The sequence below is a fragment of the Streptomyces sp. NPDC107522 genome (assembly GCF_055657525.1).
The window spans coordinates 279486-334861 of the sequence record NZ_JBVKAU010000006.1; the positions used below are offsets into that span (position 1 = coordinate 279486).

Here is a 55376-nt window from a genome sequence, read left to right on the forward strand (position 1 = left end):
TCAGCACGTCGCCGTCGTCGATGAACAGGACGTCCGGGTCCACCTCGATCTTCGGGAAGAGCTCCTGGAAGTGCTCGGCGTCCGCCCAGTGCGTGGTGGCCGGGCGGCCGTCGAGCCGGCCGGCGGCGGCGAGGACGTAGACGCCGGTGCAGATGGAGGCGAGCCGGGTGCCGGGGCGGATGTGGGCGAGCGCGGCGGCCAGTTCGTCGGTCAGCACGCCCTCCTCGAAGACCGGGCCGAGCTCGTACGACGCCGGGACGATCACGGTGTCGGCGGTGGCCAGGGTCTGCGGGCCGTTGCCGACGTGGATGGCGAAGTCGGCGTCGGTCTCGACCGGGCCCGGCGGCCGGATCGAGCAGGTGACGACCTCGTACAGGTGCCGGCCCTGCGCGTCCTTGGGGCGGCCGAAGATGCGGTGCGGGATGCCCAGTTCGAACGGGAGGATGCCGTCGAGGGCGAGGACGACGACGCGATGCGGACGGAACGGTTCCTGCGCGGCGCGTGCCGCGCTGCCGACCGTGTCCATGTCCCGGCCCGTAGGCATGGCCGGATCCGTGTCCATGTCCCGACCCTTAGGCATGGCCCGATCGCCAGGGGCGTCCGAATCCATAGGCGTGTCCCGATCCGTATGCATGGCCCGATCCTAGCGAAGGCTGTCCCTCGGGCCACTCGTTTCGGGTCACCGCAGGCCCGAAGCTCTATGTCGTGACCCAGACAACCGAGGCAGCAGCCACCGCAGAGGACAACCGGCCGATCAGGAAGCACCGCCCGTGGCGGAGCCGCAGAATGTCGCTGCATCGGGCGTGGTTCGTCGCCGCCGTCGCCTTCGTGACGATCACCGGCGCCGCCGCCTTCCGCTCCCTGCCGGGTCTGCTCATCGACCCGCTGCACGAGGAGTTCGGCTGGTCGCGCGGCACGATCGGGGCCGCCGTCTCCATCAACCTGGCCCTGTACGGCCTCACCGCCCCCTTCGCCGCCGCCCTGATGGACCGCTTCGGCATCCGGCGGGTCGTCGCGGCCGCGCTGACCTTGATCTCGATCGGCTCCGGCCTGACCGTGTGGATGACGGCGGCCTGGCAGCTGCTGCTGTGCTGGGGCCTGCTCGTGGGCCTCGGCACGGGTTCGATGGCGCTGGCCTTCGCCGCGACCGTCACCAACCGCTGGTTCACCGAGCGGCGCGGCCTGGTCACCGGCATCCTCACCGCCGCCTCGGCCTCCGGCCAGCTGATCTTCCTGCCCGTGCTGTCGTTGATGATCACCAGGCTGGACGACTGGCGTCCGGCAGCCGTCACGGTCTCCCTCGCGGCCCTCGCGGTGGTCCCCCTGGTCTGGCTGCTGCTGCGCGACCACCCGGCCGACGTGGGCGTGAAGCCGTACGGCGCCACGGAGTTCGTGCCCAAGCCGGCCCCGGTGCCGGGCGCCGCGCGCAGGGCCGTGAAGGTCCTCTTCTCCGCCGCCCGTACCGGCCCCTTCTGGCTGCTGGCCGGCACCTTCGCGATCTGCGGCGCCTCCACCAACGGCCTCGTCCAGACCCACTTCGTGCCCGCAGCCCACGACCACGGCATGCCCGTCACGGCCGCCGCCTCGCTGCTCGCGGTCATCGGCGTGTTCGACGTCGTCGGCACGGTGGCCTCCGGCTGGCTCACCGACCGCTTCGAGCCGCGCCGGCTGCTCGCGGTCTACTACGCCCTGCGCGGCGTCTCGCTGCTGTTCCTGCCGATGCTGCTCGCCCCGAGCGTCCACCCGCCGATGATCTTCTTCATCGTCTTCTACGGCCTCGACTGGGTCGCCACCGTCCCGCCCACCGTCGCCCTGTGCCGCGAGCAGTACGGCGACGACAGCGCGATCGTCTTCGGCTGGGTCCTCGCCTCCCACCAGGTCGGCGCCGCCCTGGTGGCCGTACTCGGCGGGGTCGCGCGGGACGTCTTCGGTACGTACGACATGGTCTGGTACGCGTCCGGGGCGCTGTGCGCGGCGGCGGCACTGATGTCGCTGGTGATCCGGCGGCGTACGGCTCCGGTGGCGATGGCGGCCTGAACGCTCCGCCGGAAGCAGGGTGCGGCGGCCGGACAGAGCCAGGAGGCCGGTCGCCCTCCTGACGCCCGGGCCCCGGCGGACGCCGTCCTAGAGGAACCGCCCCTTGTGGAACAGCAGCGGCGCCTCGTCCCCGTCGCTCGCCCCCAGGGCTTCCACCCGGCCCACCACGATCAGATGGTCACCCCCGGTGTGCACCGCGTGGATCGTGCAGTCGATCCACGCGAGCGTGCCCGCGAGGCGTGGGGAGCCGGACACGGGAGCCGCGTCGTAGGCGACACCCGCGAACTTGTCCGCGCCGCTCACCGCGAAGGCGCGGCACAGCTCGCTCTGCCCGGCGCTCAGGACGTTCACGCAGAAGACGCCCGCGCGGGCGATGCGCGGCCATGTCGTCGACGTACGGCCGACCATGAAGGCGACCAGGGGCGGGTCGAGGGAGAGGGAGGAGAAGGACTGGCAGGCGAAACCGGCGGGGGCTGCGGCTTGCGGGTCGTCGGTGGAGGCGGCTTGTGCGTGGTCGGTGGGGCTGGCTTGCGGGTCGTCGGTGGTGCTGGGCTCCTGAGGGGCACCGGCACCTGTGGTGGCCGGTGCCGTGACAACGGCCACGCCCGTCGCGAAGTTCCCCAGGACGCGCCGGAACTCGGCCTGCCCGACCGGAGCCCGCTCGTCCTCGCCGACGCACCGCAACTCCGGGCGCGGCAGCACTTCGACGGGCTCCCGTTCGGGGGCTGCCCTGACCGACCTGAGGTAGCGGACGGCGGCGGCCGCCATCCCTGCGTGTCCCATCACACCACCCATTGAAGCTGACGGGGCGTCAGATCGGAAGGGGTGTGCCGGGCGCGGAAGACCCCTGCGTACGCTGCGCCTATGGGGTGGGGAGACGAGGCCGACGGCCCGGAGGGCGACAGGCCCGACGGCGCGATGCGACCGTACGTCGACGCGAACGCCGCCGCCGCGCTGTGCGCGGCGCAGTACCCGGTGATCTGCCTGATCTGGTGGATCGGCACACTGGGTGACGACTACGGCAGCAGCGGATACGACATCATCGCCGCTCTCGTCCTGGCCGGCCTGCTCGTCGTGGCGCCGATCGCGGCGCCGTTCGCCGGCATCGCGCAGGCGGCCGTCCAGATCGTGCCTGCCGACCTTCTCGCCCGCTTCGTCGTGCGCCACGCGCGCGGGCCGGTATGGGCCTGGCACCTGGTGTGCAGCACGGCGATCGGCGTGGGCTGGGCGGCCGTCGCCGCTACGGCGTGGGGCTGGCCGTTCACCGGCACGGCATCGCTCTTCGCGGCTCTCGGCGTGCTGCCGGTGCTCGGCCTCGCGCACCTGCGCAGGCGTACTCGGGTCACGGGGCGACCGCGGGGATTCCTGGATGTGTGGCTGCCCTCCCTGTTCGCCTCCGTCGGGCTGTTCCTGCTCGTCTTCGTGGGCGGGGTGCTGGCCACGGTCACCTGGACCTTTCCCGGGTAGCAGACCCGGACTCCGCACTCCACCTCGTGCCGGCCTCACCGCCCCCGGTACTCGGCGCTCCTGCGCTCCACGAAACTCGCCACCCCCTCCCGGGCGTCCTCCGTCGTCATGTTGATCTCCTGCGCGGCCGCCTCCGCCGCGAAGGCGGTGGTGCGGTCGGTGTCGAGGGAGGCGTTGACGAGCTGTTTGGTGAGGGCGAGGGTGCGGGTCGGGCCGGTGGCGAGGCGTTCGGCCCACTCGCGGGCCGTCTTGTCCAACTCACCGTCCGCCACGACCCGGTTGACCAGACCGAGGCGCTCGGCGTCCCGCGCGGTGAGTGCGTCGCCGAAGAACATCAGCTCCTTCGCCCGCTGGGGGCCGATCAGGCGGGGGAGGAGATAGGCGCCGCCGCCGTCGGGGACCAGGCCCCGGCGGACGAACACCTCGATGAACTTCGCGGACTCGGCGGCCAGTACGAGGTCGCAGGCGAACGCCAGATGCGCACCGAGGCCGGCCGCCGTGCCGTTCACCGCCGCGATCACCGGCTTCTCGCAGTCGAGGACGGCTGCGACGAGGCGCTGGGCGCCGAGGCGGATCGTGCGGGCGACATCGCCGGGGACCCGCTCACCGGCCGCCGACCCGCCCCGCAGATCCGCCCCGGCACAGAAACCCCGGCCCGTTCCGGTCAGCACGACGGCCCGGACACCGGGGTCCGCGGAGGCGTCGGCGAGCAGTTGGATGATCCGTTCTCGCTGGTCAGGGGTGATGGCGTTGAGTGCCTCGGGCCGGTTGAGGGTGATGCGGCAGACCTGATTGTCAGTGGCCTGCTGTACCAATGAATCAACGGCATCGACGGAATCGACGGAATCGACGGAATCGACGGAATTTCCGGGTACACGGGGGGAACCGGGCATGTCCATCTCATCCTTCATCTCATTGTCGGCAGGCATCTCAGCGGCACACCACCAACGCGTCCAGCGCCACCGCGCCCTGCCCCCTCGGCAGCACCATCAGCGGGTTGATGTCGAGCTCCGCGAGGTCGTCCTCCAGTTCCAACGCCATGCGCTGCACCCGCAGGACGACTTCGACGAGCGCGTCGAGATCCGCCGGGGGGCGCCCCCGGACCCCGTCGAGGAGGGCCCGCCCGCGCAGTTCGGCGAGCATGTCCCGCGCCTGCTCCTCACCGAAGGGCGGCACGCGTACGGCGGTGTCGCCGAGCACCTCCACGAGCACTCCGCCCAGCCCGACGGTCACGGTCGGCCCGAACAGCTCGTCGTGCGTGACGCCGACGACCATCTCGACACCGCGCTCGACCATCTGGCAGACGAGGACGCCGTCCAGCGAGATGTCCTCGTAGCGGGCGATGTCGGTCAGCTCCCGGTAGGCGTCGCGGACCTGGCTGGCGGAGGTCAGCCCGATCTTGACCAGGCCCAGCTCGGTCTTGTGGGCGATCCGTGCGCCGGACGCCTTCATCACCACGGGGTAGCCGACCAGCCCCGCGGCCCGTACGGCCGCCGCCGCGCTGGTCACCAACTGCTCGCGCGGTACGCGGATGCCGTACGCCCGCAGCAGCTGCTTCGCCGCGTGCTCGCTCAGTTGCTGACCCGGGCGCATCAGTGGCTGCGCCTTGCGGAAGGACGGGGACGGGGTGCGGGGCGCCCGGTCGAAGGGGGAGCGGTAGCCGGTGACGAAGCGGTGGTGGTCGAGGTAGGCCCGGACGGCGGTGATGCAGTTCGCCACCGTGCGGAAGGTGGCCACGCGCGAGGACCCGAGCAGCACCTCGCGGTACGCGGGCTCGGTGCCGACGGGCGAGCCCCACACCACGCACACCAGCTTGTCCGTCCGCTCCGCCGCGTCCACCAGGTCCTGGACCAGCCGGTCGCTGAGCGGCGGGAAGGGGCCGGTGACCGGGCAGATCAGCACTCCGACCTCGGGGTCGTCGAGGATCGCGTCGATGATCTTCCGACCGCGCCAGTCGCCGACGGGGTGACCGCCGTTGTCGACCGGGTTGGCCACGCTCAGGTACTCCGGTATCCACTGGTGCAGCTCGGCCTGCTTGGCCTCCGACAGCACCGGCAGCCGAAGCCCCGCCTCACTCGCCAGGTCGGCGAAGTGCGCGCCCGTGCCGCCCGAGATCGAATAGACGACGACGCCGTCGGCGCGCGGCGGCTTGGCACGGGCCAACAGGGCGGCGGTGTCCTGGAGTTCGTCCAGGCCGTCGACCCGGATCACCCCGTACTGCCGCATCGCCGCGTCCACCACCGCGTCCGCGCCGGTCAGCTTGCCGGTGTGTGAGGCGGCCGTGCGCGCGCCGGTCTCGGTGCGGCCCACCTTGACGGCGACGACCGGCACCCCGCGGCGGGCGGCGCGGTCGGCGGCGAGGAGGAAGGCCCGCCCGTCCTTCAATCCCTCGACGTAGCAGGCGACGGCGCCCACCTCGGGCCGCTCGGCGAAGTAGGAGATGAAGTCGGCGGTCTCCAGGTCGGCCTCGTTGCCCGTCGGCGCCCAGTGGCTCAGGCGGATGCCGAGCTCCTGGAGGGCGAAGACGGGCCGGCCCTGGTGGCCGGACTGGGTGATCAGGGCGATCGCGGGACCGTCCAGGTCGTCCCGGAACCGTTCGAAGGCGTTGAGGTTGGTGTTGGGGCCCAGCAGCCGCATCCCGGACCGCTCGACGGCGGCGGTGAGCCGGTCCTGTGCGGCAGCACCCTCCTCGCCGGTCTCGGCGAAACCGGAGGCGAAGACGACCGCGAACTTCACCTTGGCCTCGGCCAGTTCCTCGATCACCGGAAGGGGGTCGGCGACCAGCAGTACGGCGAGATCGACCTGCTCGGGCAGGTCGGCGACGGAGGGAGAGCAGGGGATGCCGAAGACGGACGGGCGGTTCGGGTGCACCGGATGGAGCCGGGCGCCGACCCGCTCGGACCAGGCGATCAGCTGGCGGGTGACACCGGTGTTCGGTCGGCCCTCGGCGTCCGAGGCGCCGATCACCGCGACCGACTCCGGCCGGAAGAAGCGGTCCAGATCGGGTACGTGGGAGTACAGCGGACGGCCGCTGACGTCGAGATCGTCGACCTCGGCCGGCCGGCCGTGGACGGCGGGCCCGGGCTGCTCGCCACAGGCGATGACCCGGGCCCGGCGGGAGTCGGTGGTGAGGGTGCCGTGGGTTGATCCAAGCATCGGTCCGCCCGCTCCTGTGTGACAGCGATTAACTGACGCAGTGTCAGATTAAAGGAACTGACGCTGTGTCAGGAACGGCTGTGCACGCAAAGTTGGGCGGCAACACGCTCGGAGGGCGCGCTCACAGCACCCCCAGCACCTCCTTCGCCACCCGCTCGCCCGACCGCACCGCCCCGTCCATGAAGCCCATCCAGTGGGTGGAGGTCTCCGTCCCGGCCCAGTGGATGCCGCCGACGGGTCGGCGCAGGGCCGGGCCGTACTGGGTCAGGACTCCGGGCGCGGCGATGGAGACGGGGCCGCCGCGGATGTAGGTCTCGTTGTTCCAGCGTTGCAGGACGAAGGAGGTGGGGGAGGCGGCTTTTTCGCCGAAGTAGGTCACGTAGTCCTTCAGTACGGCCGCCTTGACATCCGCCTCGCTCGCCGCGTCGTAGGCCCGGGCCTTGTCGGCCTCGATGAAGCCCATCAGCGCGCCGTAGGAGGCGTCGGGAGGGGAGTTGTCGAAGGTGGAGCTGACCACGCCGGTGTCGCTGACGACCTGACCGTTGAAGCCGTCGGCGCGCCAGAAGGGGGTGTCGTAGATCGCGATCGCCTTGCCGACCGAGGCCATCGGCAGGCGCTGGGTGAGCTGGTCGCGGGCGGCCGGCAGGACGGGGTCGTAGGTGATGCGGGCCGCGATCGGCGGAGGTACGGCGACGACGACCTTCTTTGCGGTGACAGTGATGCCGTCGGCCGTCACGACGTACTTGCCGCCGGACTGGGCGATCGTGCGGACCGGGGCCTTCAGCACCACCCGGTCGCCGAGCGTGGCGGCGAGCTTGATCGGAACCAGCTGGGAGCCGCCGACGAAGCGCAGTTCCTGGGCGCCGTTCGCGGTCTCGGTGAGGCGTTCCAGGGTGCCGGGGTGGGAGGCGTTGCCGGCGGCGGCGATGTAGAAGAGGACGAACAGGAAGGAGAGTTCACGGGGTTCGGCCGAGAAGATCGAGGTGCAGGCCACGTCGAAGAGGAACTTGGCCGACGGGATGACGGCGTTGGCGCGCAGCCAGGTCTCGAAGGTCTGCCGGTCCCACTCGTCGGCCTTGGCGGCGGTCCAGGGTGCGTCGACCGGGATCTGTTTGGCGAGGTCGTCGAGTGTGGCCTGCACGATCGCGGCGTTGGCGAGGCCGGCCGCGTCGATCGGCGGGACCGAGCCGAGGATGCCGTCGGTGGCGTAGGGGGTCTTCTTGCCGTCCTTGTAGAGGAGGTTGTTGCCGGCGTTGTAGGTGGCGAAGGTCCGCACGCCGAGCGAGTCGGCGAGGGCCTTGATGCGGTCCTGGGTGGGGCCGATGAACTCGCCGCCGCCCTCGGTGACGCCGCCGTTCGCCAGGTTCAGGCCCATCACCCGGCCGCCCACGCGGTCGCGGGCCTCCAGGACGACGACCGACTTGCCGGCCGCCACCAGATCGCGGGCCGCGGTGAGCCCGGCCAGGCCGGCGCCGACGATCGCGACGTCCGCGTCCCGGGCGGTCGCCGCGGAGGCCGCGCCGGTGCCGGTCGCGGTGAGGGTTGCGGCGCCGGCCGCGGCGGCCGCGCCGCCGAGCAGGGAACGGCGGGAGAGCCGGGGGGTCTTCTGGGCGGGCCGGGTGGTCCGCGGGAGCTGTCTTTCGCTTGCCACGTGCGTCCTCCGTCGGGGCGAGAGGGGGTGGAGCAGAAAAGTTGAACAGTGCTCACATTCTGGCCCCGTGCGGCAGCGCGGTACAGCTCTCCCGTCACAACTGACCCGCAAGTAACAAGAGAGATACGTAAGAGAGTTGAGGGTGTCTACGTCAGCAGGGCGTTGGAGGCGTCCATGTCAGCAGGGCGTTGGAGGCGTCCATGTCAGCAGGGCGTTGGAGGCGTCCATGTCAGCAGGGCGTTGGAGGCGCCGATGTCATCAGGGCGTTGGAGGTGTCTACGTCACCGGCAGCCGGGAGACCCGTCGGCTGCGGTCACCGGCGATGGCCTTCGCGATCTTCTGGGCGTCGATCGCCATCTCGCGGAGGTTGCCGCTGATGGGGTTGGTGTAGCCGGTGAAGAACAGGCCGGAGGCGTGCGCCGGGGTGCGGGCGCCCTGGACGACCGGCTTGCCGCGGGCGTCGAGTACGCCGAGGTGGCCCACGAGGTCCTCCAGTGCGCGGGTGTACCCGGTGGCCGCGATGACGGCGTCCGGCGAGACGCGAGTGCCGTCGGTGAGGATGACCTTGCCGTCCTCGAAGCCGTCGACGGCGGCCACGATCTCGATGCGGCCCTTGCGTACGGCGTCGATGAGGCCGACGTCGAGGACCGGGATCGCCCCCTCCTTGACCCGGCTGTAGAGACCGGTGTCGGGACGTGGGAGCCCCTGGGCCGACAGGTCCGGCACGCTGAGCTTCGCCACGGGCCCGGCCAGCCGGTCGACGAGGCCGACCGGCAGCCGCCGTACCAAAATGCTCGTGAACTGGGCGGCCCAGCCGGCGGTGGAGCGGCGCACGATGTGCGGAGCCGTCCGCACCGACAGCCGCACCCGCGCGGCCCCGCCCTCCACGAGGTCGACGGCGACCTCGGCGCCGGTGTTGCCGACGCCGACGACCAGGACGTCGCGGCCGGTGTAGGGCGCCGGGTTGCGGTACTCGCCGGCGTGCAGGAACTCGCCGCCGTAGGTGTCCCGGCCCGGCCAGTCCGGGATGTGCGGGGTGTGGTTGTGGCCCGTGGCCACGACGACCGCGGCGCCGGTCAGTTCACGGCCGCCGGTGGCGTGCAGCAGCCAGCCGGAGCCGTCGGGCGCGGGCTCGACGCGGGAGACCTCGACGCCGGTGACGATCTCCAGGTCGTGGAACTCTGCGTACTTCTCCAGGTACCGCACCACGTCGTCCCGCGACACCCAGCGCCCGAAGCGGCGCGGCATCGGCAGCCCGGGCAGGCCCGACAGCCGTCGTGTGGTGTGCAGATGGAGCCGGTCGTAGTGGCGCCGCCAGGAGGCGCCGACCCGGTCCGACTTCTCCAGCACGACGGCCCGCAGGCCCCGGGCGCGCAGCGCATACGCGACAGAGAGTCCGCCGGGGCCGCCGCCTATGACGTAGACCGGGTGGTCGGTGGCGGGGTGGTCCGTGGCGGGGTGGTCCGTGGCGGGGTGGTCCGGGTGCTGGGGGGTGTCGGCCATGGTCCGGAGCGTAATCACGCAGCCGCTTGATGGGTCTCGGTCAAGACCGGAATTGGTTGCGGATCGATCACGGCTGTAGGAGGAGTGAGCGGGCGCTGTGGCGTAGGTCTCCTGGTTGTGGGGGTGGGGTGGAGACGTGCGCCTGGCTTCGGCAAGGGGGCGACCTTGGCATCGCGTCGGCACGTTGGGGTGCCACCTGCGTTCATGGCGGCTGATTGCCAGGACGTGTGCCCGGGCGGGTCTCCCTTGAACGAGCATGAACGCTGCTGACTGCGACGGAGCCCCGCAGAATTCGGGTGACGGTTGGCTGTGGCCGGCGCTAGCGTGCGGCGGTGATCAGCAATGAGGGAGTGCGCCTGGGTGCGGAGGCCGCACGTCGCCTGGCCCAGACAGGCCTCTATGAGTTCGAGCCGGGGCTCACGGACGCAGAGTTCACGCGCATCGAGCGCGAGTACGGCTTCGAGTTCGCGGACGACCACCGAGCATTCCTTGCGGCCGGGCTCCCGGTCAACGTCCCTCCCGAGGACGGACAGACCTGGTCCAGACCCTGGCCGGATTGGCGCGGCGGCGATCTGGGCAGCCTGCGTCGACAGCTCGACTGGCCGGTCGAGGGTGTTCTGCTCGATGTCGAGCACAACGGGTTCTGGTACGAGGGCTGGGGTGAGCGTCCCGCCGACGGGACGGCGGCACTGGATGCGGCGCGGCATCAACTGGCGGAGGTGCCGGTCCTGGTCCCTGTGTACGCCCACCGATACCTGCCCACTGGCCGGGGAAGTTTTGGGCATCCAGTGCTCTCGGTATGGCAGACCGACATCATCTATTACGGCCTGGACCTGGCCGACTACATGCACCAGGAATTCGACGAGGTGCGGGGCGAGGTCGACGAGAGCTGGAAGCCGCGAGCAACGACCCCCTTCTGGCGGGATCTTCTCTGACTCCTCTGGGTACGCGGACAGTGGCGGGAGCCGCTCAGCTTGGGAAGCTGCGATCACTTGTGGCTGGCTCGGGCGCTGACCTGGGCGAACAGCCGAGTACCGACCGTCGGGCTCGGCGGCTTTCACCGTGATCCCCCGCTGCTCCCCGCTCGATGCGTGCGCTTGTGGTGCGGTCGTGTGCGCACATCACGGCCGCACTTCTGATCTGCAGCTCTATGTCGGCAGCAACGGTTGCTGCACTTCCGTGCTGTACGGGCGCGGCAGCTACCCCACTCGTTCAAGGGCCAAGCCACTGCGGATGGGCTCGGCTCGCCATATGGCCGCCAGCTGGGGGTAGGACTCGACAAAGCGGCGGATCCTTGCGAGCGCGGCAGTCCTGGGCGTGCCGACCTCGTCGAAGTCGAACCCGGTGTCTTGATGGCCGAGGCTGCCGAGATCAGCCCAGGCCGGGTCTTCTCCGAAGATGAGTTGCAGCTCTACCTGCCAGTGCTCCGGCTGCCAATAGGGATCGTCGTGCTCGCCGGCCTCAGTGACGGCAAGCTGCCGCCCGAAGGAGAGCGCAGGCTGGTCGCCGTTCCAGCTCCACCGACCCCACTGGACGATGAAACCGTCCCCGTCGTTCTCGGGCTCCTCGATCCCTTCGACCCTGATCTGGAGAAACTCGCCGAAGGCATCCCACGCGGCCTCGACTTCGCGTACGGCGTCGGGCTCGACTCCACGCTGCCTCAAGATCCGCGCGAACACGTCGGTGCTGGACCGCCAAGGAATGGGCATGCGGGATGCTATCGCGGTGGTCCTCGTGGCCTCGGTACGTCGTCTGAGGTGAACGGAGACGTGCGTAGGGCGTACGTGTCCACTGAACGGGCCGTGAACGGTACTGAATGAGATGGAAACTGAGACGGCGAGGTCTCCCTTTGTGCGTCATCGGCAGCCCCCAGGGGGACAGGGGTTGTAGCAGCCGCCAGGTGGGCATCCACCCTTGTCCCCTGGGTAGTAGTCGTTCTCCTCGCTACCGCTCCCCCCAGTACTGCTCCAGTCATCGTCGGACGATCCGGAGTCATAGTCGGAGTCGGGGGCAGGTTCGACGTAGTCGGGGTCGTTGGTGGGGTCCTTGTAGAGCCCTTTGACCGACGGGCAGGCCTCCCCGTTTTGGACAGCATGGAGGATGATCTCCGGTTCACGGGTGAGCGCCCGTCCGGCTTTGATGCTCTGAAAGCAGATCTTCCAGTCCGCATAGTCACCGGACTCGTTGTCCTGGTCGGAGGCGTGCTCATCCTGATAAGCCGTCTCAAGCACAACGTGGCCGGCGTCGTCCGCAAGCATCTGCACCGCCTCGCCGTACGTGGTGCCCTTCACGTCGGGCATCTTGGGCCAAGGGATGCGCTTGCCGTCCTTGCTCGGACATGGCGCCCCGTGCGGCACGGCGGCGAACTCGACCTTGCTCAAGGTCACCTTCTCAAAGCACACCGTCCAGTCGCTGCCCGGCGTCTCGTCCCGCTCGCTGGCATCGTGCACGCCGAAGTTCAGGCCGGTCTGCTTTACCCGATCGAGGACGGCGTCGACCGGCTCCCCAATCTGGCTTCCGATCGGGCTCGGCGTCGCCGTGACAGTAGTGGTGACTGTCGCGCGAGGCGTCGCCACCTTTTTGTCCTCGCAGTCCTCGCCGCACGACCTCAGTAGAAGGAGCAGCAACGCGACAGCCAGTGCGGCAATGCCGAACCATCTCTTCTTACCCCTACTCATCACCAGCTCGGTGGCACCCCCCTCTGGGTCACCCTCGGTACACGCGTCCGAGGGCATGGAGTGGTGCTGCCGGAGGGCACACCCGCCCGAAGCAACACCTGAGCACGTCACCGTCGCTAGCCGCGAGCAGGGCAGTGATATGTGCGCTTTGCGCTCTATCGGAGAGGGCAAGGTGGCGGCAACAGGTTCGGCGATACTGGCCACTTGGTAGCTACTGTCTGCGCTCATGGCCCCTTGCAACACGCTCTACAGCCTGGGTGCCGAATCCTGAGCTCGGCTCATGTACTCGGTTGGAGTTGAGTACGCGCGCTCTGGCCGGAGAGGTGGCGGGACGCGAACGCTTGGGGCATGAGTCAAGGACTACGGAATCGCGTTCCCCAGCTGTTGCCGATCCTCGGGCCGGCCGGGCTGTCGCTGGCGGGGTGGGCCGCCTGGCTGGGGTGGGATCAGCAGCGGGATGTGCATCCAGACGGCTCGTCGACCGGCCCGTACGAGGCGTGGCAGGTGATCGGGCTGGTGCTGACCCTGTTGATACCGGTGATCTGGGCGGCATCCCGGCGCTACGGCGCGGGCGCCGTGCTCGGCACCACTATCGGCCTCACCGTCGCGGCTTATTACGACTGGTCGGACGACGCCAGTGGCCTGTTCATGGTCGGCGTGGGGATGGTCATGGTGGGGAGCCTTGTGGTGACCGCCGGCGTCTCCGCCGCGATCGGCTCCGTGAAACGGGCGGGCTGAACGACGTCGAGCCCGGACATGGTGCGGCGACGAGTCCGGAGATGGTGCGACGTCGAGCCTGGAGGTTGCGCGACGCCGAGCCCGGACATGGCACGACACCACCCCGGACATGGCACGACGCCGAACCCCGGCTCCTGACCTGCGCCGGGGTCGGCGTCGTGTGGCGGCGACCGGAGTTACGAAGGCGTCGAAGGCCGGCGTGTTCTTCTTGCGGGCGCCGACGTGGGTGAGGAAGTCGGCCGCGAGGACGACGACGAGGTGGAGGTGTCCTCGGACGCCTGCGCGCCGAGTGTGATCCCGCCGACCGCCGCGACTCCGGCGGTCGCGCCGATCCGAACTCATCATGGGCGCACAGGCGATTGTCAGGCCGCTCTGATCTGACGTACCGTCAGATCTATGGACGCGATCTGGCTCACAGGTGCGGAATGGCTGGCCGTGCTCCGTATCGGCCTCGGGCTGTGGTGGCTGGAGAGCTGGCGGCACAAGGACAAGAAGAGCTGGTTCGAAGGGGCCGGGATCGCCTGGGCGGCGGACGTGGCGGCCAAGCACCGCTGGAACGCCGTACGGTCCGGCTTCGAGGTCGTCGTCACGCCGCGGCCGCGGACCATGGCGTACGTCGTCCTGTACGCCGAACTCGCCCTCGGACTCGGCCTCGTCCTGGGGTTCCTGACTCCGATCGCGCTCGTCGGCGGGCTGTTGCTCAACGGCCTCTACTTCGCGCTGATGATCCACGACTGGGCCGAGCAGGGGCAGAACTCGATGATGGCGCTGATCTCGCTGGTCGCGCTGTTCGGGATGTCCTGGCAGTCGTGGTCGGTGGACAGCGCGCTGGGGCTGTTCTGATGACCGGCGCGCGACAGGGCGACGGCCGGAACACCGACGGCCCGCGCTTCGACGGCCCGCGCTCGGACGGCCCGCGCTCCGGCGACCCGCGCTCGGACGGCCCGCGCTCCGACGATCCGCGCTCCGACGATCCGCGCTCCGACGATCCGCGCTCCGACGATCCGCGCTCCGACGATCCGCGCTCCGACGATCCGCGCTCGGACGGCCCGCGCTTCGACGTCCCCGAGCCCGACGCCTTCACGCGTACCTACTGGGACGCGGCGGCCGAAGGGACGCTGCTCGTCCGGCGGTGCCGGTCCTGCGGACGCGCCCACCACTACCCCCGCGAGTTCTGTCCCCACTGCTGGAGCGAGGACGTGGCGTGGCAGTCGGCGAGCGGCCGCGCCACCCTCTACACCTGGTCCGTCGTCCACCGCAACGACCTGCCGCCCTTCGGGGCGCGGACGCCGTACGTCGCCGCGGTCGTCGACCTCGTCGAGGGGCCGCGGATGATGACCGAGGTCGTGGAGTGCACGGACGCCGGGCGGTTGCGGGCCGGGATGTACCTGGAGGTCGTCTTCCGTGACGGGGTGCCGGTGTTCCGCCCTGCGAGGTGACCGAGGCAGGTTTCAATGGCGGCATGACTCACGCCGACCTCCATGCCGACATACGCCCCCCCGCCCATCCCCACCCCGACCTGCACGGCCACGGCCTGCGCCTGCGCCCCTGGGACGCGGACTCCGACACCGACGTCGACGCCTGGTTCCGGGGGCGTACCGACCCGGAGTTCCAGCGCTGGAACACCCCGCTGAAGATCACGACGGATCTCGAGAGTGCCCGGGACTCGCTGCGGGACGCGGTGCGGAGCTCGGCGGACGGCACTGCGGCGGCGTACTGCGTCACCGACGCGGCGACCGGTGCGCTCCTCGGCCACATCGGCGTCAATGTCATCAACTCGCTCATGGGTTACGGGCGCGTCGGCTACTGGGTGCTCCCCGAGGCCCGCGGCCGGCGCGTGGCCACCCGCGCGCTCGCGCTCACCGCCCGCTGGGCCCTCACCGAGCCGGGCGGCGGCCTGGGCCTGCACCGCCTCGAACTCGACCACGCCGTCGGCCACGACTCCTCCTGCCGCATCGCCGAGCGGTGCGGCTTCCGGTACGAGGGGACCCTGCGGGGCGCGATGTGGGAGGCGGGGCGGCACGACGCGTACCGGGACATGCATCTGCACGCCCGGCTGGCGGCGGATCCGGATCCGGACCCGGACCCGGACGTCAACCTTTAGCGCTGCTGGGCCGCAGGGCCGCGGGGTCGCGAACCCGGCGCCCGCCTAACCCGGCGCCCGCCAACCCGGCGCCGGCCAACCCCCGCCCGGCACCGGGGACCTGTATCGGCTTCGTGTCCACGGCGGCAAACGGTGCACAACCTCCGCGCAGGCGCGGGATCATGAGGTATGCGCCCGGACGACTGGTACTGCACCCAGGACCTCACCGGCTTCCTCACCCACGCCGGAGGCTTCCTGCGCTCACGGCCCGACCTGCACACCGTCGCCCTGACGGTGACCGAGACGCTGCGCACGAGCGGGCTGCGCGTGTACGGCGACGAGGCGCCCGTCTTCGGTGTGCTGGAGCTGGGTGGACAGGTGCGGGCCGTCTACTTCCGCACCCCGCCCCACCGGCTGAACGTCACCCCCCTGACCGCCGACCAGGCCGACGCGCTCGCCGCCCACCTGGTCGCCCTCGGCCACTCGGTCCCCGGCGTCATCGCGACCCGCGAGACCGCCGAGGCCTTCGCCGCCGCCTGGCGTCGGCACGCGGGCGGCCGGGGCATCGTCAGCCAGCGTCAACGCCTGTACCGGCTAGGCAACTTGACCGTTCCGCAGCCTCTCCCGGCGGGTCGCGCCCGCCCCGCGGGCAAGGAGGACCGGGAGCAACTGAAGAGCTGGTACCACGAGTTCGTCGAGGCCGTCGGTGACCACGCCGCCCGCAACGCCGCCGGCTGGGCCGACTCGCGGATCGCCTACGGAGGCGTCACCTTCTGGGAGAGCGAGGACGGCACCCCCGTCTCCATGGCCGGCGTGACCCCCGTGGTCGCCGGCCAGGTCCGGGTCGCCCCGGTCTACACCCCGGCCCGTCTGCGCGGACGCGGCTACGCGGGCGCGGTCACGGCAGCGGTCAGCCGCGCCGCGCTCACCTCCGGCGTCCGCGAGGTGCTGCTCTTCACCGACCTGGCCAACCCGACGAGCAACGGCCTCTACCAGCGCATCGGATATCGGGCGGTGGCCGACTTCGCGGCGTACGACTTCCGGGGAAGCCGGGGCTTCCGGTAATCGGGGCTTCCGGAGGAGCCGGAGCTTCCAGTGATCGGCGCTCCGGCGACAGTCGCTCCAGTGATCGGCGCTTCCGGGATCGTCAGCCGCAGAAGGCCCGGTCCAACAGCGTGTCCACAGCGTCGTCGAGGTCGCTGCGGAAGTCGGGCGTGAGCGCCACCGTGGCCTGACGGCGCCCGTCCTCCGTGGCGAACGACCAGGACTGGTACGTCAGGGCGTCGCCGTCAGGGGGAGGGCGGGCGCCATGGGGCTCACCGCCGTATCGGGCCGGGGGTTGGCCCCAGGTGCTCAGGGCCAGAGCAGCTCCTTGGCCCACCCCGCCTCCGTACGGCGGTAGACGAGCCGTACGTGCCGTCGCGCGGCGTCGCCCTGGAAGAACTCCACCTCGTCGGGGCGCAGGCGGTACAGGGTCCAGGAGGGGACGGGGGCGTCCGGCTCGCGCTGGGCCCGGTCCCAGGACGCCTGTGACTCCCGCCGCAGCTCCTCCAGCGAGGACAGGACTTCGCTCTGGCGGCCGGTCAGCGCGGCGGCCAGGGCGCCGGTCGAGCGGGCGTGCAGGTCGGCCTGGGACTCGGTGGACGGGGCCGCCGTCACCGGCCCCCTCACCCGCACCTGACGGCCCTGGGCCGCCCAGTAGAAGCCGAGGGCCGCGTACGGGCGGGCGGTGAGCTGGCGGCCCTTGCGGCTGCCCACATGCGTCGCGAAGGACCAGCCGGACGCGTCGGCGCCGTGCAGCATCACCGTCCGTACGTCCGGCAGGCCCTCCTCGTCGGCCGTGGCCAGGGACATGGTGTGCGGTTCCACCTGCCCTGCCGCGACCGCCTGCGCGAACCAGGTCGTGAAGAGGGCGAGCGGGTCGGCGGGCGCGGTGGCCGGGTCGAGGCCCGGCAACTCGGTGACCGCCGGGTCCCACACCCGCAGCGACCTCAGCAACTCATGAAGATCGGTTCCCATGCCCCGATTGTCACGTGCGGCGCCCGCTCACACCTGCCCCAGGTCGGACGACACCCACCGCTCGGGCCGCAGATGGACGACGACCTGCTCACCGTGGTTCTTCCAGGCGAAGTCGACATAGCCGTCGACCTTGTCGGCCGGGAGGTAACGGGCCGAGATCTCGCGGAGCTGTTCCAGGGTGGCGGGGACCGTCTTGATGACCGGTCCCTCGACCGACACGTACCGGATGGTGGGTTCCAGCCGGTCGACCATCAGGGAGAACCGGCCCGCCTCCTGGATCAGCTGGTTCTTGCGGGAGTCCAGACCGGTCATGATCCATACGTCGCCGCCGGGCTCGTACTGGTACCAGATGGGCACGGTCAGCGGAGCGCGCCCCGCGCCCGCGTCGACCGCCAGCGCGGCGATATGGGGCTCGGACAGGAACTGTTCACGCTCTTCGCGGGTCAGGGCCATGCCTGTTTCCTCCGATGTGCTCTCGACAGTCTCAATCCCTGCCCAGTACCAACGTCCCCGACGAGCAGAACCATCCCCCGGTCGCCGAAGCCACCCCCAACCGCGGCAACTCCCCGCCCCGCCCCCGCACTTGCCGCTCCCCGCCCTCGCCCCGCAGCTGCCGTACGGCCTCCACGATCAGGAACAGCCCTCGCATCCCGGGGTGTTGGGCGGACAGCCCGCCCCCGTCCGTGTTGACCGGCAGCTCCCCGCCGCGCACCAGCAGCCGCCCCTTCTCCACGAACGCCCCGCCCTCGCCCTTCCCGCAGAAGCCGAGGTCCTCCAGGGTCACCAGCGTCATGTAGGTGAAGGCGTCGTAGATCTCCGCGAAGTCGATCTCCTCCGGCCGCACCCCGGCCCGCTCGAAGGCGAGCCGCCCGCTCACCGCCGCCGGGCCCGTCGTGAAGTCGGGCCACTCGGACATCGCGGCGTGCGAGACGTGCTCGCCGGTGCCGAGCACCCACACGGGTGCCGTACGGCAGTCCCGTACGAACTCCTCGGCGGCCAGCAGCACCGCCGCCCCGCCGTCGGAGCGGATGCAGCAGTGCAGCTTGGTGAAGGGGTCGGCGATCACCGGCCCGCTCAGCACGTCGTCGACCGTGATCGGGTCGCGGAACATGGCCTCGGGGTTCAGGGCGGCGTTCGCCCTCGCCTGGACCGCCACCTCCGCCAACTGCTCGATCGTCGTGCCGTGTTCGATCATGTGGCGGCGGGCGGCCATGGCGTACTTGGCGATGAGCGTGTGGCCGTAGGGGACCTCGAACTGGAGCGGGCCGCGGGAGCCGAAGGACAGGTTGCCGGTCCGCCGGCCCGCCTTGATGTCGGCCCGGGCGGTCGAGCCGTAGACCAGCAGGACGGCGTTCGCATGCCCTGCCGCTATCGCGTCGGCCGCGTGGGCCGCCATGACCTCCCAGGTGGAGCCGCCGACGGAGGTGGAGTCGACCCAGGTGGGGCGCAGGCCCAGGTACTCGGCCACCTCGACGGGGGCCAGGGTGCCGAGCCCGGCGGAGGCGAAGCCGTCCACCGCCTCTCGGCCCAGCCCCGCGTCGGCCAGGGCGCGGCGGGCCGCCTGGGCGTGCAGGGCGTACGGGGTCACGTCGTCCACCCGACCGCAGTCGGAGAGGGCCACGCCGACCACGGCGACTTTCCGGCTCCCGGCAGTCATGAGGGGCCTCCAACCTCTGTGCATCTCATTGCGGCCCTCCTAATATGACGGTCCGTCAGATCTGGAGGGAAGAGTCGGAGGGCAGAGTCCATGGACGCCAGCTTCACCCCCGAGCAGGACGAGATCCGCCGTACCCTCCGCGAGCTGCTCCGCAGCCGCTGCGGCCCCCGCGAACTGCGCGCCGCCCTCGACACCCCCGCCGGACACGACCCCACCCTGTGGACCGCCCTCGCCGAGCAGCTCGGCCTGCCCGGGCTCGCCCTCCCCGAGGCATACGGCGGTGTCGGCTGCTCGGCGACCGAACTCGCCCTCGCCTGCGAGGAGGTGGGGCGGACGCTGGCCCCCACCCCGCTCCTCGCCACCGCCGTCCTCACCGCACCGCTGATCACCGCCCTCGGCACCGAGCCCCAGCGCGCCGCCCTACTGCCCCGCCTCGCCTCCGGCACCCTCACCGCCGCCCTCGCCGTCCCCGGCACCGCCCTCTCCGTCGCCCTCGGGCTCACCGGCGACAACAGTGGGGACTGGGCCGGCGGTGGACGCGCCGGGGGCGTGCAGGCGCGGCACGCGGCTGGCGGCTGGCGGCTGTACGGGCAGGTCGACCAGGTCCTGGACGGTCACAGCGCGGGCCTCCTGGTGGTCGCCGCGCACGCCGGGGGGTTCGCCCGGTCGCGGACGCTGCTGTTCCTGGTGGCGGGGGACGCGGCGGGGGTCGTACGGGAACGCCAGACCGCGCTGGACGCCACGCGGCCGCGGGGGCGGGTGCAACTGCGGGACGTGGAGGCCGAGTTGCTGGGTGAGGAGGACGGTGCGGATGTGCTGGGTGCCCTGGCCGCGGCGGGGACCACGGTCGCCGCAGCCCTCGCCTGCGAGGCAGTGGGAGCCGCCGACCGGGCACTGGAGCGGACTGTGGAGTACGTCAGGCAGCGGGAACAGTTCGGCCGCCCGATCGGCTCCTTTCAGGCGGTGAAGCACCGGCTGGCAGACGTATACGTGGCAGTCCAAGCAGCAAGGTCGGCGGCCTATTACGCAGCCTGGGCTGCAACGCCCCATAGGGGCGCGGGGCTGTATCAATATGCGGCTCCGCCGCGGGGCGCGACCAGCCACAGCGCACCCGCAGACGCCCGACAACACACAGCGGCAGCCCCAGAGGCGCGCCTGGCCCTCGCTCAATCGCTGGAAGCGCTCCGCACGGCCTCCGCCGAAGGCATCCAGCTACACGGCGGCATAGGTTTCACCTGGGAACACGAGGCTCACCTGTACTTCAAACGGGCCGCCGGTGACGACCTCCTCTTCGGCCCCGTCCACCGCCTACGGGCACACGCCGCCGACACGGTCCGGCTCTTCGAGACGTCCGCGGAGCGGGAGGTGGCGGTGTGATCGGCGCACGCGTGGTGCAGAAGGTGTCCTCGACACGGGGCTTCGCCAAGGTCGCCCCCCATGTCATCCCCGCGCTCGACCGTGCCGTGCACCGCCTCACGCGCGGAAAGGTGCTGCTCAGCGCGCAGATGCTGCCGGGCGTGATCCTCACCTCGACCGGCGCCCGCAGCGGCCTGCCCCGCCGTACGCCGCTCGCCTGCATGCCCGAGGAGAACGGCCGCAGCTGGATCCTCATCGGCTCCAACTTCGGCCGCACCGGCCACCCCGCCTGGACCGCGAACCTGCTGGCCCACCCGGATGCCGAGGTCAGCTGGAAGGGCCGGGACATCCGCGTCACGGCCCGGCTGCTGGAGGGGGAGGAGCGGGCGGCCGTGTGGAAGGCGGTGCTGGCCTTCTGGCCGCCGTACGCGACGTATCAGGCGCGGGTGGAGCGGGAGATCCGGCTCTTCAGGATCGTACGCAGGTCATAGCGTGGCCGGCGCAGGTCACAGCGTGGCCAGGCGCTGTACGAGCAGGAACGCGCCGATCCCCAGCATCGCCGCCCCCGACGTGCGCGCGACCGCCCGCGCCGCTGCCGGGCGGGCGCCGAGGACCGCGCGGGCCGCGAGGCCCACCGTCAGATAGACGGCGGCGCAGCACGCCATGTGGAGCAGTCCGAGGACGGCGGTCTGGACGGGGACCGGCAGGTGGTCGCCCTTCGTCACCAGGAACTGCGGCAGCACGGAGAGGTAGAGCAGCAGGCCCTTGGGGTTGAGCCCGCTGATCGTGGCACCCCGCAGAAAGGCGCGGGCCGGGCTCGCGGCCACGGTCTCCTCGGCCGCCCCCGGCGTGCCCGGCCGGCGCAGCACCCCCCAGCCCAGCCACACCAGGTACGCGGCGCCCGCGGCCGTCAGCGCGGTGAGCAGACCCGGCTTGCTTGCCACCAGCACGGCCAGACCGGCCACGGCGAGGACCGTGTGCAGCGCGTACCCCGTGACCAGGCCCGCCACCGCCGTCACCGGAGAGCGGTCGCGCAGTCCGGCGGAGATCGCGTACGCCCAGTCGGCGCCCGGTACGCAGACGAGCAGCAGGTCGATGGCGAGGAAGGAAATGAGGAGCCCGGAGTCCATGGTGGCGACATTAGGCGGGAATGGCCCGAAAGTGTTGTCGAAGTTTGCCCATGATCGGCGGTTGTGGGGGAAGATCTGTCTCATGGACGACGTGGACAGACAGATTCTTGCCGAGCTCCAGCAGGACGGGCGGCTGACCGTGACCGAGCTGGCCGCGCGGGTGCGGCTCAGCGTCTCGCCGTGCCACCGGCGGCTGCGGGAGCTGGAGCGGGCCGGTGCCATCAGCGGGTACCGGGCCGTCGTGGACCCGGCCGCCGTCGGGCTGACCTTCGAGGCGCTGGTCTTCGTGTCCATGCGGCAGGAGGACCGGGACACGGTCGCCGAGTTCGAGCGGGCGCTGGCCGACATCCCGCACGTACTGGAGGCCGAGCGGCTCTTCGGGGAGCCGGACTACCTGCTGCGGGTGGCGACGGCCGACCTCGCGGCCTTCCAGCGACTGTACGACGAGCGGCTGGCCACGCTGCCGGGGGTGCAGCGGCTGACGTCGACGCTGGTGATGAAACATGTGGTGAAGGCCCGGCCGCTCCCCGCCTGACACGAGACACCGGCACACGCAAACGGCGGTGGTCCACTCGTGTGAACCACCGCCTGCGAGACAGGACTTGGGTCGGTAAAGAGGGCCTATAAGGGAGCGTCGGCCGCCGGGCGTTACTTGGTCGGCTTCTTGCCCGTCACGCCCAGGTGCACCAACAGTGCCAGGTTCGGCTTGAGTTCAGCCTGCTTGACGCCCCATGTCTGGAAACCCTTCTGGTGCGAGGCCACTGCCGCGAGCATCGCGACGAGCGAACCCGCGACCGCGGCCGGGTTGACGTCCTTGTCGACCTTGCCCTTGGACTGCAGCTGGGCGACCGCGTCCGCAAGGGAGTTGTTGACGGAGTTCAGGATCTTCATGCGGATCTTGTAGAAGCGCTTGTCGCCCTCGGACGCGCCGAGGTCGACGACCCTGAGGATCGCGTCGTTCTTGCGCCAGAACTCCAGGAATCCGTCCACGAGTTCCTGCGCGGTCTGCCAGCCGGCCTTGCCGACCCAGCTGCGGCCCTCCACGAGCTCGGTCAATCCCGCGCCCTCGGTGGCCATTTGCTCGGCGATCTCCAGGACGGCGCCCTCGACGTCCGGGAAGTACTGGTAGAAGGTCGCGGGTGAAGTGCCCGCCTTCCGGGCGACATCGATGACTTTGACGTCCCGGTAGGGGGAGGAGCTGAGCATCTCGCTGAGGCAGTCGAGCAGCTTCTGCCGGGTCGCCTGCCCACGCCGGCCGGCCACACGGCCGTCGACGGTACGCACTTGTCCTGTCATGCCGTCAGCTTACCGAGGCGTGATCGAGGCGCGATTCGGCCGACTGCAAATGGGGTGCACGGGGATCGAGAGGCTGGTGTGCCTGGTCTGCGGGTTGCGGGAGAGGCCGTTACTTTGGCGGCATGGCCGAAAACAGGGCATCCGCAGACGGAACGGGATACGGAGAGGGCGTCCCGTGCTGGGTGGACGCGCAGCTTCCCGACGTGGAGGCGGGCAAGCGCTTCTACGGTGAGCTCTTCGGGTGGGATTTCGAGGAGGCGTTCGACACCACCGTGCTGGCCCGGCTGGACGGCGAGCCCGTCGCCTCGCTCTCACGCAAGACGGACGGGCGGATGCCCACGGTGTGGACGGTGTTCTTCGCCACTCCGGACGCGGAAGCGCTGGTCCGGCGGATCCGCGAGGCCGGGGGGCAGGTCGTCACCGCGCCCGTGGACGTGGGGGACGGGCTGGGGAAGGTCGCGCTGGTCACCGACCCCGAGGGTGCCGTCTTCGGGCTCTGGCAGGCGGGCGAGCACCGGGGCTTCGGGCGCCGGCACGAGGTCGGCACCTTCGGCTGGGCCGAGCTGTACGCCCGGGACACCGAGGTCGCCAACACCTTCTACGGCGGTCTCTTCCACGACGCCCTGTTCGGACCGGACGCGAAGCCGGACTTCGGGCGCGCGGCCGTCGCGGAGCGCTTTCCGGCGGTCATGCCGCCCCACTTCCTCGTCCACTTCCGCGTGGCGGAGTGCGAGGCCGTACTCGGCACGGTGAACCGGCTCGGCGGGCGGGTGCAGGTGCCGCCCTTCGAAACGTCGTACGGAACGGTCGCCGTCGTCACCGACGATCAGGGGGCGTCCTTCGCGGTCCTGGAGCGCCGGGCGGCGGCGCCGGAAGACTGACGGCACTCTTGCTTCTGCCTCAGGGGCCCCTCTGGTGTCCCACTATGCGAGCCGGCGCTTTCCGCGGACGCCAGAGTGTGGTTTTGTCCCAAGACACCCCGTTCCGCCCTCGGGTTCGCAACCACGCCCTCGGACAGGAAGAATCGGGGTGCGTGCCGCCAAGGCGGTGCGGTGGTGAGACGCTGCACGGGGTCGCGTACATATGTGGGTGACGGGGCCCGTACGGGGAGGTGGCAGGCAGAGTGGTGGATCAGCTGACTCAGCACGATCCGCGCAGGATCGGGCCGTTCGAGGTGCTCGGACGGCTGGGCGCCGGCGGCATGGGGCTGGTCTATCTCGCGCGCTCGGCTTCGGGCCGGCGCGTGGCGATCAAGACGGTCCGGACCGAGCTCGCCGAGGACCAGCTGTTCCGGGTCCGCTTCACGCGCGAGGTGGAGGCGGCCCGCGCGGTCTCCGGTTTCTACACGGCGGCCGTCGTCGACGCCGACCCGCGCGCCGCCGTGCCGTGGCTGGCCACCGCGTACGTCCCCGCGCCCTCCCTCGAGGAGATAGTGAACGAGTGCGGGCCGCTCCCGGCCCAGGCGGTGCGCTGGCTGGCGGCGGGCGTGGCGGAGGCCCTGCAGTCCATCCACGGCGCGGGGCTCGTCCACCGCGACCTCAAGCCCTCCAACGTCCTCGTCGTCGAGGACGGCCCCCGGGTGATCGACTTCGGTATCGCCTCCGGTGTCTCGAACACGCGGCTGACCATGACCAACGTCGCCGTCGGCACCCCCGCCTACATGTCCCCGGAGCAGGCGAAGGACTCCCGCAGCGTCACCGGCGCCAGCGACGTCTTCTCGCTCGGCTCGATGCTGGTGTTCGCCGCCACCGGACACCCGCCCTTCCACGGCGCCAACCCGGTCGAGACCGTCTTCATGCTGCTGCGCGAGGGCCCGGACCTCGAAGGCCTCCCGGACGAGCTGCGCCCGCTCATCGAGTCCTGTATGCAGATGGACCCGACCGCCCGCCCCAACCCCGCCGACCTGCAGGCCCAGCTGGCCCCGCACCTCTTCGGCTCCGGCTCCGACGACAGCGGTACGGCGTCGGCGTGGCTGCCCGAGCGGGCCGTCAGCCTGATCGAGGCGCGGCGCGGCGGCCGCCCGGCGACGAAGCCCTCGTCGTCCGCCGGCCGCAGCGGCGGGCGCATCGCCCCTGCCCCAGGACCCGCCCCCGCGCCGGTCCCGCCCCCGCCCCCGCACGACCCCGTGGTCCCGGCGCCGCAGCCCGCGCCCGTCCCGGTCGGCGCTCCCGACACCGGCCCCGTCCGCCTGGCCGGCGCGGCCGTGCCCATCGGCCCCGGCCCGCGCGTCGCCGACGCCCGCGCCTCCGCCCTGCAGGCGCCCGCGCCGGAGGCCGGCCTGGTCGCCTCCTGGTCCAAGCCCCGCCCCGGCGTCAACGGCACGGATCCCGCCGTGGGCCCCGCCGTACCGGCCGCGCCGCCCGCGCCCCCGGAGACGGCGGCCGGCTGGCGCCCCTGGCGTTTCCGCATGTCGAACGACGTCTGGGGCACCCCCTCCGTCGCCGACGACCTCGTCTACGTCACCTCCTTCGAGGTGCACGCCCTGGACGTGGCCACGGGCCGGCGCCGCTTCAAGACGCGGGACGTGGCCTGGTCGATGGCGGTCGCGGACGGCCGTATCCACGCCTCCGACGGCCCGACGCTGTTCGCCCTGGAGAGCAGGGAGGGCGCGGACCTGTGGCGTCTGCAGACGGACGCCTGGGTGTACTCCCTCAAGGCCGAGCGGGGCACGGTCGTCACCGGCACCCGCGGCGGCGGCGTCCAGGCCTGGGAGGCCTCGAACGGGCAGAAGCTGTGGGAGATCACCGGGTCGCAGACCGACTTCGAGTCGCCCGAGGCGGGCCCGGTGCTCCACGAGGGCACGGTGTACGTCTGGCAGGACGCCCGGCTGCGCGCCCTGGACGCCCGCACCGGTGACGAGCGCTGGTCGTACCCCATCGGCGACGCGGCCTCCTGCGGCGGGGTGCCGGTGCGGGTGGCGCAGGCGCCGGACGGGTTCGTGTACGTCTCGGCCGGGACGCGCGTCCTCGCGCTGGACGTGGCGAGCGGTCACGTCCGCTGGCACTTCGAGGCCCCGGCGGTCTTCCTGTGTCCGCCGGCCTTCGTGCCGGGCCCGGCGGTGACCGGCGGCGGCGTGTACCTCGCCGACTACCTCGGCACCGTCTACGCCCTGGACGCCACCGACGGCCGTGACCGCTGGCGCATCGCCACGGAGTCCCGTGCCTCGATCGAGCCGGTTCTGGTGGCTGCCGGTCATGTGCACGTCGGCAGCGGCAAGGGGCTGTACACCCTGGACGCGGTCACCGGGACGCCTAAGTGGCGTTTCCAGGCGGGCGGCGACATCGTGGGGGCGCCGGCCGTGGCGGAGGGGCGGATCCACTTCGGGTCGACGGATCACCTGCTGTACACGCTGAAGGCCGACGACGGGCGGCTGCGGTGGAAGCTGGCGACCGGCGGGGAGATCACCGGGTCGCCGGTGGTGAAGGACGGGGTCGTGTACGCGTGCAGCAAGGACCGGTGCGTGTATGCATTGGACGCGGAGAAGGGCACCGGGACGGCGCGCGGCGCCTAGGCGCGGGCTGTGCGACCTAGTGACGGCCGTCGTACCGGTCACGGAAGGGGTCCGGACGGCGGCCGTCCCGTTGGGAGCGGCCATCTTCACCGCTCTTACACGAGACGCTACGCCGGGTAAGCGATTGCCGCCATGCGGCCGCTGCTAACGTGACGTGCTCACGATCAGTACAACGGGGATGCACACCACGGGGTTGCACCACATTTTTTTCGGGGGTTGAACGACGTGAAGCTTCGCCATGTCCGCGCTGTGGCCGTGTCCGTCTGCGTGGTGGTCGCCTTGACCGGAGCCCGGCGCTCGCACGGTGGCGGCTGTGACGACAGCTCCAACTCCAGCAGCTCGTCGAGCAGTTCGGGCGGCTACTCCGGCGGCAGCACCCACTACGACGACGATGACGACGACTACTCGTCCTCGACCGGCGGCTCGGGCGGCACCGACGCGACCGCGACGGCCTCGCCCACCGAGGACGTGAAGATCACCAGCTGCCTGTACGACCCCAGCCGGGGCATCGTCGCCCGCGTCGAGGCCACCAACACCAGCAGCATCACGACGTACACCTACGAGTTCGGCGTGGCCTTCAAGGACCCCGACGGCGCGCCCCTGCGCACCAGCGAGTCCACCATCCCGTACGTCTCGCCGGGCGCCACGGAGACCCTGGACGTGGCCGCCGTGTACGTCCCGGAAACCGGCGCGAACACGAGCGGTGTCACCTGCACCCTCGACGACGTGACGCGGACCGCGCAGTAACTGAGAGCCTGCGAACAGGCTCTCACCGCACCCGGTGGTCGCGGCGCCGCGACCGGAACAGCTGCGCCTGCCGTTCGCCCGGCAGGTTTCCGAGCGCGATCAGGTGCGGTGCCTGTGCGAACGCCTGGGCGAGGGCGGCCTCCTTGGCCGCCCACAGCGCCCGTACCGTCCCCTGGACGCCCTCCGCCGGGTACCCGGCGATGACGGCGGCACAGTCGGCCGCGGCGGCCAACGCCTCGCCGGGCACGGTGACTTCCGACACCAGGCCGATCTCGTGGGCCCGCCGGGCCGACAGCCGCTCCGCGCTTCCCATGAGCGCCATCCGCGCGGCCTCCCCGTACGGCATGCGCAGCGCCATGAGCATGGACTCGTAGGCGCTGACCATGCCGTAGGTGGTGTGCGGGTCGAAGAAGGTGGCGGTCGGGTCGGCGACGACGAAGTCCGCCTCTCCCAGGAGGTAGAAGGCGCCGCCGCAGGCCATGCCCCGCACGGCGGCGACGACCGGTTTCCACAGGTCGTTGGCCTTGGGGCCGACGCGCAGGAGCGGATCGTCCGTCATGTACGGCGAGTTGGGCTGCGGGACTACGGCATCCCGGTCCAGCCCCGTGCAGAACGCCCGCTCTCCGGCACCGGTGAGGACGACGGCCCGTACGGTGTCGTCGAAGCGCAACGCCCGCCAGCACTCGACCAGTTGGTCTCTGAGGTCCAGGTCGATGGCGTTGAGGCGGTCGGGCCGGTCGAGCGTGACGACGGCGACGCCGGTGTCCTTGTCGGTCGTGACGGTGAGGCTCATGGGCGCTCCAGGACCCACTGCGGGAGGGCGGTTCCGCTGAAGACGGCCTGGACCTTGGCGCCGATGCGGATCCGGTCGGGAGAGAGGGAGTTCAGGGGCGCGTCCGGGGCGGTGACGAGGTTGCCGACGAGGCGGATGCGGGGTGCGTCGGCGAGTTCGACGACGATGACGTTGTACGGCGCCTGCTCCGCGTAGTCCGGCAGGAGGGGCGGGTGGGGGACGACGTAGGACCAGACGCGCCCGTGCCCGGAGACCTGGCGCCACTCGCTCGCGAAGGACTGGCAGTGCGGGCAGCAGGGGCGGGGCGGGAAGCGGGGTTCGCGGCAGTCGGCGCAGGTCTGGACGCGGAGTTCGCCCCGGGCGGCGTACTGCCAGAAGGGGGCGCCGTCGGGGTCGGTGACGGGGGAGAGCATCCGTGGATCAACTCCTCAGTTTCGCAGCAGCAGCGCGGAGGTGGGGACGCCTTCGCCGGCGGTGACGAGACAGGTGGCGGCGCCCGGGACCTGGGCGGTGCTGGTGCCGCGGAGCTGTTTGACGCCCTCGTTGATGAGGTTGAAGCCGTGGACGTAGGCCTCGCTGAGCCCCCCGCCCCCGGTGTTGATCGGCAGCGCCCCGCCGATCTCCAGGGCGCCCCCTTCCGTGAAGGACCCGCCCTCCCCCCGCCCGCAGAAGCCGTACCCCTCCAGGGAGAGCGGTATGAGAGCCGTGAACGCGTCGTAGATCTGGGCGACGTCCACGTCCTGTGGTGTGAAGTCGGCGTGCTTCCACAGATGCCGGGCGGCGGTCCAGGCAGGTCCGGTGAGCGGGTCGTCGTTCCAGTAGTTGACCATGCCGTGGTGCTGGGCGGGCAGGCCCTGGGCGGCGGAGTGGACGTAGACGGGGGTGTGCCGGCAGTCCCGTGCCCGCTCCCGGCTGACCAGCACGCAGGCCAGGGCACCGTCCGTCTCCAGGCAGTTGTCGAAGAGGCAGAGGGGCTCGCTGATCCACCGGGAGGTCATGTACATCTCGCGAGTGAGAGGACGGTCGTACATGATCGCGGCGGGGTTCTGATTGGCCCGGTTCCGGCAGGCGAGCGCGACATTGAAGAGATGGTCCCGGGTGGCGCCGTACTCGTGCATGTAGCGGCGGGCGAGCATGGCGATCTCGTCGGCCGGCCGCAGGAGGCCGTACGGCCGTGTCCACTGGGCGGGGGTGGGCAGTTGGGCGGTGGTGTTCTTCCAGGGCCGGGGCCCGCTGCCGCGCTTGCGCGACCGCCAGGCGACCCCGACCGTCGCCTGCCCGGTGGCGATGGCGGCGGCGAGATGCGCGACGGTGGCACACGACCCGCCACCCCCGTACCCCACCTTGCTGAAGAAGGTGAGGTCCCCGAACCCGACGGCCTTGGCCAGCTCCACCTCGTCCGTCTCCTCCATGGTGTAGCTGGCGAGGGCGTCGACCTCCCCCGGGGCGATCCCGGCGTCGTCGAGGGCGGCGAGGACGGCACGGCAGGCGAGGGTCCTCTCGTCCTCGTCGAGCCGTTTGGCGAAGGGGGTCTGTCCGATGCCGACGATCGCGGTGGCGTCCTTGAGGCCGGTGACTGGGACGGCTCCGGTCATGCTGCGCGCACCTCCGCAAGACGAAGCGGCTGCTGACAGGGCGTCAGGCTACAGCTAATCTGACGGTCAGTCAGCTACTGGGTTTCGCCGGGTTCCGTCTGGAGGCTGTTGTGCGCGGTGACTTGGAGTGGGGCAGCATTCCGGAACTCGTCCGCGGCGCGGCCGAGCGGTACGCGGACGCCGAGGCGGTGGTGGAGGGCCGCACCAGGATCTCGTACGCCGAACTGGGCGCCCGCGTCGAGCGCTCGGCCGCCGCCTGCATCGCGAACGGCATCGCGCCGGGCGACCGCGTCGCCATCTGGGCCCCGAACACGCTCGACTGGATCGTGGCGGCGCTGGGCGCGGTGTCGGCGGGGGCGGTGCTGGTGCCGCTGAACACCCGCTTCAAGGGCGGGGAGGCGGTGGATGTCCTGCGGCGCAGCGGGACGCGGCTGCTGTTCGTGACGGGCACGTTCCTGGGGACGTCGTACGTGGCGTCGCTGCGCAGGGCGGTCGCGGACGGGCCGGGGCTGCCGGAGCTGGAACAGGTGGTGGTGCTGTCGGACGACGCCCCTGCGGACTTCCGTACCTGGAAGGACTTCCTGGCGAGCGGGGACGGGGTGGGGGAGCCGGAGGTGCGCGCGAGGTCGGAAGCCGTGTCCGGCTCCTGCCCCTCGGACATCGTCTTCACGTCCGGGACTACGGGCCGCCCGAAGGGCGCGGTCATCACCCACGCGCAGACGCTCCGTGCCTACGAGGTGTGGAGCGACCTCGCGGGCCTCCGGCAGGGCGACCGCTATCTGATCGTGAACCCCTTCTTCCACACCTTCGGCTACAAGGCCGGAGTGATCGCCTGCCTGATGCGGGGTGCGACGATGATCCCCCAGCCGGTGTTCAACGTCGACACGGCCCTGGCGAACATCGCGGCGGAACGCGTGTCGGTGCTGCCGGGCCCGCCGACCCTCCACCAGTCGTTGCTCGACCACCCGGCTCGGGACACGTACGACCTCTCGGCGCTGCGGCTGGTGGTGACGGGCGCGGCCGTCGTGCCCCTGCGGCTGGTGGAACGCCTGCGCGGGGAGCTGGGCGTGGAGACGGTCCTGACGGCGTACGGCCTCTCGGAGGCCAGCGGCATCGTCACGATGTGCCGGCGCGGCGACGACCCGTCGGTGATCGCGTCGACCTCGGGCCGCGCGATACCCGGCACGGAAGTACGCGTCGAGGCCCCGGTCGGCGAACCGGGCGAGGTCCTGGTCCGCGGCTTCAACGTCATGCGGGGCTACTACGAGGACGAGGCGGCGACGGCGGAGGTGCTGACGGAGGGCGGGTGGCTGCGGACGGGGGATGTGGGGGTGCTGGACGAGGCGGGCAACCTCCGCATCACCGACCGCATGAAGGACATGTTCATCGTCGGCGGCTTCAACGCGTACCCGGCCGAGATAGAGCAGGCGTTGGGGCTGCACCCGGATGTGGCCGACGTGGCGGTGATCGGCGTCCCGGATCCGCGGCTGGGGGAGGTCGGGAAGGCGTTCGTGGTGCGGCGGCCGGGGGCTGTGCTGACCGGGGACGACCTGATCGCGTGGGCGCGGCGGGAGATGGCGAACTACAAGGTGCCGAGGACGGTGGAGTTCGTACGGGAACTGCCCCGGAACGCCGGGGGCAAGGTGGTGAAGGGGGAGCTGCGGGCCCGGCGGCGTTAGGGCCTGTCGTTCGGATCACGTCGGCGTCGCGGGGCAGGCCCTGGCCCGTCCCGGACATGCGTCGGCCGCGGCGGCTCCCCTCCGCGCCGCCGCGGCCGATCCCCGTGGGGGTGCTGGTCTGTCAGGCCTCTTCGCTCGTGATGTGGGTGTCGAGCGGCTTCACCGTGCCGTCGTCGGCCTTGGCGTCGGTGATGTGGGTGTCGAGCGGGTTGACCGTGCCGGCGTCGGCATCGGTGATGTGGGTGTCGAGCGGCTTGACGGTGCCGTCGGTCTTCTTCTCATCGGCCATGCTGTTCAACTCCTGTGACTGGGACACGAGGCCCGCCCGGCGACTCCCCCGAGGGCCGCCGGACGGGCTGGTCAGGGCCGTTCACCTTAACGGTGGGCCGCAACGATGATCCGTCTGCCCCCCGACGCGACGGATCGACGGCATTCAGCGTGCCGTGAGGCGATAAACGAACGATGAACGCTGCCCGGGTCCGACTACGCGGCGGCCACGGGAAGGAGCAGTCCCCGCACCTCAGCGGCCTCCGGGGAACCCAGATCCTCGTAGATGGACAGGGCTTCGCGCCAACAGGCCTGCGCACGGTCGAGCTGCCCGATGTCGTACAGGGCACGCCCGAGAACGGTGAGTACGTTCCCTCGCCGCCAGTCCCCGCCGATGCCGCGCAGGACGGCGAGTGACTGTTCCGCGAGAGCGGCGGCCTGGGCGGGCTTTCGCTCGCTGAGCAGTATCTCGGCGAGCCGGAAGATCGCCATTCCCTCCCAGAGCCGCTGGCGGCTGTCCTGGAACACCTCGAGAGCCTCGGTCAACTGCTCGACCGCACGCGCGAGTTCACCGGCCTGGGCGAGCGCCAGCCCCAGGGCGTAGCGGCCGTTGGCGCCGCGCAGAGTGTGGCCCAGGCGGTCGTAGATGCTGACACCCTCGCGCGCGAGCTCGATCGCGCTGCTCGTCTGTCCCATGGCGAGGTGCGAACGCGAAAGGTTGCACAGCGCGTTGGCCTCACCGGCCAGGTTGCCGTCCGACCGGAAGTTGGTGAGGGCCTCCTGGAGATGGACGGCCCCCTCGGCATGCAGGCCTCTGTAGACCGCGATGACACCACGATGATTCGGCACCCAGCAGTTGAGGGCCGGATCGCTGACTCGCTGTGCCAGGGCCGCGGCTTGGCTCACTTCGTCGTCGGCCTGGGCGAATCGCCCGGCTGCCAGGTGGGCGTCGGTCAGGGTCGTCCGAGCTCGGCCTTCGACCTGGACGTCGCCCGCTGCCCGAGCGGCATCGCGGGCGGCCATCGCCGCTGCCTCGTAGTCACGGGCGGCAGCGCCGGACTCGGCCAGGTCCTTCGCCGCCCAGAGAAGGTCGACAGCCCTTCGCAGGCCACCGCTGCGCACGGACTGACTCGCGCAGGCCAGCAGGCAGTTCGCCTCGGAGTACAGCCAGTCCTGAGCCTCATGGCGACTGCCGAAGCGCAGACCGGGGAACTCCCCGTGCTCCAGATGATCCACCAGCCGGTCCCCCGGCCGCTCGATCGCATAGACCCCCGCCGCCGTCGCCAGATAGAAGTCCAGCAACCGCGACATCGCCGCTTCCCGCTCACTCGGCGGCCACTCGTCCCGCTCCGCGCACGCACGCGCGTAGAGCCGCACCAGGTCGTGGTACCGGTACCGCCCGGGCGCCGCCGACTCCAGCAGTGACGTGTCGACGAGGGACTCCAGCAGGTCCTCCGTGTCGTCCGGAGGCAGATCGAGTACGGCCGCGGCGGCCGCGAGCGAGATGTCCGGGCCGTCGGCCAGGCCCAGCAGCCGGAACGCCCGGGCCTGGGCGGGCTCCAGGGCGCCGTAGCCCAGCTCGAAGGTCGCCTTCACGGCGAGGTCGCCGGCCTGGAGCTCGTCCAGCCGGCGCCGCTCGTCCGCGAGCTTCGCCGCCAGCACCGACACCGTCCACGTACGGCGCGCCGCCAGCCGCGACGCCGCGATGCGGATCGCCAGCGGCAGGAAACCGCACGCCGCGACCACGTCCAGCGCGGCCTCCCGCTCGGCGGCCACCCGCTCCTCGCCCACGATCTTCGTGAAGAGCTGCAGCGCCTCGTCCGGCGACATCACGTCCAGGTCGACCAGATGGGCACCTGCCAGGTCCACCATGCGGACCCGGGACGTCACCAGCGCCGCACAGCCCTCCGTGCCCGGCAGCAGCGGCCGTACCTGGGCGGCGTCCTTCGCGTTGTCCAGCAGGACCAGGACCCGGCGGCCGTCCAGCACCGACCGGTACAGCGCCGCCCGCTCCTCCAGCGAGTCCGGGATCGCCGAGTCCGCCGTCCCCAGGGCCCGCAGGAAGGAGCCCAGCACCGTCTCCGGCTCCGCCGCCCGCGGGCCCGCGCCCTGGAGGTCGACGTACAACTGACCGTCCGGGAACGCCGAACGCGCCTGGTGCGCCACGTGCACCGCCAGCGTCGTCTTGCCGACGCCCCCGATGCCCGCCAGCGCCGACACCGCCATCACCCGGCCCTCGGCCGAGGCGAGGACCTCGCTGAGCTCGGAGACGAAGGCGGAACGGCCCGTGAAGTCGGGGACGGTCGCCGGGAGCTGGGCCGGGCGCACCGGGGTCACCGCCGGCTCGGTCACCGGCGCCGAGGGCTCCGCGAGGCCGGGGTCCGCCTGCAGGATCCGCTGCTGGAGCTCCTTGAGGCCCGGGCGCGGGTCCACGCCGAGCTCGTCGGCGAGCAGGCGCCGCGTGTCCGCGTACACCGCCAGCGCCTCCGCCTGACGGCCGCTGCGGTACAGGGCGAGCATCAGCAGCTCACGCAGCCGCTCCCGCAGGGGGTGCGCCGCCGTCAGCGCCGTCAGCTCCGAGACCGCCTCGGCGTGGCAGCCCTGCTCCAGGTCCATGTCGAGGCGGGACTCGAGGAGCTGCAGCCGCCACTCCTCCAGGCGGACCCGCTGCGCCTCCGCATACGGCCCCGGCACCCCGGCCAGCACCTCGCCGTCCCACAGCGCCAGCGCCCGCCCCAGCACCTGGCGCGCATGGCACAGATCCCCGGCGCCCCGCGCCTTCTCCGCCTGAGCCACCAGCTCCTGCGCCACGCCCAGATCCAGCGCGCCCTCGGCCAGGCCCCGCACCGCGTAGCCGCCCGACTCGCTCACCAGGACCCCGGGGTCCAGCACCTTCCGCAGCCGGGAGGCGTACGTCCGCAGCGCCGCCAGCGCCTGCGACGGCGGGTCCTCGCCCCACAGGGCGTCGATCAGCTCCGCCGCGGTCGCCGTACGGCCCTCGCGCAGCAGCAGGGCGGCCAGGAGCGCACGTTGCTGAGGGGAGCCGGTGGGGAGCTGCTCGTCGTCGCGCCAGGCGCGTACCGGACCGAGCACGCTGAAGCGCAGCATCGCCGGCTCCTGGGAGCCGGAACGCCGCTGCTCGGGCACACGCGGTGCACCGTCCATCGGGTCCCCCTAGGCATCCTCAACAACTAGGTCAGTTTGCCTTGTTCAGGGCGGATGCGTCAGCCGGGCGAGACACCGATCACAGGCAGGGCACACCCGGGCGTGCGGGATTCCACAAGGTCCCCACACGATCTCCGTACACGACCGACCAGAACCGATCAGCTCGCCCTCGTGAGCACCGCCGTACGGCACCGCCGTACGGCACCGCCGTACGGCACCGCCGTACTGCAGCCCGCCGCATAGCTGACGGTCCGTCAGATCAGCGCTACCGTGAACGCCATGGACGACACCGAGACGACGTTTCCCCTGATCATCTCCGTCGACGACCACACCGTGGAACCGCCCACCGTGTGGCAGGACCGGCTGCCGAAGAAGTACCTCGACACCGGCCCCCGCACCGTCCGCGCCCCGCTGAAGGAAATGACCTTCCTCGGCGGCCGGTTCAAGCCGGTCATGGGCCGGCCCGGCGATGACGGGCCGATCGGTGACTGGTGGGTGTACGAGGATCTCCACCGACCCCTCACCCGCCTCGACACCGCCGTCGGGTACGACCGGGACGAGATCAAGCTCGAGGTCATCACCTACGAGCAGATGCGCCCGGGCTCCTACGACGTCCCCGCCCGCCTGGCCGACATGGACCTCAACCACGTCCAGTCCGCCCTCTGCTTCCCGACCTTCCCCCGCTTCTGCGGCCAGACCTTCACCGAGGCCGAGGACCACGAGCTGGGCCTGCTGTGCGTCCAGGCCTACAACGACTGGATGGTGGAGGAGTGGTGCGGCCCGGCCGCCCAGGGACGGCTCATCCCGCTCACCCTCATCCCCCTCTGGGACGCCGAGCTCGCGGCCGCCGAGGTCCGCCGCAACGCCGCCCGCGGCGTGCGTGCCGTCGCCTTCTCCGAGATACCCCCGCACCTCGGGCTCCCCTCCGTCCACACCGACGACTGGGACCCCTTCCTCGCCGCCTGCGACGAGACCGGCACGGTGGTCGCCATGCACATCGGCTCCTCCAGCCGTATGCCCTCCACCTCCGCCGACGCCCCGCCCGCCGTCGGCTCCACCATCACCTTCGCCAACTGCTGCTTCTCGATGGTCGACTGGCTGATGAGCGGCAAGTTCGAACGCTTCCCGAACCTCAGGGTCATGTACGCGGAGGGCCAGATCGGCTGGATCCCGTACATCCTGGAGCGCGCCGACGTGGTGTGGGAGGAGAACCGCGGCTGGGGCGGGGTCGCCGACAAGGTGCACCGGCCGCCGTCCGAGCTGTTCGCCGACCACGTCTACGGCTGCTTCTTCGACGACGCCTTCGGCCTGCGCAACCTGGACGCCATCGGCCTGAACAACGTCCTGTACGAGACCGACTATCCCCACTCCGACTCCACCTGGCCGAAGTCCCGCGACGTCGGCGAGGCCCAGATGGGCCACCTGGACGCGGACGTGGTCGAGCGGATCGTGCGGGGCAACGCCATCGAGCTGCTGGGGCTCACCCCCGAGGGCTTGTGGAGTGGTGCATGAAGTACGGCATCCAGCTGCCCGTCCAGTCCCAGAGCACGATCTACGCCGAACCCTGGGAAGCCGCCGCCGGCCCCGGCGACCTGATCGCCGTCGCCCGCGCCGCCGATCACGCCGGCTTCGCCTACGTCGCGAGCTGCGACCACGTCGCCATCCCGCGCCGTCTCGCGTCCGCGATGAGCACGGTCTGGTACGACCCGGTCGCCACCCTCGCCTTCCTCGCGGCCGCCACCGAGCGGGTACGGCTGCTCAGTCACGTAGCCGTCGTGGGCCTGCGGCATCCGCTGCTCACCGCCAAGCAGTACGCCACTCTCGATCACCTCAGCGGCGGGCGGCTGGTCCTCGGGGTCGGAGCCGGGCACGTCCGGGAGGAGTTCGAGGTGCTGGGGGTCGACTTCGAGCGGCGCGGTTCCGCGCTGGACGAGACCGTCGACGCGCTCAGGGCGGCCCTCGGCCCCGAGGAGTTTCCCGAGCACCACGGTGAGCTCTACGACTTCGAGGGCCTCGGACAGCGGCCGCGGCCCGCCCAGGAGCGCGTTCCGGTGTGGGTCGGCGGGTCGTCGCCCGCGGCGGTGCGGCGGGCCGCGCTCAAGGGGGACGGGTGGCTGCCGCAGGGAGATCCGCGGGACCGGCTGCCGGGGCAGATCGCGCGGATACGGCGACTGCGCGAGCAGCGGGGAGTCCAGGGGTCGTTCACCATCGGCGCCATCACCGAGCCGCTGTACGTCGGGACGCCCGCCTGGGACGTCGGGCGCCGGACCGTCACGGGCAAGGCCCAGGAACTGGCCGAGTCGCTCCGTGCCTACCGAGCCATGGGGGTGCACCAGATACAGGTGCGGTTCCGGTGCCGGAGCCGGGCCGAACTCACCGATCAGATCGAGGCGTTCGGGGCGGAGGTGGCGCCGCTGCTGCGGTAAGCGCCTTCCTTGAAAGCTTGAACATGTCCACGTCGGCAGCCGTATGTACGGACGTACGGACGTACGGCTTCGGCGGAAGGACACCATGACGTGCGCACTTCCCGCAGACTCACCGTCGCCCTCGCCTGCCCCGAGGGACGTTGGCCGCACACCGAGTGGCCGGCTCCCGACGACCCGTATGTCGAGCGGGTGGTGCGCCTGCGGCCGCCGTACACCGTGCCCGAACGGGTGGACGTCCTCGTCCTGCGCTGCGACGAACCGTCGGAGTGGCTGCGGGAGCTGGGAGCGGCCGGTGTTCCGTTGATCGTCGTCAGTCCGCGCCGGGACACCACCACCGTGTTGGAGGTGTTCCGCGGCGGGGCCGGCTATCTGGTCGAGGGCGACTACTGCACCTGCATGCTCTCCTCGGCCGTCGTCGGGGCCACCATCGGGCACACCTACCTCTCCCCGGCGGCCTGCGCGGCCCTGCGCGAGGAGGCCCGGCGGGCGTCCAGGGGGGACGCGGCGACGCAGCGGCTGCGCGGTCTTCTCTCGCCGCGGGAGCGGCAGATCATGGACCTGCTGTCGACCGGGCTCGGCGCGCAGGAGATCGGGCTGCGATTACGGCTGAGCGAGAAGACGGTCCGCAACAACCTCAGCAACATCTACGCCAAGCTCGACGCACGCGGCAGCACGGACGCGGTCCTGAGGTGGCTGGGAGCCGCGCCCGTGCTTCGCATCTGAGAACTTCCGCGGCGAGCTACGACGCCGGGATCTCGGCGAGCGGTATTTCGACGTCGGTGACGTTCTCGCCGCCCTCACCGAATCCGGGTTCCGACCTGAGGGCGCGCGTGGAGTTCTTCAGCCCGGCGGCCTCGGGAGTCCCGCACTTCACGTTGCGCAGCCACAGACGCCCGTCGGGCGTGCCGTTCTTGAGGATCTGCGGATAGAAGACGTGCATGCTCGTGGCGCCCTCGCTGGGCGCGAAGAACACCTTCTGACCGTCCTGCGGCTCCTTGTACGTGGCCCGCAGGAATCCGCTCACGTCGGTGCGTTTCGCGGACCACATGAAGAAGGCGACGCTGTCCGCCTGCACGGTGTCCGTCCTGCTGAACGCCAGGGTGGTCGTCTTGTCGTCGCGCGTGATGTTGATTTCGGTGGTGCTGAACTTCACGCCGATCTCGAAGACGGAATTGGAGAGCTTCGAGCCGGCATCCACGCTGAATCCTTCATCGACCTGGATGGTCCTGGTGACGGACGCGCTCACATTGAAGGTCTTCGAGGCGGTGGCCGTCGATCCGCAGTTGTCGGTCACCGCGGAGACCCGCTGATTGGGCCCGAGGTTGTCCCGCTTGAACTGGACGTCGACGAACTCGCAGTTCTCCAGCTTGTCGGAGTCCGCCGCGCAGTCGGCGGTCACTTCGGAGGTGGTGGCGGCACCCGCCGGGTTCATCAGCGGTACGGCGATCGCCAGGGCCGCCAGCGGGGACAGGGCGAGGGTGATGCGCTTCTTCTTGCTCCGGTGAGCTCTGGAGCGGCGGGCGCGGGTCATGGGGTTCTCCTGTGGATGTGGGGGGTTTCAGGGTCAGCAGTCGGTCAGTACGGCCTTGGAGGTGCCGTCCACGACACCGGGGGCACCCGCCGCGCCGGGGAGCATGACGGGGCCCTCGACGACCTCCGGCGCCACGAAGTTCTGCTCTGGTGTGGCGTTGGTGACGGTCGTCGCCTCGCGGGCGTCGATCCGGACCCGCCATTCGCCGGTCATCCGCTGCATCTTCGGCGTGAACTCCATGTGGAGCACCTTGCCGACCGGCACTTCGCGCTGTTCCGTGTCACCGGCGGTCGCCGACTTGACCGTCATGTCGAGGGTGCCTTTGTGCCTGACCCAGGATCCGTTCAAGGCCCCGAAGATCCCTCCACTGCCGCCCTGTTGGACGACGGTGCTCTTGCCCTTGCCCTGCGCCACCGTCGCCGACCAGGTGACCGACACCTTCGCCGGCTCGGTGGCGTTCGGTTCGCAGTTCGGGAAGTCGATGGAGGCCTTTTCGGTCGGCCCGTCGAAGGTCTCGAACTTCGTCTCGACGAAATCACAGTTGTCGGACGCGAAACTCGGTCCGGCGATCGGATGGCCGCCGAAGTCGGAGATCGACTGCTGCTTTCCGTCGAGCACCTTGGCCCTCTGGCACATCGTCATGATCTCCTCGGGCGTCTTCCCCTCGTCGGCGGCGTTCGCCGACGGGAGCAACGCCACGATCACCCCGCCGGTCGCCAGCGCCGCGCCGACAGCCACGAGCCTGATCTTCTTGTTCTTGAGTCTCCGCTTGGACATGGCGAGGATTTTGGATTCCCTTGACGATCGCCGACAGGGTCAAACATCCCTACTTGCCGGTCACGTGAGATTCGCCTCGGCAACGCCGGTGACTTGCATCTGACGCATCGTCAGGTATGCCGCTACGATGCGGAGTCCACCGTGTCCACCATGTGCAGGGGGCCGCAATGGGCAAGCTCGACGGACGGGTCGTCATCGTCACCGGAGCAGCGCGCGGACAGGGCGAGCAGGAGGCGCGGCTCTTCGTCGCGGAGGGCGCGAGAGTCGTCGTCGCGGACGTCCTCGACGACCAGGGGCGCAAGCTCGCCGAGGAGCTGGGCGCCCTGTACGTCCACCTCGACGTCGGCGAGGAGACCGACTGGCACGCGGCGGTCACCGCGACGAAGGAGGCGTACGGGCACATCGACGGCCTCGTCAACAACGCCGGCATCCTGCGCTTCAACGCCCTCCTCGACACGCCTCTCGACGAGTTCATGCAGGTCGTGCGGGTGAACCAGGTCGGCTGCTTCCTCGGCGTCAAGACGGTGGCGCCCGAGCTGGCCGACGGCGGCACGATCGTCAACACCGCCTCGTACACCGGGGTGACCGGCATGGCGGCCGTCGGGGCCTACGCCGCCACCAAGCACGCCATCGTCGGCCTCACCCGCGTCGCCGCCCTCGAGCTGGCCCCCCGGCACATCCGCGTCAATGCCATGTGTCCCGGCGCCATCGACACCGCGATGTCCAACCCGGCCCAGCTGGATCCGGACGCCGACCTGGAGGAGACGTCCCGGGCGCTCGACGCGCTGTACCGCAAGCTCGTGCCCCTCGGGCGGGTCGGGAGGCCGGAGGAGGTGGCGCGCCTCGCGCTGTTCCTGACCTCGGAGGACTCGTCGTACATCACCGGTCAGCCGTTCGTGATCGACGGGGGGTGGCTGGCGGGCGTCTCGGTCATCTGAGCGCCGTTCGGGCACTAGCTGACTACCCGTCAGCTATTGACCATCCGTGCGCCCGGTGCCACAGTCGGCGGCAGGTCGCTATCTGACGAAGCGTCAGAAACTACTGGGGACGGTGAACCGCCTTGGAATTCGGGCTCTTTGTACAGGGATACGTGGGCAAGCGCGCCGAGACCGACCCGCTCGCCGAACACAAAGCGCTGATGGAGGAGACCGAGTACGTCATCCAGGCGGACAAGTCCGGCTTCAAGTACGCGTGGGCCTCCGAGCACCACTTCCTGGAGGAGTACTCGCATCTGTCGGCGAACGACGTCTTCCTGGGGTACCTGGCGCACGCCACGGAGCGGATCCATCTCGGGTCCGGGATCTTCAACCCCCTTGCCCAGGTCAACCACCCGGTGAAGGTCGCCGAGAAGGTGGCCATGCTCGACCATCTCACCGGCAACCGGTTCGAGTTCGGCAGTGGGCGGGGTGCGGGGTCGCACGAGATCCTCGGGTTTCTGCCGGGGATCACCGACATGAACTACACCAAGGAGATCTGGGAAGAGACCATCGCCGAGTTCCCGAAGATGTGGCTCCAGGACGAGTACGCCGGCTTCCAGGGCAAGCACTGGTCGCTGCCGCCGAGGAAGGTCCTGCCGAAGCCGTACGGGAAGTCGCATCCGGCGATGTGGTACGCGGCGGGGTCGCCGTCGTCGTACGCCATGGCGGCGAAGAAGGGGCTCGGGGTGCTGGGCTTCAGCGTGCAGAAGGTCGCCGACATGGAGTGGGTGCTGGAGCAGTACAAGACGGCGATCGTGGACGCGGAACCCGTCGGGGACTTCGTGAACGACAACGTCATGGTGACGACGACGGCCATCTGTGCGCCCACTCATGACGAGGCGATACGGATCGCCCTGAACGGGGGGCTGCACTACCTGCCGTCGCTCGTCTTCCGGTACCACGACACCTTCCCGCGGCCGGAGGGGTTCCCGGTGTGGCCGGAGACGCTGCCCGAGTACACCGCCGAGTTCGTCGAGGTCCTCATCGAGGAGGAGCTGGTGATCTGCGGGGATCCGGACGAGGTGCTGCGGCAGTGCAAGCGGTGGGAGCAGGCGGGGGCGGATCAGCTGAGTTTCGGGTTGCCGGTGGGGATTCCGAAGGAAGAGACGTTGCAGACGATTCGGCTGATCGGGGAGCACGTGATTCCGAAGATCGATACGGATCCTGTGCATCGGACTTCGCGGTTCCGGAAGGGTGTCTGAGCTTCGTTGGCGGCTGCGGGTTCGTGGGGGCTGGTCGCGCCCACGCGGCGGAGCCGCATATCGACGCAGCCCCGCGCCCCTCAGCGGCATGTCCCACACGTGAGTTGAGGAGTTGACGTCATGCTCGATCACCTCATCAAGGGTGCGACCGTCGTTGATGGGACGGGTGCGCCCGGCTACACCGCCGACGTCGGCATACGCGACGGTCGTATCGCCGTCATCGGCATCGTCACCGAAGAGGCCCGGACCAGCGAGGACGCCAACGGCCTGATCCTCGCCCCCGGCTTCGTCGACCCCCACACGCACTACGATGCCCAGCTGTTCTGGGACCCGTATGCGACCCCGTCCCTCAACCACGGCGTCACGACCGTGGCGGCCGGCAACTGTGGGTTCACGCTCGCGCCGCTGAATCCGGAGCGGCCCGGCGACGCCGACTACACGCGCCGCATGATGTCCAAGGTCGAGGGCATGTCGCTGGTGGCGCTCGAAGAAGGGGCGCCTTGGAGCTGGAGCTCCTTCGGGGAGTATCTGGACGCTCTTGAGGGGCGGATCGCCGTCAACGCCGGGTTCATGGTGGGGCATTGTGCGCTCCGGCGGTACGTCATGGGGCCCGACGCGATCGGCGGGCAGCCCGGCGAGGAGCAGCTCGCCGGCATGCTGCGGCTCCTGCACGACGCCATGGACGCCGGGGCCTGGGGGTTCTCCACCACCCAGTCGTCCAGTCACTCCGACGGGGACGGCAAACCGGTCGCCTCCCGGCACGCGAAACCGGCGGAGCTCCTCGCGCTGTCGCGGGCGGTCGGCGAGCACGAGGGGACGCAGATCGAGGCGATCGTGGCGGGGTGTCTGGATCAGTTCAGTGATGCCGAGATCGATCTGTTCGTGGAGATGAGCGCGGCGGCGGGGCGGCCGCTCAACTGGAACGTCCTCACCATCGACTCGGCCGTCCCGGAGCGGGTCCCCAGGCAGCTCCTCGCGAGCGAGCAGGCCCGCAAGGCGGGCGGCAGGGTGGTGGCCCTCACCATGCCGATCCTCACGCCGATGAACATGTCGCTCGGCACCTTCTGCGCGCTGAACCTGATCCCCGGGTGGGGGCCGGTCCTCGGGCTGCCCGTGCCCGAGCGGATCGCCAGGCTGCGCGAACCGGACGTGCAGGCGGAGTTGCTCGGGCACGCGGTCTCCAAGGAGGCCGGTGTCTTCCGGCGGCTGACGAACTTCGGGCGGTACGTCATCGGCGACACCTACAGCGAGGCGAACCGCGGGCTGACCGGGCGGGTCGTGGAGGACATCGCGCGGGAGAGAGGGCTCGACCCCTTCGCGTGCCTGGTGGAGATCTGCGCCGCCGACGATCTGCGTACGGTCCTGTGGCCCATGCCCACCGACAACGACCCCGCGTCCTGGGCGATGCGGGCCGAGGCCTGGCAGCACGAGGACGTGCTGCTCGGCGGGTCGGACGCCGGGGCGCATCTGGACCGGATGTGCGGGGCGCCGTACACGACCCGGTTCATCGGGGACTGTTTGCGCGGGCGGAGGCTGGCGAGCCTGGAGCAGGCGGTGAAGATGCTGACGGACGATCCCGCGCAGCTGTTCGGGCTGAAGGACCGCGGCCGGATCCAGGAGGGCTTCCATGCGGATCTGGTGCTCTTCGACCCGGAGCGGATCGACGCCGGTACGGCCACCCTGGTGCACGACCTGCCGGGTGACAGCCCACGGCTGGACTCCAAGGCGATCGGCGTACGGGCGGTCTGGGTCAACGGGGTCGAGGCGATCCGGGACGACGTGGTGACCGGGGCCGTACCGGGGCGCGTGCTGCGGTCGGGGCGGGACACCAGGACGGTGGCCACGAGGTGAGCTCTCAAGGTCCGGCTCGTCAGCCGTTGTTCGTGGGGGGCTCGTGGGTGGAGCCGGACGGCGGCTATTACGCCGTGATCGATCCGGCGACCGAGGAGACCGTCGGGTGGGCGCCGGAGGCCTCGCGGGATCAGGTGCACGCGGCCTGTGCCGCGGCCCGCGAGGCCTTCGGGCCGTGGTCGCGCACGACGCCGGAGGAGCGGGCGGTGGTTCTCGCGCGTACGGCGGAGATCATCGGCGAGCGTTTCGCGCCGTACGCCGCTCTCGCCCAGGCCGAGACCGGCGCGACCACGGGAACGGCCCGGGGCATGCAGGTGGGCGTCGGCGCGGCCCGGTTCCGGCGGTACGCGCGCGTGGAGCCCGCCGAGTGGGCGATCGCGCCGCAGATCAACGAGGCCGGGCCGATGGGCAGAGCGGGTGTGATGGGTGCGCTGGCCGTGCGCCAGCCCGTCGGGGTCGTCACCTGCATCACCTCGTACAACAACCCCTGGGCCAACCCGGCGGGCAAGATCGCCCCCGCGCTGGCCATGGGCAACACGGTCGTCGTGAAGCCCGCCCCGCAGGATCCGCTGTCCGTCTACCGGATGGCCGAGGCGCTGGAGGCGGCGGGGGCGCCGGCGGGCGTCGTGAACGTCGTCTCCGGGCGGGCGGTGGAGGTCGGTGAGGCGGCCGTGTCGTCGCCGGACGTCGACATGGTGAGCTTCACCGGCTCCACGGCGGTCGGGCAGCGCATCGCCGAGGTGTGCGGGCGGGACATGAAGCGGCAGTTGATGGAGCTCGGCGGGAAGGGCGCGGCGGTCGTCTTCGACGACGCGGACATCGGGTCGGCCGTGGCGGGGATCGGGACGACGTTCTCCTTCTACAGCGGGCAGATCTGCACGGCGCCGACGCGGGTGCTGGCCCAGCGGGGCGTGTACGACCGGCTGGTCGAGCAACTTGCCGCCTACGCGGGCCGGTTGAAGGTCGGCGATCCGCGGGAGGCGTCCACGGTCGTCGGGCCGGTGATCTCGGCGGAGCACCGGGACCGGGTGGAGTCGTACGTGGAGACGGGACGGAAGGAAGGCGCGGTGGTGGTGGCCGGGGGCGAACGGCCGTCGCTGGACCGGGGTTTCTATGTCGCGCCGACTCTCCTCGCGGACTGCGCCAACGACATGCGGGTGGCGCGGGAGGAGATCTTCGGACCGGTGGTCGTCGTCATCCCCTTCGGCGACGAGGAGGAGGGCATCGCCCTCGCCAACGACACCGACTACGGGCTCATCGACTACGTGTGGTCGTCCGACGTGGCCCGCGCCTTCCGCGTGGCCCGGCGGCTGCGGGCGGGCGGAGTCGGCATCAACACCGTCGGCCGGAACATGGAGGCGCCGTTCGGTGGCTTCAAGAAGAGCGGGGTCGGGCGGGACGTCGGCTCGTACGCGCTGCATGCGTACAGCGAGGTGCAGGCGATCGTGTGGCCCGGTTGACCGGCCGATGACTGGTGCCTGGAGGGCGAGTTGGGCACAGTCGCCTCATGGAGCAGATGGTGCGGGTCAGGGACGGCGAGGTCTGGGCGGACGACTCGGGGGAGGCGGGGGACGGCCCGCCGCTGGTGCTGCTGCACCCCGGAGTCGGTGACTCCCGCATCTGGGAGCCGGTGCTGCCCGCCCTGCAGGAGCGCCACCGCGTCATCCGGTACGACGCCCGCGGCTACGGCCGGTCCCCGGCGCCGACGACGTCGTACACCCAGAGCGAGGACCTGAGGAGCGTCCTGGACCACTTCGGTCTGGACCGGGCGGTGCTGGTCGGCACGAGCATGGGCGGCAAGACGTCGATCACCTTCACCCTGGGCGACCCCGGCCGGGTGGCCGCCCTGGGCCTGCTGGTCCCGGGCGTCAGCGGCTACCCGGATCTGGAGTCGCAGCAGCTGATCGAGCAGATCGGGAAGCTCGCCCAGGCCGGCGACATGGACGGCCTGGTCGCCCTGGGCCTGCGCGCCTGGGGCGCGGCGGGCACCGCCCCCGACACCGCCGCCGCCGAGCAGCTGCGGGCGGCGATCCCCGGTTGGTTCAGCAGCTACGGCCACGAGACCGAGGACGCCCCGGCCTTCGACCGGCTGGGTGAACTGAGGGTGCCGTGTGCCCTGTTGCTCGGCGAGAAGGACATGCCCGAGGTGGTCCGCTGCAACGAGGCGATGGCCGCGGCGATCCCCGGCTGCCACCTCGTACGCCACCCCGACTGCGACCACTTCCCGACCCTGCGGGCACCGGACGCGGTCGTGCGGTGGGTGGCCGGGCTGTACGCGCGGGTGGCCTGAACGCGGGGCCGGACCGGCGTCAGCCGTGCAGGTCCACGCGGACCGTCAGGAGATTCGTCCCGAACGCCCGGACCCCGACGCTGTTGAACCGCGGCAGGGAGCGCAGCCGCGCCACCGGGTCGTCGTCCGGCAGCAGGTGGGCGGTGCCGGTGTGCCACCGCCCCCGGATCCGTACCCGCACCCGCGGATCGGCCTTGATGTTGCGGACGTACTGGGACTTGTCACCGAACTCCGAGACCAGCCAGAAGGAGTCACCGACCCGCCGGCCGCCCACCGGCGTCTGCCGGGGCAGGCCGGAGACGCGCCCCGTGGTCTCCAGGACCGTCTGGAGCGGAAGGCGGCGCAGCACCGGATTGCCGACGCGGCGCTGGAAGGCCGTGGCGGCGCGGAACCGGAGATCGGCGAGGCGGGACATGGTGGGTGAGTCTCCTGTCTCGTGCGGCTGTCTCGTACGGACTGTTCGAACGGGCTGTCTCGTAGTGCGGGGCTGTCTCGTCGTACGGGGCTGTCTCGTGCGATCTGTCACGGCGCGACGGTCGAACTGTTGCTTCAATGGTCCCCGACGCGGCATGACGAGAGCGGGTGGCTGCGGATGCGGGTCGTGACCTGGAACCTGTGGTGGCGCTTCGGACCCTGGGAGGCCCGGCAGAAGGCCATCCTCACCGAGCTGCGCGAGCTGCGCCCCGACGTCGTCGGCCTGCAGGAGGTGTGGGCCGCGGGCGGCGAGAACCAGGCCGAGTGGCTGGCCGGTGAACTAGGCATGCACTGGGCCTGGGCCCCCTCACCCGCCCCCGAGCGCTGGCGCCGGCGGATCGGGGACCCCACGGTCGACATCGGGAACGCCGTACTGACCCGCTGGCCGGTCGTAGCCCAACGCACCCTGCGACTGCCGGCCCCCTCCGACGTCGACGACGGCCGCCTGGCCCTCTTCACCCGCCTGGCCACCCCGTCCTACGACATCCCCTTCTTCACCACCCACCTCACCTCCGCCCTGCACGCCTCGGCCGTCCGCTGCCGCCAGGTCACCGCGCTCGCCGAGTTCGTCGCCGAGAACCGGGTCGACACGCCCTTCCCCGTCGTCGTCACCGGCGACTTCAACGCCTGGCCCGACTCCGACGAGATCCGCCTCTTCGGCGGCTACCGCACCGCGCCGACCGTGCCCGGCCAGGTCTTCTTCGACGCCTGGCAGTACGCCGACCCGTCCGCCCCCTCCGCCACCTGGGACCGCGCGAACCCGTACGTCGCGGCCGGCCTGGAGCCGAGCGTCCGCATCGACTACATCCACGTGGGACCGCCGGGGCCCGGCGGGCTGGGCCACGTACGTGCCGTACAGCGGGCGGGCGACGGTCCGGTGGACGGGGTGTGGCCGTCGGACCATGCGGCGGTGGTGGCGGACCTGGGGGAAGCGCCGACGCCCTGACCGCGTCAGGTGCCAGGCGACTTCAGGGCGTTGAGGAGCGATTCGAAGGTGGTGGGGGTGGTGGTGAGGATGGTTTGGGCGGGGTCGGCGCTCTCCGTTATGTGGACGGAGGTGGAGGTGGCGGATATGTGGACGCAGGCGTCGCCTTCTTGGCAGTAGGACGACTTCTGCCAGCGGTGCGGGGACATGTCGGCTCCTTCACAGGTCCTGGGCGATGGCGTGGATCAGGTCGCGGGACTTCTCAGGGCTGAGGGCGATGGCTTCCACGATGTCGAGAAGGTTCCGGTACTTCTCCAGGAGTGCCTCGGCATCGAGGAGGTCAGGGCCGTGGAACTGGTCGAGTTGGGCGGTGTCGAGCTGCGGCACAGGGCCGCGCAGGTAATTGATGGACTGACCGGAACCGGGGAACGCGCCGACCCCGAATGGCAGCACGCGGATGGTGATGTGCTCCAGTTCGCCCATGTCGAGCAGGTGTTGCAGTTGCGCGCGCGCCACATTGCGGCCGCCTACTCGCATGTGCAGGGCGGCTTCGTGCACGACGGTGCTGTACGGAATCGGATGCGTCCCGTACAGCACGCCCTGCCGCTTGATCCGGTGCGAGACCCGATGCTCGACCTCGGGTGGCGTGGGTGCCGGGATGACGTGCCGGAAGATTTCACGTGCGTGATCGGCGGTCTGGAGCAGCCCCGGCATGTGGGACGTGTACGCGGTGCGTACGGCGGTGGCGTGGTGCTCCAGCTCGGCGAGGTCGAGAAGCCCTGACGGCAGGACTTCCCGGTACGACTCCCACCAGCCGAACGTCTTGTCGGTCGCCATGCTGATCAGAGCCTCGATGAACCTCTGGTCAGGGCAGGAGTAGATGTGGGCCAGCGCCCGGATGCGCTCGGGGCTCACCCCGAACCGGCCCGACTCCACGTTGCTGAGCTGACCCTGGCTCGTGCCGAGCGTGCGCGCGGCCTCGGTCGCTGTCATGCCTGCGCGCTCGCGCATCTTGCGCAGCTCCACGGCGAGCCGGAGGCGGCGGGCCGTCAGAGGCGGTCTGGCGGGCATGTGCGAACTCCTCCTGAACGCGCGTTCCGTGGGCAGGTCACTCACAGGAGTGAAGCTGACCCCAAGTATCTCCAGGTCTCACAAATGACATTTGCCGAACCCCTATCTTCATGTTCAGGCGCCCGCCTGGAAGCGCACCGTGGGACGCCACGGCAGAGACACCAGGCGCACACGTCCAACTCCCCTCAGCGACCGGAGAATTCCGATGGCCACCGTATCCCCGTCATGGAACTACACCCTGCACCTCCCGCACGATCCACGCGCCCCGGGTATCGCGAGGGGCGCCCTCAGGCTGATTCTGGCCGCGCACGACATGCACGCACTCACCCCGACCGCGGAACTGCTGGCGACCGAGCTGCTGACCAACTCCCACTGCCACACCAAGGGCCCGTACGCCCTCCGCGTCCGCTCGACGGACCCCGGCCGGCTCCGAGTCGCCGTATGGGACACGGACCCACGCGTCCCACCCGGCTTCTCCCATCCAGGCGCTCCGCCCCCACTGGATTCCGAGGGCGGTCGTGGACTGCACCTCGTGCAGGCGTGTGCCGACACATGGGGCGCCTCGGTGCTCCGCGAACCGGCCGCGTCGAAGGGCGGCAAGCTGCTGTGGGCCGAGTGCGGAGGCGGGGCGGCGTGGTGAGCGTGCGATGTCCGGCCCTGCCCGGTGGCGCCATACTGAGAAGTGGAGCGATGCCCTTTCACCAGGAGCAGACCATGAGCGCACAGCCCGAGCACGGCGGCTGGGGAGCGATGCCCCTCCCGGAGATCCGGACCGTGGACGACCTGCGCAGTGCGCTCAGCCGGTACGGCTTCCCGGGCGACCGGGAGCGGTTCGAGGAGGAGCTGGCGGCTGCCATAGGAGCATCTCCGACCAATGACTTCGAGGGCGCTGCGGCCGTCGTCCGGGCTTATCGACACCGGATCCTGATCAGGAACTCACCCGAGATCATGTCGGCCTTGGAGGATGCCCGCACCGGAGGCGGCGGCACGTGAACGACGTCCCGTTGGAGGAGGCCGAGCCCGCCAGGAAGGCGTTCGGCGACCTGACGGAGGGGGAGCGGGAAGCCGTACGGGAAGCGCTCGCGGTCATCGGGCACGACCCGGCGGTGGGGCGCGAGATCCCCGGCTGGCGTTCTCCGTCCGTGGAGTACACGTACACGACGCCCCTCGCCCGCGATTCGGCCGAGGCGATCACGATCGTCTACACACATACGCCGGGCATGGGGGTGACGGTCGTCTACTACTTCCGGGATCCACAGGTTGTGGACTGAGTCGCCCTGTCGCCTTCCTGTCCCGAACCACCAGCATGCCGCTCGCCTGCCATCCTTTTGGGTTGATGGCCGACCGGTCTCCCCATGTGCGATGCCCATCGGGCACGATGCCGTGCATGCGAAGGGGGACATCATGGTTCCAGCTGTTGCTGTGGGCCGTTGGCCTGGTGTCGGTGGTCTCGGGGCTGGCCGGTTTGTGGTGGACGGCAGGCGAGGTACGGCGCAACAACGTCGACCTCAGTACACAGGCCGGGGTGCTCAGCCTCGGTCTCAGCGCCTTGGGGTTGATCGTTGGCACGGGCTCGCTCGCGGTCTCCTGGCTCGGCTACCGGGCTGACCGGCGTGAGAATGCGGGCGAGATCTCCATCGTCGGTGTCGCGGACAGTCTGGCACTGGCCGTACGCGGTCAGTGGGAGGCCGAAGCCCAGGTGCGGAGGCTGAACGATCCCTACCCCCTGCCTGTCTCCTGGCGCCCTGCCGACCAGCGCCTGGTGGAGCCCTGGCCGTTGCTCCTCCGGATGGCCGCTCGCCAAGGCCGAGAGGATCAGTGGGGCACGCGCCCGGAAGACCTTGCCGGAACCGACACCGAGATCACCGATGTGTTCGCCCATCGCGCCCCCGGCCGACGCCTGCTCGTACTGGGCGCACCCGGCGCCGGCAAGACCATGCTCCTTGTCATCCTCCTGCTCGGGCTGCTCGACCGCCGAAACGCGGGGGACCCAGTCCCCGTGATCTTCCCGCTCGCCTCTTGGAACCCCGACCAGAGCCTGGATGAGTGGATGGCGGAACGGCTCACCGCCGACTACCCGGCCTTGATCCAGCAGACCACGGAACACGGCCGCCGGAACGCAGCCCAGGCTCTGCTGGACAACCGCCTGATCCTTCCGATCCTGGACGGGCTCGATGAACTCGCACCTGCTGTCCGCAGCGCCGCGCTTGCCGCCATCAACGCCGCTCTTCCCCCCGGCCGTCCTCTGGTCGTTTCTTCCCGGAGCACCGAGTACGGTCAGGCACTGAACCCGGATACGGGCGTCCCTCAGCGTCTCAACGGCACGGCGGGCATCGTCCTTGAGCCACTCACGCTGGACACGGCCGCCGCCTACTTACGCCGAGACGCCGGCGGGGAAGGCACGCCGACCGCCGACCGCTGGAATCCGGTCCTCGAGCGGATGACCCGGCAATCACCACTTACCACGGTGCTCGTCACGCCCCTGGCACTCTTCCTGGCCCGCACGATCTACAACCCGCGCCCCGACGAAGCCGGCCCCCGCCTTCCCGACCCCGCCGAACTCTGCGACACCGACCGCTTCCCTGACGAAACCGCCCTGCGCACCCATTTGTTGAACGCTTTCATCCCCGCCGCTTACCGTCGGCACCACCTACGTCCTTGCTCCTGGACCCCGGCGAGAGCCGAACACATCCTGCGCAGACTCGCTCATCTCCTGGAGAATCGCCGACGCGGGAGAGTTGACATCGCCTGGTGGGAACTGCGCCATGCCCTCCCGTCCCCGGTTCTGGCAGCTGTGACCGGTTCTGCCGTCAGCCTGCTCACGATTGTTATGTCGGCTGCGGGTTATGCCGTCGGGGCATACAACGATGACTACGTCCTGGCCAGCTGCAGGCTGTTCTGCAGCGAAGGCATGAGCAGATGGTTCACCGGATTCGGGGTCTTCCCGTATTTCCTCGTCGACGTGCTGCCGCTCTCCGTCATGGGCCAGGGGCCGTACTCCGACGAGGGTTCCCGGCGGCCGTGGCCCACGTGGCCCGCCATCCTGCTGGCTGCAGCGATCCTCATCGTGCTCTGCTTCCTCATCGATGCGCTCGCACGGCTGGGGAGCCGCTTCGCCCCTGCCCGGCACCTCCGCTGGACGTTCAACTCGCGCACTCTTACCTGGAGTCTGCTCTGCACGCTCTTCACCGGTCTGCTGACTGGGAAGTACAACGGATTTATTGCCGGGCTTTCTTGGTCTCTCGTCGCTTTGTCCCTCTGCACCATCATCACCGGGTTGACAGCTGTACTTGCTGATGCCCGCACTGCTGCCTCATCGATGGCACTGCTCCGTGAAGACCGACGCAGCTTCCTGCAGTTCCTCCTCGCCCCCGTCCTGGCCGGCGGCTTTGTCCTCGGCCCTGGTATCGCGCTCGGCCATACCGCGGCCGCCGCAACCATCAGCCTGGACGACCAACTCGTTTTCGTGGGCAGCGGGCTCGGATTCTGGATGGGGAGCATCATCGGCATGGCACTGGCACTGAACCGGACCGCCACAGGGCGCTTCATCGTGATCCGCCTCTATCTGGTCCTGCGGTGGAGGTTCCCCTGGAACGTGATGGCGTTCCTCGACGACGCCCACCGGCACCGCGGCGTGCTACGGCAAGCGGGATCGGTCTATCAGTTCCGGCACGTCGACCTGCAACGACACCTCGCAGCCGCGGCCGCCGCCCCACTTGCCAGGTCGCGCACGCCCTCTCCCCCCTCCTATCCGTCAACGTGAGCCCAAAGGGCATGATTTGTCGTCAGGCTCCAGGTGCCGGCCCTTACAGACGCCCCAGGAAGATCGGATTCGTGAACGCCGCCAACGCCCCCGGCAACGGCCCCACCGCCGCCTCGTGCCGCAACTCCGCCCGCACATAGGCCGCGTACGAAGGCGTCGTGCGCCACTCCACGACCCCGGACCCCGCCACCGGCAACGGCGCGCTCGTGAACAGTACGCCCTGGTCGGTGACGAAGCGGACCGTGCAGCGGGGGACGCCCGAGGCCTCCAGGCGGATCGTGACCGGGGTGTCGCGGTCGGTCTCCAACCGCTCGCCGATGCCCGCCTGTTCGCCCCGGCCGCCGGATGCCGTGAAGGTCAGGGAGACGTTCTTGGACTCGGCCACATACGACCGCCCGGCCCTGATCCCCTCCTGGATCGCCTCCCGTGTCAGGTCGTCGGCCAGGACCACCGTCTGCGGTGAGCCGACGGGATCGGGGTCGCGGTGGGCGTCGCTGTTGCCCATCGCCGGGATCCAGGAGCGGGAGTTCGAGCGCACGGACGCGACCAGCATGCTGTCCCAGTCGGCCAGGGCCACCTCGTCGTCGGGGGTGTAGGGACCGTTCCAGACCTCGATCGCGTCCGCCTCGCCGAAGCCGAACTTCCAGTTGCAGCCGACGCACGTGGCGTGCGGGTGGGCGGGGACGACGAGGCCGCCGGCGCGGCGGATCTGGCGGGCGAACCTGCCGAAGCGGTTGTCGCGGGCCCGGTAGCGCCAGTCGATGAAGGTGCCGGGCTCGGTGCCGAGCGCCACCACGTGGCCGTTGCGCGTCGTGACCTCCTCGCCCAGCATCACCAGCAGGTCGTCGCCCGCCACGTCCGCCCAGTGGGCGTGCGCGGAGTGGGTGTTGTGCTCCGAACTGTTGATGAAGTCCAGGCCCGCCGCCCGCGCCAGCGCCGCGATCTCCGCCGGGGTGCGGCGGCCGTCGGAGTACCAGGAGTGCAGGTGGCAGTCGCCCCGGTACCAGGCGCGGCCCCGGCCCTTCGCCCGCTCCGGCGGGTACGTCGGCTCGACGGCCTCGCCCGGTTCGCCGTACGTCAGCGTGATCGTGAGCTCGTACGACAGGCCCTGCGGCGCCACCGTGTAGGGCCCGAGGGCGATGGACCACGTGCCCTCCTTCACCGGCCCCGGGATGTACCCCGGCGTCGCGTCGTCCGCCCGGATGAAGAACTCGGTCCTCGCGCCGCCCGACCAGCCCCGGAAGCCCTTCCCGCCCAGCTCCGTGCCGCGCCAGTCGAAGATGCCGATGTCGAGGGCGTTGCCCGGGGTACCGGCCGGGACCGAGGGCTTGTCGTAGGTGTAGGAGACCTTGATCTCCTGTACGCCGTCCGGGATGTCGAGCGGTACGTACACGAAGTCGGGGGACCCGGGCGGCAGGGTGCCCCGTACCGTGCGGGTCTCCGCCTGTCGGTTGTCGTCGGCGCCTCTCGCGAAGGTCACGCTTCCCAACGTAAGCGCGGCGGCGGCGCTCGTCACGAACAGTGCGCGTCTTCCGAGGCCGGCGTGGCTGTCCTCGCACATGCTGCTGCTCCCCAGGTCGTCGTGAGTGACAGGGCGTGGGTGGTGCAGTGGTGGAGCGGTGTGGCGGAACGGTCGTGGGGCGGTCGTGGTGCGTGCAACTGTCGTATTCAGCCGTGAACTGCCGGGCAAGGGAAGGGAATCGGCAGCCAATCGCCGGTCGATCGTCAGCTGACGGAGCCACGCCGGCGGAAGGGCTCGATCGGGTCGGCCGGTCGGTACGGATATGGATATCGCGGCGTCCGCGCGGTACAGATGCAGTCATGCGCATCGCCGTGACGATCTTCCTCACCGACGAGACCATCACCCCGACCCGGCTCGCCCGTGAGCTGGAGCAGCGCGGGTTCGCCGGGATCTATCTGCCCGAGCACACCCACATCCCCGTCGAGCGGACCAGTCCGTACCCGGCGGGTGGCGATCTGCCGCCCGAGTACGGCCGTACCCTCGACCCCTTCGTCGCCCTCGGCCAGGCCGCCGCCGTCACCGAGCGGCTGGGTCTCGGCACGGGCATCACGCTGGTCGCCCAGCACGACCCGATCGACCTGGCCAAGCAGATCGCGACCGTCGACCATCTGTCCGGCGGGCGGTTCACGCTCGGGCTCGGCTTCGGCTGGAATGTGGAGGAGGCCGCCGACCATGGGGTCGAGTGGGCCACGCGGCGTGAGCTAGTCCGGGACCGGATGGCCCTGATGCGGGCGCTGTGGGCGGACGAACCGACCGCGTACGAGGGGGAGTTCGGGGCGGTACGCGCCAGCTTCGCCTACCCCAAACCCGTCCAGAAGCCGCGCGCACCGAAAGTCGTCGGCCCGCGCACGCTCATCGGTGGAGCGGCCGGTCCGAAGCTGTTCGCGCACATCAGCGAGTACGGCGACGGGTGGATGCCGATCGGAGGACGCGGACTGTCCGAAAGTCTTCCCCGGCTGCGGGACGTCTGGGCCGACGCCGGGCGCGATCCGGAAGCCCTGCAGGTCGTGCCGTACGCCGTGTACCCCAACCCCGGCAAGCTCGCGCACTACGCGGAGCTGGGCATCGAGGAGGTCGTGGTGCAGTTGCCTCCGGCGGGGGAGCCGGACGTTTTGCGGGTGTTGGATGAGTATGCACAGTTCCTCTGAGCGCGGTTTGCGCATGTTCGTCTGCTGTGTCGGGGGCGTAGGGCGACTGCGGTTTGTCTGTGGTTGATCGCGCCCACGCGGCGGAGCCGCATATCGACACAGCCCCGCGCCCCTTTCGGGGCGCGACTCTTCCCGGCGTTCAACTGTGCTGATCAGCCCGAACGTATCCTCGAAGGATGACGACTTCCGCGACCGGAACCGGCCCCACCGACAACTCCATGCGTCGCGCCCTCAAACGCGCCCGGGACGGCGTCGCCCTCGACGTCACCGAGGCGGCCGTTCTCCTCCAGGCCCGCGGCAAGGCCCTCGACGACCTCGTCGCGTCCGCCGCCCGGGTGCGGGACGCGGGCCTCGATGCGGCGGGCCGGCCCGGCGTCATCACCTACTCGAAGAGCGTCTTCATCCCCCTCACCCGGCTGTGCCGGGACAAGTGCCACTACTGCACCTTCGTCACCGTCCCCGGCAAGCTGCGCCGCGCCGGCCACGGGATGTTCATGTCCCCGGACGAGGTCCTCGACATCGCCCGCAAGGGCGCCGCCCTCGGCTGCAAGGAAGCACTCATCACCCTCGGCGACAAGCCGGAGGACCGGTGGCCCGAGGCGCGGGAGTGGCTGGACGCGCACGGCTACGACGACACCATCGCCTACGTCCGCGCCATCTCCATCCGGATCCTCGAGGAGACCGGACTCCTGCCTCACCTCAACCCGGGCGTCATGACCTGGACGGACTTCCAGCGCCTCAAGCCGGTCGCCCCGTCGATGGGCATGATGCTGGAGACGACGGCCACCCGTCTGTGGTCCGAGCCCGGCGGCCCGCACTACGGCTCCCCGGACAAGGAACCCGCCGTACGGCTGCGCGTCCTGGAGGACGCCGGCCGCTCCTCCGTGCCCT

At 70.7% G+C, this 55376-nt stretch carries 54 protein-coding genes and 1 pseudogene (2 of these 55 cut by a window edge); 30 read left to right on the forward strand and 25 right to left on the reverse strand.

The window, feature by feature from the left end:
• Window positions 1-526: the 5' portion of a GlxA family transcriptional regulator gene (locus ACZ7L6_RS21590; protein ID WP_471926801.1), read on the reverse strand. The gene continues 518 nt to the left of window position 1, outside the view; only the first 526 of its 1044 coding nucleotides appear in the window; its start codon is at window positions 524-526; its stop codon lies off the left edge, out of view.
• Between the two features lie 179 nt (window positions 527-705).
• Between ACZ7L6_RS21590 and ACZ7L6_RS21595 the strand changes: the two genes are divergently transcribed.
• Window positions 706-2037 (forward strand): MFS transporter, encoded by a 1332-nt coding sequence (locus ACZ7L6_RS21595; protein WP_471926217.1) that lies wholly within the window; start codon window positions 706-708, stop codon window positions 2035-2037.
• An 87-nt stretch (window positions 2038-2124) separates the two neighbouring features.
• Here the strand turns inward: ACZ7L6_RS21595 and ACZ7L6_RS21600 are convergent, their stop codons facing one another.
• Window positions 2125-2820 carry a flavin reductase family protein gene (locus ACZ7L6_RS21600; protein ID WP_471926219.1) on the reverse strand — a complete coding sequence of 232 codons (696 nt, stop codon included), beginning with the start codon at window positions 2818-2820 and terminating at the stop codon, window positions 2125-2127.
• A gap of 81 nt (window positions 2821-2901) precedes the next feature.
• Here ACZ7L6_RS21600 and ACZ7L6_RS21605 point away from each other — a divergent pair, with 81 nt between their 5' ends.
• Window positions 2902-3504, forward strand: a complete 603-nt coding sequence (locus ACZ7L6_RS21605) for a hypothetical protein (protein WP_471926221.1) — start codon at window positions 2902-2904, stop codon at window positions 3502-3504.
• Between the two features lie 35 nt (window positions 3505-3539).
• On the opposite strand, the gene ACZ7L6_RS21610 is transcribed toward ACZ7L6_RS21605, so the two are convergent.
• The 4 genes from ACZ7L6_RS21610 to ACZ7L6_RS21625 all read right to left on the reverse strand — a co-directional run bounded on the left by ACZ7L6_RS21610 (window position 3540) and on the right by ACZ7L6_RS21625 (window position 9814).
• Window positions 3540-4415 (reverse strand): enoyl-CoA hydratase/isomerase family protein, encoded by an 876-nt coding sequence (locus tag ACZ7L6_RS21610; protein ID WP_471926803.1) that lies wholly within the window; start codon window positions 4413-4415, stop codon window positions 3540-3542.
• A gap of 19 nt (window positions 4416-4434) precedes the next feature.
• Window positions 4435-6660, reverse strand: coding sequence for an acetate--CoA ligase family protein (locus ACZ7L6_RS21615; protein WP_471926223.1), 2226 nt, complete (start codon window positions 6658-6660; stop codon window positions 4435-4437).
• 121 nt (window positions 6661-6781) lie between these two features.
• Window positions 6782-8311 (reverse strand): flavin monoamine oxidase family protein, encoded by a 1530-nt coding sequence (locus ACZ7L6_RS21620; protein ID WP_471926225.1) that lies wholly within the window; start codon window positions 8309-8311, stop codon window positions 6782-6784.
• 276 nt (window positions 8312-8587) lie between these two features.
• On the reverse strand, window positions 8588-9814 hold the full coding sequence (locus ACZ7L6_RS21625) for a flavin-containing monooxygenase (protein ID WP_471926227.1): 1227 nt from the start codon (window positions 9812-9814) through the stop codon (window positions 8588-8590).
• Window positions 9815-10146: 332 nt separating this feature from the next.
• Here ACZ7L6_RS21625 and ACZ7L6_RS21630 point away from each other — a divergent pair, with 332 nt between their 5' ends.
• Complete coding sequence (locus ACZ7L6_RS21630) at window positions 10147-10749, forward strand: hypothetical protein (RefSeq protein WP_471926229.1); 603 nt, start codon at window positions 10147-10149, stop codon at window positions 10747-10749.
• Window positions 10750-11013: 264 nt separating this feature from the next.
• On the opposite strand, the gene ACZ7L6_RS21635 is transcribed toward ACZ7L6_RS21630, so the two are convergent.
• A complete protein-coding gene (locus tag ACZ7L6_RS21635) occupies window positions 11014-11523 on the reverse strand; it encodes a hypothetical protein (RefSeq protein WP_471926231.1) in 510 nt (169 codons plus the stop codon).
• A 147-nt stretch (window positions 11524-11670) separates the two neighbouring features.
• Window positions 11671-12549 (reverse strand): PASTA domain-containing protein, encoded by an 879-nt coding sequence (locus ACZ7L6_RS21640; RefSeq protein WP_471926233.1) that lies wholly within the window; start codon window positions 12547-12549, stop codon window positions 11671-11673.
• Between the two features lie 291 nt (window positions 12550-12840).
• On the opposite strand from ACZ7L6_RS21640, the gene ACZ7L6_RS21645 reads away from it, so the two are divergent.
• The 5 genes and pseudogenes from ACZ7L6_RS21645 (at window position 12841) to ACZ7L6_RS21665 (ending at window position 16378) form a co-directional block, all read left to right on the forward strand.
• Window positions 12841-13230: a hypothetical protein gene (locus ACZ7L6_RS21645; RefSeq protein ID WP_471926235.1), complete on the forward strand. Its 390-nt coding sequence runs from the start codon at window positions 12841-12843 to the stop codon at window positions 13228-13230.
• 396 nt (window positions 13231-13626) lie between these two features.
• On the forward strand, window positions 13627-14073 hold the full coding sequence (locus ACZ7L6_RS21650; protein ID WP_471926237.1) for a DoxX family protein: 447 nt from the start codon (window positions 13627-13629) through the stop codon (window positions 14071-14073).
• A 203-nt stretch (window positions 14074-14276) separates the two neighbouring features.
• Window positions 14277-14669, forward strand: a pseudogene (locus tag ACZ7L6_RS21655) (Zn-ribbon domain-containing OB-fold protein); the annotation flags it as partial.
• 23 nt (window positions 14670-14692) lie between these two features.
• Window positions 14693-15334, forward strand: a complete 642-nt coding sequence (locus ACZ7L6_RS21660) for a GNAT family N-acetyltransferase (protein ID WP_471926239.1) — start codon at window positions 14693-14695, stop codon at window positions 15332-15334.
• Window positions 15335-15502: 168 nt separating this feature from the next.
• Window positions 15503-16378, forward strand: coding sequence for a GNAT family N-acetyltransferase (locus tag ACZ7L6_RS21665; protein ID WP_471926241.1), 876 nt, complete (start codon window positions 15503-15505; stop codon window positions 16376-16378).
• Between the two features lie 82 nt (window positions 16379-16460).
• Here ACZ7L6_RS21665 and ACZ7L6_RS21670 read toward each other — a convergent pair whose 3' ends face one another.
• From ACZ7L6_RS21670 to ACZ7L6_RS21685, 4 genes are read right to left on the reverse strand one after another with little or no spacing between them, the layout of a single operon-like run.
• Window positions 16461-16694 (reverse strand): hypothetical protein, encoded by a 234-nt coding sequence (locus ACZ7L6_RS21670; protein WP_471926243.1) that lies wholly within the window; start codon window positions 16692-16694, stop codon window positions 16461-16463.
• Entirely contained in the window at window positions 16667-17332 is a 666-nt protein-coding gene (locus tag ACZ7L6_RS21675; RefSeq protein WP_471926245.1) for a pyridoxine/pyridoxamine 5'-phosphate oxidase, read from the reverse strand. The genes ACZ7L6_RS21670 and ACZ7L6_RS21675 overlap by 28 nt, the downstream gene beginning before the upstream one ends.
• Before the next feature lie 27 nt (window positions 17333-17359).
• Window positions 17360-17785 carry a pyridoxamine 5'-phosphate oxidase family protein gene (locus ACZ7L6_RS21680; protein ID WP_471926247.1) on the reverse strand — a complete coding sequence of 142 codons (426 nt, stop codon included), beginning with the start codon at window positions 17783-17785 and terminating at the stop codon, window positions 17360-17362.
• A gap of 31 nt (window positions 17786-17816) precedes the next feature.
• On the reverse strand, window positions 17817-18989 hold the full coding sequence (locus ACZ7L6_RS21685) for a thiolase C-terminal domain-containing protein (RefSeq protein WP_471926249.1): 1173 nt from the start codon (window positions 18987-18989) through the stop codon (window positions 17817-17819).
• 90 nt (window positions 18990-19079) lie between these two features.
• Between ACZ7L6_RS21685 and ACZ7L6_RS21690 the strand changes: the two genes are divergently transcribed.
• Window positions 19080-20366 carry an acyl-CoA dehydrogenase family protein gene (locus ACZ7L6_RS21690; protein WP_471926251.1) on the forward strand — a complete coding sequence of 429 codons (1287 nt, stop codon included), beginning with the start codon at window positions 19080-19082 and terminating at the stop codon, window positions 20364-20366.
• Window positions 20363-20836 carry a nitroreductase family deazaflavin-dependent oxidoreductase gene (locus tag ACZ7L6_RS21695; RefSeq protein ID WP_471926253.1) on the forward strand — a complete coding sequence of 158 codons (474 nt, stop codon included), beginning with the start codon at window positions 20363-20365 and terminating at the stop codon, window positions 20834-20836. The genes ACZ7L6_RS21690 and ACZ7L6_RS21695 overlap by 4 nt, the downstream gene beginning before the upstream one ends.
• Before the next feature lie 15 nt (window positions 20837-20851).
• On the opposite strand, the gene ACZ7L6_RS21700 is transcribed toward ACZ7L6_RS21695, so the two are convergent.
• The gene (locus tag ACZ7L6_RS21700; protein ID WP_471926255.1) at window positions 20852-21475 is read right to left on the reverse strand and encodes a LysE family translocator; all 624 of its coding nucleotides are present in this window, start codon (window positions 21473-21475) and stop codon (window positions 20852-20854) included.
• 82 nt (window positions 21476-21557) lie between these two features.
• On the opposite strand from ACZ7L6_RS21700, the gene ACZ7L6_RS21705 reads away from it, so the two are divergent.
• The gene (locus ACZ7L6_RS21705; protein WP_471926257.1) at window positions 21558-22010 is read left to right on the forward strand and encodes an Lrp/AsnC family transcriptional regulator; all 453 of its coding nucleotides are present in this window, start codon (window positions 21558-21560) and stop codon (window positions 22008-22010) included.
• Between the two features lie 113 nt (window positions 22011-22123).
• Here ACZ7L6_RS21705 and ACZ7L6_RS21710 read toward each other — a convergent pair whose 3' ends face one another.
• Window positions 22124-22759 (reverse strand): TetR family transcriptional regulator, encoded by a 636-nt coding sequence (locus tag ACZ7L6_RS21710; protein WP_471926805.1) that lies wholly within the window; start codon window positions 22757-22759, stop codon window positions 22124-22126.
• Between the two features lie 134 nt (window positions 22760-22893).
• Between ACZ7L6_RS21710 and kbpA the strand changes: the two genes are divergently transcribed.
• From kbpA to ACZ7L6_RS21725, 3 genes are all read left to right on the forward strand, one after another.
• The gene (gene kbpA / locus ACZ7L6_RS21715) at window positions 22894-23652 is read left to right on the forward strand and encodes an AfsK-binding protein KbpA (RefSeq protein WP_471926259.1); all 759 of its coding nucleotides are present in this window, start codon (window positions 22894-22896) and stop codon (window positions 23650-23652) included.
• Window positions 23653-23894: 242 nt separating this feature from the next.
• A complete protein-coding gene (gene afsK / locus ACZ7L6_RS21720; protein ID WP_471926261.1) occupies window positions 23895-26282 on the forward strand; it encodes a protein serine/threonine kinase AfsK in 2388 nt (795 codons plus the stop codon).
• Window positions 26283-26507: 225 nt separating this feature from the next.
• Complete coding sequence (locus ACZ7L6_RS21725) at window positions 26508-27029, forward strand: hypothetical protein (protein ID WP_471926263.1); 522 nt, start codon at window positions 26508-26510, stop codon at window positions 27027-27029.
• A 22-nt stretch (window positions 27030-27051) separates the two neighbouring features.
• On the opposite strand, the gene ACZ7L6_RS21730 is transcribed toward ACZ7L6_RS21725, so the two are convergent.
• The 3 genes from ACZ7L6_RS21730 to ACZ7L6_RS21740 are packed head-to-tail and all read right to left on the reverse strand — an operon-like array spanning window position 27052 to window position 29417.
• Window positions 27052-27822, reverse strand: coding sequence for an enoyl-CoA hydratase/isomerase family protein (locus ACZ7L6_RS21730; RefSeq protein ID WP_471926265.1), 771 nt, complete (start codon window positions 27820-27822; stop codon window positions 27052-27054).
• Complete coding sequence (locus ACZ7L6_RS21735) at window positions 27819-28235, reverse strand: Zn-ribbon domain-containing OB-fold protein (RefSeq protein ID WP_471926267.1); 417 nt, start codon at window positions 28233-28235, stop codon at window positions 27819-27821. The genes ACZ7L6_RS21730 and ACZ7L6_RS21735 overlap by 4 nt, the downstream gene beginning before the upstream one ends.
• 15 nt (window positions 28236-28250) lie before the next feature.
• Window positions 28251-29417 carry a lipid-transfer protein gene (locus tag ACZ7L6_RS21740; RefSeq protein WP_471926269.1) on the reverse strand — a complete coding sequence of 389 codons (1167 nt, stop codon included), beginning with the start codon at window positions 29415-29417 and terminating at the stop codon, window positions 28251-28253.
• A 110-nt stretch (window positions 29418-29527) separates the two neighbouring features.
• Between ACZ7L6_RS21740 and ACZ7L6_RS21745 the strand changes: the two genes are divergently transcribed.
• Window positions 29528-31096, forward strand: coding sequence for a FadD3 family acyl-CoA ligase (locus tag ACZ7L6_RS21745; protein WP_471926271.1), 1569 nt, complete (start codon window positions 29528-29530; stop codon window positions 31094-31096).
• A gap of 121 nt (window positions 31097-31217) precedes the next feature.
• Here ACZ7L6_RS21745 and ACZ7L6_RS21750 read toward each other — a convergent pair whose 3' ends face one another.
• Together ACZ7L6_RS21750 and afsR are read right to left on the reverse strand one after the other, a co-directional pair.
• Window positions 31218-31385: a hypothetical protein gene (locus ACZ7L6_RS21750; protein WP_471926273.1), complete on the reverse strand. Its 168-nt coding sequence runs from the start codon at window positions 31383-31385 to the stop codon at window positions 31218-31220.
• A 194-nt stretch (window positions 31386-31579) separates the two neighbouring features.
• The gene (afsR, locus tag ACZ7L6_RS21755; protein ID WP_471926275.1) at window positions 31580-34528 is read right to left on the reverse strand and encodes an SARP-family global regulator AfsR; all 2949 of its coding nucleotides are present in this window, start codon (window positions 34526-34528) and stop codon (window positions 31580-31582) included.
• Between the two features lie 279 nt (window positions 34529-34807).
• On the opposite strand from afsR, the gene ACZ7L6_RS21760 reads away from it, so the two are divergent.
• The 3 genes from ACZ7L6_RS21760 to ACZ7L6_RS21770 all read left to right on the forward strand — a co-directional run bounded on the left by ACZ7L6_RS21760 (window position 34808) and on the right by ACZ7L6_RS21770 (window position 37677).
• The gene (locus tag ACZ7L6_RS21760; protein ID WP_471926277.1) at window positions 34808-36040 is read left to right on the forward strand and encodes an amidohydrolase family protein; all 1233 of its coding nucleotides are present in this window, start codon (window positions 34808-34810) and stop codon (window positions 36038-36040) included.
• On the forward strand, window positions 36037-36954 hold the full coding sequence (locus ACZ7L6_RS21765) for a TIGR03619 family F420-dependent LLM class oxidoreductase (RefSeq protein WP_471926279.1): 918 nt from the start codon (window positions 36037-36039) through the stop codon (window positions 36952-36954). The genes ACZ7L6_RS21760 and ACZ7L6_RS21765 overlap by 4 nt, the downstream gene beginning before the upstream one ends.
• 90 nt (window positions 36955-37044) lie before the next feature.
• Window positions 37045-37677, forward strand: coding sequence for a helix-turn-helix transcriptional regulator (locus ACZ7L6_RS21770; RefSeq protein WP_471926281.1), 633 nt, complete (start codon window positions 37045-37047; stop codon window positions 37675-37677).
• A gap of 16 nt (window positions 37678-37693) precedes the next feature.
• On the opposite strand, the gene ACZ7L6_RS21775 is transcribed toward ACZ7L6_RS21770, so the two are convergent.
• A complete protein-coding gene (locus tag ACZ7L6_RS21775; protein ID WP_471926283.1) occupies window positions 37694-38485 on the reverse strand; it encodes a hypothetical protein in 792 nt (263 codons plus the stop codon).
• Between the two features lie 33 nt (window positions 38486-38518).
• Window positions 38519-39262, reverse strand: a complete 744-nt coding sequence (locus tag ACZ7L6_RS21780) for a hypothetical protein (protein WP_471926285.1) — start codon at window positions 39260-39262, stop codon at window positions 38519-38521.
• 167 nt (window positions 39263-39429) lie between these two features.
• On the opposite strand from ACZ7L6_RS21780, the gene ACZ7L6_RS21785 reads away from it, so the two are divergent.
• From ACZ7L6_RS21785 to ACZ7L6_RS21805, 5 genes are all read left to right on the forward strand, one after another.
• Window positions 39430-40200: an SDR family NAD(P)-dependent oxidoreductase gene (locus ACZ7L6_RS21785; RefSeq protein WP_471926287.1), complete on the forward strand. Its 771-nt coding sequence runs from the start codon at window positions 39430-39432 to the stop codon at window positions 40198-40200.
• 122 nt (window positions 40201-40322) lie between these two features.
• On the forward strand, window positions 40323-41441 hold the full coding sequence (locus ACZ7L6_RS21790) for an LLM class flavin-dependent oxidoreductase (RefSeq protein ID WP_471926289.1): 1119 nt from the start codon (window positions 40323-40325) through the stop codon (window positions 41439-41441).
• Window positions 41442-41561: 120 nt separating this feature from the next.
• Window positions 41562-43292, forward strand: coding sequence for an N-acyl-D-amino-acid deacylase family protein (locus tag ACZ7L6_RS21795; protein ID WP_471926291.1), 1731 nt, complete (start codon window positions 41562-41564; stop codon window positions 43290-43292).
• A 26-nt stretch (window positions 43293-43318) separates the two neighbouring features.
• Window positions 43319-44752, forward strand: coding sequence for an aldehyde dehydrogenase family protein (locus ACZ7L6_RS21800; RefSeq protein ID WP_471926807.1), 1434 nt, complete (start codon window positions 43319-43321; stop codon window positions 44750-44752).
• Between the two features lie 47 nt (window positions 44753-44799).
• Complete coding sequence (locus tag ACZ7L6_RS21805) at window positions 44800-45582, forward strand: alpha/beta fold hydrolase (RefSeq protein ID WP_471926293.1); 783 nt, start codon at window positions 44800-44802, stop codon at window positions 45580-45582.
• A 19-nt stretch (window positions 45583-45601) separates the two neighbouring features.
• Here ACZ7L6_RS21805 and ACZ7L6_RS21810 read toward each other — a convergent pair whose 3' ends face one another.
• Window positions 45602-45997 (reverse strand): nitroreductase/quinone reductase family protein, encoded by a 396-nt coding sequence (locus ACZ7L6_RS21810; protein ID WP_471926295.1) that lies wholly within the window; start codon window positions 45995-45997, stop codon window positions 45602-45604.
• A 177-nt stretch (window positions 45998-46174) separates the two neighbouring features.
• On the opposite strand from ACZ7L6_RS21810, the gene ACZ7L6_RS21815 reads away from it, so the two are divergent.
• Window positions 46175-47002, forward strand: a complete 828-nt coding sequence (locus tag ACZ7L6_RS21815; RefSeq protein WP_471926809.1) for an endonuclease/exonuclease/phosphatase family protein — start codon at window positions 46175-46177, stop codon at window positions 47000-47002.
• A 5-nt stretch (window positions 47003-47007) separates the two neighbouring features.
• On the opposite strand, the gene ACZ7L6_RS21820 is transcribed toward ACZ7L6_RS21815, so the two are convergent.
• A complete protein-coding gene (locus ACZ7L6_RS21820) occupies window positions 47008-47190 on the reverse strand; it encodes a DUF397 domain-containing protein (protein WP_471926297.1) in 183 nt (60 codons plus the stop codon).
• A 10-nt stretch (window positions 47191-47200) separates the two neighbouring features.
• Window positions 47201-48052 (reverse strand): helix-turn-helix domain-containing protein, encoded by an 852-nt coding sequence (locus ACZ7L6_RS21825; protein ID WP_471926299.1) that lies wholly within the window; start codon window positions 48050-48052, stop codon window positions 47201-47203.
• 205 nt (window positions 48053-48257) lie between these two features.
• Here ACZ7L6_RS21825 and ACZ7L6_RS21830 point away from each other — a divergent pair, with 205 nt between their 5' ends.
• From ACZ7L6_RS21830 to ACZ7L6_RS21845, 4 genes are all read left to right on the forward strand, one after another.
• Complete coding sequence (locus tag ACZ7L6_RS21830; protein WP_471926301.1) at window positions 48258-48692, forward strand: ATP-binding protein; 435 nt, start codon at window positions 48258-48260, stop codon at window positions 48690-48692.
• A gap of 74 nt (window positions 48693-48766) precedes the next feature.
• Window positions 48767-49045, forward strand: a complete 279-nt coding sequence (locus tag ACZ7L6_RS21835) for a hypothetical protein (RefSeq protein ID WP_471926303.1) — start codon at window positions 48767-48769, stop codon at window positions 49043-49045.
• Complete coding sequence (locus ACZ7L6_RS21840; protein WP_471926305.1) at window positions 49042-49323, forward strand: hypothetical protein; 282 nt, start codon at window positions 49042-49044, stop codon at window positions 49321-49323. Before ACZ7L6_RS21835 ends, ACZ7L6_RS21840 begins: the two co-directional genes overlap by 4 nt.
• A 116-nt stretch (window positions 49324-49439) precedes the next feature.
• Window positions 49440-51815 (forward strand): NACHT domain-containing protein, encoded by a 2376-nt coding sequence (locus ACZ7L6_RS21845; RefSeq protein ID WP_471926307.1) that lies wholly within the window; start codon window positions 49440-49442, stop codon window positions 51813-51815.
• 43 nt (window positions 51816-51858) lie between these two features.
• On the opposite strand, the gene ACZ7L6_RS21850 is transcribed toward ACZ7L6_RS21845, so the two are convergent.
• A complete protein-coding gene (locus ACZ7L6_RS21850) occupies window positions 51859-53376 on the reverse strand; it encodes a CehA/McbA family metallohydrolase (protein WP_471926309.1) in 1518 nt (505 codons plus the stop codon).
• A 260-nt stretch (window positions 53377-53636) separates the two neighbouring features.
• On the opposite strand from ACZ7L6_RS21850, the gene ACZ7L6_RS21855 reads away from it, so the two are divergent.
• Both ACZ7L6_RS21855 and ACZ7L6_RS21860 read left to right on the forward strand, forming a co-directional pair.
• A complete protein-coding gene (locus tag ACZ7L6_RS21855; protein ID WP_471926311.1) occupies window positions 53637-54485 on the forward strand; it encodes an LLM class F420-dependent oxidoreductase in 849 nt (282 codons plus the stop codon).
• Between the two features lie 176 nt (window positions 54486-54661).
• On the forward strand, window positions 54662-55376 hold the beginning of the coding sequence (locus ACZ7L6_RS21860) for a bifunctional FO biosynthesis protein CofGH (RefSeq protein WP_471926313.1). The gene runs 1868 nt beyond the window's last position; only the first 715 of its 2583 coding nucleotides appear in the window; the start codon lies at window positions 54662-54664; the stop codon falls past the right edge of the window.

Excerpts from the sequence above, each read along its gene's own strand:
- ACZ7L6_RS21600 (WP_471926219.1), bottom strand. The coding sequence starts at position 2,820 with ATGGGACACGCAGGGATGGCGGCCGCCGCCGTCCGCTACCTCAGGTCG.
- ACZ7L6_RS21605 (WP_471926221.1), top strand. The coding sequence starts at position 2,902 with ATGGGGTGGGGAGACGAGGCCGACGGCCCGGAGGGCGACAGGCCCGAC.
- ACZ7L6_RS21610 (WP_471926803.1), bottom strand. The coding sequence starts at position 4,415 with ATGAAGGATGAGATGGACATGCCCGGTTCCCCCCGTGTACCCGGAAAT.
- ACZ7L6_RS21615 (WP_471926223.1), bottom strand. The coding sequence starts at position 6,660 with ATGCTTGGATCAACCCACGGCACCCTCACCACCGACTCCCGCCGGGCC.
- ACZ7L6_RS21625 (WP_471926227.1), bottom strand. The coding sequence starts at position 9,814 with ATGGCCGACACCCCCCAGCACCCGGACCACCCCGCCACGGACCACCCC.
- ACZ7L6_RS21635 (WP_471926231.1), bottom strand. The coding sequence starts at position 11,523 with ATGCCCATTCCTTGGCGGTCCAGCACCGACGTGTTCGCGCGGATCTTG.
- ACZ7L6_RS21640 (WP_471926233.1), bottom strand. The coding sequence starts at position 12,549 with ATGCCCTCGGACGCGTGTACCGAGGGTGACCCAGAGGGGGGTGCCACC.
- ACZ7L6_RS21645 (WP_471926235.1), top strand. The coding sequence starts at position 12,841 with ATGAGTCAAGGACTACGGAATCGCGTTCCCCAGCTGTTGCCGATCCTC.
- ACZ7L6_RS21650 (WP_471926237.1), top strand. The coding sequence starts at position 13,627 with ATGGACGCGATCTGGCTCACAGGTGCGGAATGGCTGGCCGTGCTCCGT.
- ACZ7L6_RS21660 (WP_471926239.1), top strand. The coding sequence starts at position 14,693 with ATGACTCACGCCGACCTCCATGCCGACATACGCCCCCCCGCCCATCCC.
- ACZ7L6_RS21665 (WP_471926241.1), top strand. The coding sequence starts at position 15,503 with ATGCGCCCGGACGACTGGTACTGCACCCAGGACCTCACCGGCTTCCTC.
- ACZ7L6_RS21675 (WP_471926245.1), bottom strand. The coding sequence starts at position 17,332 with ATGGGAACCGATCTTCATGAGTTGCTGAGGTCGCTGCGGGTGTGGGAC.
- ACZ7L6_RS21680 (WP_471926247.1), bottom strand. The coding sequence starts at position 17,785 with ATGGCCCTGACCCGCGAAGAGCGTGAACAGTTCCTGTCCGAGCCCCAT.
- ACZ7L6_RS21685 (WP_471926249.1), bottom strand. The coding sequence starts at position 18,989 with ATGACTGCCGGGAGCCGGAAAGTCGCCGTGGTCGGCGTGGCCCTCTCC.
- ACZ7L6_RS21690 (WP_471926251.1), top strand. The coding sequence starts at position 19,080 with ATGGACGCCAGCTTCACCCCCGAGCAGGACGAGATCCGCCGTACCCTC.
- ACZ7L6_RS21700 (WP_471926255.1), bottom strand. The coding sequence starts at position 21,475 with ATGGACTCCGGGCTCCTCATTTCCTTCCTCGCCATCGACCTGCTGCTC.
- ACZ7L6_RS21705 (WP_471926257.1), top strand. The coding sequence starts at position 21,558 with ATGGACGACGTGGACAGACAGATTCTTGCCGAGCTCCAGCAGGACGGG.
- kbpA (WP_471926259.1), top strand. The coding sequence starts at position 22,894 with ATGGCCGAAAACAGGGCATCCGCAGACGGAACGGGATACGGAGAGGGC.
- ACZ7L6_RS21730 (WP_471926265.1), bottom strand. The coding sequence starts at position 27,822 with ATGAGCCTCACCGTCACGACCGACAAGGACACCGGCGTCGCCGTCGTC.
- ACZ7L6_RS21735 (WP_471926267.1), bottom strand. The coding sequence starts at position 28,235 with ATGCTCTCCCCCGTCACCGACCCCGACGGCGCCCCCTTCTGGCAGTAC.
- ACZ7L6_RS21740 (WP_471926269.1), bottom strand. The coding sequence starts at position 29,417 with ATGACCGGAGCCGTCCCAGTCACCGGCCTCAAGGACGCCACCGCGATC.
- ACZ7L6_RS21750 (WP_471926273.1), bottom strand. The coding sequence starts at position 31,385 with ATGGCCGATGAGAAGAAGACCGACGGCACCGTCAAGCCGCTCGACACC.
- afsR (WP_471926275.1), bottom strand. The coding sequence starts at position 34,528 with ATGGACGGTGCACCGCGTGTGCCCGAGCAGCGGCGTTCCGGCTCCCAG.
- ACZ7L6_RS21760 (WP_471926277.1), top strand. The coding sequence starts at position 34,808 with ATGGACGACACCGAGACGACGTTTCCCCTGATCATCTCCGTCGACGAC.
- ACZ7L6_RS21765 (WP_471926279.1), top strand. The coding sequence starts at position 36,037 with ATGAAGTACGGCATCCAGCTGCCCGTCCAGTCCCAGAGCACGATCTAC.
- ACZ7L6_RS21775 (WP_471926283.1), bottom strand. The coding sequence starts at position 38,485 with ATGACCCGCGCCCGCCGCTCCAGAGCTCACCGGAGCAAGAAGAAGCGC.
- ACZ7L6_RS21780 (WP_471926285.1), bottom strand. The coding sequence starts at position 39,262 with ATGTCCAAGCGGAGACTCAAGAACAAGAAGATCAGGCTCGTGGCTGTC.
- ACZ7L6_RS21785 (WP_471926287.1), top strand. The coding sequence starts at position 39,430 with ATGGGCAAGCTCGACGGACGGGTCGTCATCGTCACCGGAGCAGCGCGC.
- ACZ7L6_RS21795 (WP_471926291.1), top strand. The coding sequence starts at position 41,562 with ATGCTCGATCACCTCATCAAGGGTGCGACCGTCGTTGATGGGACGGGT.
- ACZ7L6_RS21805 (WP_471926293.1), top strand. The coding sequence starts at position 44,800 with ATGGAGCAGATGGTGCGGGTCAGGGACGGCGAGGTCTGGGCGGACGAC.
- ACZ7L6_RS21810 (WP_471926295.1), bottom strand. The coding sequence starts at position 45,997 with ATGTCCCGCCTCGCCGATCTCCGGTTCCGCGCCGCCACGGCCTTCCAG.
- ACZ7L6_RS21815 (WP_471926809.1), top strand. The coding sequence starts at position 46,175 with ATGCGGGTCGTGACCTGGAACCTGTGGTGGCGCTTCGGACCCTGGGAG.
- ACZ7L6_RS21820 (WP_471926297.1), bottom strand. The coding sequence starts at position 47,190 with ATGTCCCCGCACCGCTGGCAGAAGTCGTCCTACTGCCAAGAAGGCGAC.
- ACZ7L6_RS21825 (WP_471926299.1), bottom strand. The coding sequence starts at position 48,052 with ATGCCCGCCAGACCGCCTCTGACGGCCCGCCGCCTCCGGCTCGCCGTG.
- ACZ7L6_RS21830 (WP_471926301.1), top strand. The coding sequence starts at position 48,258 with ATGGCCACCGTATCCCCGTCATGGAACTACACCCTGCACCTCCCGCAC.
- ACZ7L6_RS21835 (WP_471926303.1), top strand. The coding sequence starts at position 48,767 with ATGAGCGCACAGCCCGAGCACGGCGGCTGGGGAGCGATGCCCCTCCCG.
- ACZ7L6_RS21845 (WP_471926307.1), top strand. The coding sequence starts at position 49,440 with ATGCGAAGGGGGACATCATGGTTCCAGCTGTTGCTGTGGGCCGTTGGC.
- ACZ7L6_RS21850 (WP_471926309.1), bottom strand. The coding sequence starts at position 53,376 with ATGTGCGAGGACAGCCACGCCGGCCTCGGAAGACGCGCACTGTTCGTG.
- ACZ7L6_RS21855 (WP_471926311.1), top strand. The coding sequence starts at position 53,637 with ATGCGCATCGCCGTGACGATCTTCCTCACCGACGAGACCATCACCCCG.